Annotated in this window: 56 protein-coding genes (2 of these 56 only partly in view); 25 read left to right on the forward strand and 31 right to left on the reverse strand. The window is 44.2% G+C overall.

The genetic code is table 11. The annotated features are described in order from the left end of the window. From H0R92_RS06500 to ilvE, 4 genes are all read left to right on the forward strand, one after another. Positions 1-434 carry the 3' portion of an ABC transporter ATP-binding protein gene (locus H0R92_RS06500; RefSeq protein ID WP_432962338.1) on the forward strand. 268 nt of this gene lie to the left of the window's left edge, so only the last 434 of its 702 coding nucleotides appear in the window; the start codon falls outside the window, past its left edge; the stop codon is at positions 432-434. 27 nt (positions 435-461) lie between these two features. Then, complete coding sequence (locus H0R92_RS06505) at positions 462-1250, forward strand: hypothetical protein (protein WP_432962340.1); 789 nt, start codon at positions 462-464, stop codon at positions 1248-1250. Then, a complete protein-coding gene (locus tag H0R92_RS06510) occupies positions 1247-1813 on the forward strand; it encodes a hypothetical protein (RefSeq protein ID WP_432962342.1) in 567 nt (188 codons plus the stop codon). Before H0R92_RS06505 ends, H0R92_RS06510 begins: the two co-directional genes overlap by 4 nt. A gap of 75 nt (positions 1814-1888) precedes the next feature. Continuing rightward, a complete protein-coding gene (gene ilvE, locus H0R92_RS06515) occupies positions 1889-2977 on the forward strand; it encodes a branched-chain-amino-acid transaminase (RefSeq protein WP_432962344.1) in 1089 nt (362 codons plus the stop codon). Between the two features lie 208 nt (positions 2978-3185). Here ilvE and H0R92_RS06520 read toward each other — a convergent pair whose 3' ends face one another. Further along, positions 3186-5402 carry an MFS transporter gene (locus H0R92_RS06520; RefSeq protein ID WP_432962346.1) on the reverse strand — a complete coding sequence of 739 codons (2217 nt, stop codon included), beginning with the start codon at positions 5400-5402 and terminating at the stop codon, positions 3186-3188. A gap of 53 nt (positions 5403-5455) precedes the next feature. On the opposite strand from H0R92_RS06520, the gene pepF reads away from it, so the two are divergent. The 6 genes from pepF (at position 5456) to H0R92_RS06550 (ending at position 12922) form a co-directional block, all read left to right on the forward strand. Continuing rightward, a complete protein-coding gene (gene pepF / locus H0R92_RS06525) occupies positions 5456-7264 on the forward strand; it encodes an oligoendopeptidase F (RefSeq protein ID WP_432962347.1) in 1809 nt (602 codons plus the stop codon). Positions 7265-7335: 71 nt separating this feature from the next. Next, positions 7336-8244, forward strand: coding sequence for an adenosine deaminase (locus H0R92_RS06530; protein ID WP_432962349.1), 909 nt, complete (start codon positions 7336-7338; stop codon positions 8242-8244). Positions 8245-8246: 2 nt separating this feature from the next. Continuing rightward, on the forward strand, positions 8247-9017 hold the full coding sequence (locus H0R92_RS06535; RefSeq protein ID WP_432962351.1) for an exodeoxyribonuclease III: 771 nt from the start codon (positions 8247-8249) through the stop codon (positions 9015-9017). A 3-nt stretch (positions 9018-9020) separates the two neighbouring features. Beyond that, entirely contained in the window at positions 9021-9686 is a 666-nt protein-coding gene (locus H0R92_RS06540) for a rhomboid family intramembrane serine protease (protein WP_432962353.1), read from the forward strand. A 97-nt stretch (positions 9687-9783) separates the two neighbouring features. Then, positions 9784-11535 carry an AMP-dependent synthetase/ligase gene (locus H0R92_RS06545; protein WP_432962355.1) on the forward strand — a complete coding sequence of 584 codons (1752 nt, stop codon included), beginning with the start codon at positions 9784-9786 and terminating at the stop codon, positions 11533-11535. 136 nt (positions 11536-11671) lie between these two features. Beyond that, on the forward strand, positions 11672-12922 hold the full coding sequence (locus H0R92_RS06550) for a hypothetical protein (protein ID WP_432962357.1): 1251 nt from the start codon (positions 11672-11674) through the stop codon (positions 12920-12922). Positions 12923-12996: 74 nt separating this feature from the next. Here H0R92_RS06550 and H0R92_RS06555 read toward each other — a convergent pair whose 3' ends face one another. The 3 genes from H0R92_RS06555 to H0R92_RS06565 are packed head-to-tail and all read right to left on the reverse strand — an operon-like array spanning position 12997 to position 16474. Next, positions 12997-14100, reverse strand: coding sequence for an NAD-dependent epimerase/dehydratase family protein (locus H0R92_RS06555; RefSeq protein WP_432962359.1), 1104 nt, complete (start codon positions 14098-14100; stop codon positions 12997-12999). Further along, positions 14100-15596: an NADPH-dependent glutamate synthase gene (gene gltA, locus H0R92_RS06560; RefSeq protein WP_432962361.1), complete on the reverse strand. Its 1497-nt coding sequence runs from the start codon at positions 15594-15596 to the stop codon at positions 14100-14102. The genes H0R92_RS06555 and gltA overlap by 1 nt, the downstream gene beginning before the upstream one ends. Beyond that, entirely contained in the window at positions 15596-16474 is an 879-nt protein-coding gene (locus H0R92_RS06565) for a sulfide/dihydroorotate dehydrogenase-like FAD/NAD-binding protein (protein ID WP_432962363.1), read from the reverse strand. Before H0R92_RS06565 ends, gltA begins: the two co-directional genes overlap by 1 nt. Before the next feature lie 141 nt (positions 16475-16615). On the opposite strand from H0R92_RS06565, the gene H0R92_RS06570 reads away from it, so the two are divergent. After that, positions 16616-17341, forward strand: coding sequence for an SIMPL domain-containing protein (locus H0R92_RS06570; protein WP_432962365.1), 726 nt, complete (start codon positions 16616-16618; stop codon positions 17339-17341). Between the two features lie 42 nt (positions 17342-17383). Then, positions 17384-18220, forward strand: coding sequence for a hypothetical protein (locus H0R92_RS06575; protein WP_432962367.1), 837 nt, complete (start codon positions 17384-17386; stop codon positions 18218-18220). Positions 18221-18226: 6 nt separating this feature from the next. Here H0R92_RS06575 and H0R92_RS06580 read toward each other — a convergent pair whose 3' ends face one another. The 6 genes from H0R92_RS06580 to H0R92_RS06605 all read right to left on the reverse strand — a co-directional run bounded on the left by H0R92_RS06580 (position 18227) and on the right by H0R92_RS06605 (position 22402). After that, positions 18227-18493: a type II toxin-antitoxin system RelE/ParE family toxin gene (locus tag H0R92_RS06580; protein WP_428770175.1), complete on the reverse strand. Its 267-nt coding sequence runs from the start codon at positions 18491-18493 to the stop codon at positions 18227-18229. Then, positions 18486-18743 carry a type II toxin-antitoxin system prevent-host-death family antitoxin gene (locus H0R92_RS06585; protein ID WP_428770174.1) on the reverse strand — a complete coding sequence of 86 codons (258 nt, stop codon included), beginning with the start codon at positions 18741-18743 and terminating at the stop codon, positions 18486-18488. The genes H0R92_RS06580 and H0R92_RS06585 overlap by 8 nt, the downstream gene beginning before the upstream one ends. Positions 18744-18842: 99 nt before the next feature. Beyond that, positions 18843-19433: a hypothetical protein gene (locus H0R92_RS06590; RefSeq protein ID WP_432962370.1), complete on the reverse strand. Its 591-nt coding sequence runs from the start codon at positions 19431-19433 to the stop codon at positions 18843-18845. A gap of 102 nt (positions 19434-19535) precedes the next feature. Further along, positions 19536-20663 carry an NADase-type glycan-binding domain-containing protein gene (locus tag H0R92_RS06595; RefSeq protein WP_432962372.1) on the reverse strand — a complete coding sequence of 376 codons (1128 nt, stop codon included), beginning with the start codon at positions 20661-20663 and terminating at the stop codon, positions 19536-19538. Positions 20664-20747: 84 nt separating this feature from the next. After that, positions 20748-21575 (reverse strand): hypothetical protein, encoded by an 828-nt coding sequence (locus H0R92_RS06600; protein ID WP_432962374.1) that lies wholly within the window; start codon positions 21573-21575, stop codon positions 20748-20750. A 56-nt stretch (positions 21576-21631) separates the two neighbouring features. After that, positions 21632-22402, reverse strand: coding sequence for a DpnI domain-containing protein (locus tag H0R92_RS06605; protein WP_432962376.1), 771 nt, complete (start codon positions 22400-22402; stop codon positions 21632-21634). 238 nt (positions 22403-22640) lie between these two features. Between H0R92_RS06605 and gdhA the strand changes: the two genes are divergently transcribed. Both gdhA and H0R92_RS06615 read left to right on the forward strand, forming a co-directional pair. Next, entirely contained in the window at positions 22641-23987 is a 1347-nt protein-coding gene (gene gdhA / locus H0R92_RS06610) for an NADP-specific glutamate dehydrogenase (RefSeq protein ID WP_432962378.1), read from the forward strand. A 207-nt stretch (positions 23988-24194) separates the two neighbouring features. Beyond that, the gene (locus H0R92_RS06615) at positions 24195-25130 is read left to right on the forward strand and encodes a 1-acyl-sn-glycerol-3-phosphate acyltransferase (RefSeq protein WP_432962380.1); all 936 of its coding nucleotides are present in this window, start codon (positions 24195-24197) and stop codon (positions 25128-25130) included. 523 nt (positions 25131-25653) lie between these two features. On the opposite strand, the gene H0R92_RS06620 is transcribed toward H0R92_RS06615, so the two are convergent. Genes H0R92_RS06620 through hisIE form a run of 3 tightly spaced genes read right to left on the reverse strand, consistent with a single transcriptional unit; the run spans position 25654 to position 29484 of the window. Then, positions 25654-26604: a ketopantoate reductase family protein gene (locus H0R92_RS06620; RefSeq protein ID WP_432962382.1), complete on the reverse strand. Its 951-nt coding sequence runs from the start codon at positions 26602-26604 to the stop codon at positions 25654-25656. Between the two features lie 31 nt (positions 26605-26635). Then, positions 26636-28153, reverse strand: coding sequence for a histidinol dehydrogenase (hisD, locus tag H0R92_RS06625; RefSeq protein WP_432962384.1), 1518 nt, complete (start codon positions 28151-28153; stop codon positions 26636-26638). 8 nt (positions 28154-28161) lie between these two features. After that, positions 28162-29484: a bifunctional phosphoribosyl-AMP cyclohydrolase/phosphoribosyl-ATP diphosphatase HisIE gene (gene hisIE / locus H0R92_RS06630; RefSeq protein ID WP_432962386.1), complete on the reverse strand. Its 1323-nt coding sequence runs from the start codon at positions 29482-29484 to the stop codon at positions 28162-28164. Positions 29485-29583: 99 nt separating this feature from the next. On the opposite strand from hisIE, the gene H0R92_RS06635 reads away from it, so the two are divergent. From H0R92_RS06635 to H0R92_RS06650, 4 genes are all read left to right on the forward strand, one after another. Beyond that, positions 29584-29856, forward strand: coding sequence for a DUF4258 domain-containing protein (locus H0R92_RS06635; protein ID WP_428770489.1), 273 nt, complete (start codon positions 29584-29586; stop codon positions 29854-29856). 3 nt (positions 29857-29859) lie between these two features. Then, positions 29860-30096 carry a type II toxin-antitoxin system MqsA family antitoxin gene (locus tag H0R92_RS06640; protein ID WP_428770488.1) on the forward strand — a complete coding sequence of 79 codons (237 nt, stop codon included), beginning with the start codon at positions 29860-29862 and terminating at the stop codon, positions 30094-30096. A gap of 280 nt (positions 30097-30376) precedes the next feature. Further along, positions 30377-31090: a hypothetical protein gene (locus tag H0R92_RS06645; RefSeq protein WP_432962389.1), complete on the forward strand. Its 714-nt coding sequence runs from the start codon at positions 30377-30379 to the stop codon at positions 31088-31090. Between the two features lie 208 nt (positions 31091-31298). Continuing rightward, positions 31299-32105 carry a hypothetical protein gene (locus tag H0R92_RS06650; protein WP_432962391.1) on the forward strand — a complete coding sequence of 269 codons (807 nt, stop codon included), beginning with the start codon at positions 31299-31301 and terminating at the stop codon, positions 32103-32105. A gap of 85 nt (positions 32106-32190) precedes the next feature. Here H0R92_RS06650 and H0R92_RS06655 read toward each other — a convergent pair whose 3' ends face one another. Then, complete coding sequence (locus H0R92_RS06655) at positions 32191-32505, reverse strand: hypothetical protein (RefSeq protein ID WP_432962393.1); 315 nt, start codon at positions 32503-32505, stop codon at positions 32191-32193. 388 nt (positions 32506-32893) lie between these two features. Between H0R92_RS06655 and H0R92_RS06660 the strand changes: the two genes are divergently transcribed. Both H0R92_RS06660 and glpK read left to right on the forward strand, forming a co-directional pair. Continuing rightward, positions 32894-34843, forward strand: coding sequence for an RHS repeat domain-containing protein (locus tag H0R92_RS06660; protein ID WP_432962395.1), 1950 nt, complete (start codon positions 32894-32896; stop codon positions 34841-34843). A 154-nt stretch (positions 34844-34997) separates the two neighbouring features. Continuing rightward, positions 34998-36503 (forward strand): glycerol kinase GlpK, encoded by a 1506-nt coding sequence (glpK, locus tag H0R92_RS06665; RefSeq protein WP_432962396.1) that lies wholly within the window; start codon positions 34998-35000, stop codon positions 36501-36503. 50 nt (positions 36504-36553) lie between these two features. Here the strand turns inward: glpK and H0R92_RS06670 are convergent, their stop codons facing one another. From H0R92_RS06670 to H0R92_RS06695, 6 genes are all read right to left on the reverse strand, one after another. Further along, the gene (locus H0R92_RS06670; RefSeq protein ID WP_432962398.1) at positions 36554-38194 is read right to left on the reverse strand and encodes an IdeS/Mac family cysteine endopeptidase; all 1641 of its coding nucleotides are present in this window, start codon (positions 38192-38194) and stop codon (positions 36554-36556) included. Positions 38195-38266: 72 nt separating this feature from the next. Next, positions 38267-40174: an IdeS/Mac family cysteine endopeptidase gene (locus H0R92_RS06675; protein ID WP_432962400.1), complete on the reverse strand. Its 1908-nt coding sequence runs from the start codon at positions 40172-40174 to the stop codon at positions 38267-38269. Positions 40175-40186: 12 nt separating this feature from the next. Next, complete coding sequence (locus tag H0R92_RS06680) at positions 40187-40906, reverse strand: InlB B-repeat-containing protein (protein ID WP_432962402.1); 720 nt, start codon at positions 40904-40906, stop codon at positions 40187-40189. A 21-nt stretch (positions 40907-40927) separates the two neighbouring features. Beyond that, the gene (locus H0R92_RS06685; protein ID WP_432962404.1) at positions 40928-42493 is read right to left on the reverse strand and encodes a transglutaminase domain-containing protein; all 1566 of its coding nucleotides are present in this window, start codon (positions 42491-42493) and stop codon (positions 40928-40930) included. 41 nt (positions 42494-42534) lie between these two features. Next, positions 42535-44043 carry a lipoprotein 17-related variable surface protein gene (locus H0R92_RS06690; protein ID WP_432962406.1) on the reverse strand — a complete coding sequence of 503 codons (1509 nt, stop codon included), beginning with the start codon at positions 44041-44043 and terminating at the stop codon, positions 42535-42537. Positions 44044-44046: 3 nt separating this feature from the next. Further along, a complete protein-coding gene (locus tag H0R92_RS06695) occupies positions 44047-45567 on the reverse strand; it encodes a lipoprotein 17-related variable surface protein (protein ID WP_432962408.1) in 1521 nt (506 codons plus the stop codon). A 196-nt stretch (positions 45568-45763) separates the two neighbouring features. Here H0R92_RS06695 and H0R92_RS06700 point away from each other — a divergent pair, with 196 nt between their 5' ends. Further along, positions 45764-46855, forward strand: coding sequence for a hypothetical protein (locus tag H0R92_RS06700; protein ID WP_432962410.1), 1092 nt, complete (start codon positions 45764-45766; stop codon positions 46853-46855). A 92-nt stretch (positions 46856-46947) separates the two neighbouring features. Here H0R92_RS06700 and H0R92_RS06705 read toward each other — a convergent pair whose 3' ends face one another. The 3 genes from H0R92_RS06705 to H0R92_RS06715 are packed head-to-tail and all read right to left on the reverse strand — an operon-like array spanning position 46948 to position 47729. Continuing rightward, complete coding sequence (locus H0R92_RS06705) at positions 46948-47280, reverse strand: hypothetical protein (protein WP_432962412.1); 333 nt, start codon at positions 47278-47280, stop codon at positions 46948-46950. Then, positions 47261-47452 carry a hypothetical protein gene (locus H0R92_RS06710; protein ID WP_428770690.1) on the reverse strand — a complete coding sequence of 64 codons (192 nt, stop codon included), beginning with the start codon at positions 47450-47452 and terminating at the stop codon, positions 47261-47263. The genes H0R92_RS06705 and H0R92_RS06710 overlap by 20 nt, the downstream gene beginning before the upstream one ends. Continuing rightward, complete coding sequence (locus tag H0R92_RS06715) at positions 47424-47729, reverse strand: BrnT family toxin (RefSeq protein WP_428770691.1); 306 nt, start codon at positions 47727-47729, stop codon at positions 47424-47426. The genes H0R92_RS06710 and H0R92_RS06715 overlap by 29 nt, the downstream gene beginning before the upstream one ends. A gap of 114 nt (positions 47730-47843) precedes the next feature. On the opposite strand from H0R92_RS06715, the gene H0R92_RS06720 reads away from it, so the two are divergent. Then, positions 47844-48503 carry an outer membrane beta-barrel protein gene (locus H0R92_RS06720; protein ID WP_432962415.1) on the forward strand — a complete coding sequence of 220 codons (660 nt, stop codon included), beginning with the start codon at positions 47844-47846 and terminating at the stop codon, positions 48501-48503. 56 nt (positions 48504-48559) lie between these two features. Here the strand turns inward: H0R92_RS06720 and H0R92_RS06725 are convergent, their stop codons facing one another. The 8 genes from H0R92_RS06725 to H0R92_RS06760 all read right to left on the reverse strand — a co-directional run bounded on the left by H0R92_RS06725 (position 48560) and on the right by H0R92_RS06760 (position 55363). After that, on the reverse strand, positions 48560-48829 hold the full coding sequence (locus tag H0R92_RS06725) for a BrnA antitoxin family protein (RefSeq protein WP_432962417.1): 270 nt from the start codon (positions 48827-48829) through the stop codon (positions 48560-48562). After that, positions 48801-49112 carry a BrnT family toxin gene (locus H0R92_RS06730; protein WP_432962419.1) on the reverse strand — a complete coding sequence of 104 codons (312 nt, stop codon included), beginning with the start codon at positions 49110-49112 and terminating at the stop codon, positions 48801-48803. The genes H0R92_RS06725 and H0R92_RS06730 overlap by 29 nt, the downstream gene beginning before the upstream one ends. Positions 49113-49200: 88 nt before the next feature. Then, positions 49201-50757, reverse strand: a complete 1557-nt coding sequence (locus tag H0R92_RS06735; RefSeq protein WP_432962421.1) for a phenylalanine--tRNA ligase subunit alpha — start codon at positions 50755-50757, stop codon at positions 49201-49203. 8 nt (positions 50758-50765) lie between these two features. Further along, on the reverse strand, positions 50766-51161 hold the full coding sequence (locus tag H0R92_RS06740; RefSeq protein ID WP_432962423.1) for a hypothetical protein: 396 nt from the start codon (positions 51159-51161) through the stop codon (positions 50766-50768). A gap of 79 nt (positions 51162-51240) precedes the next feature. Then, a complete protein-coding gene (locus H0R92_RS06745; RefSeq protein ID WP_432962425.1) occupies positions 51241-51942 on the reverse strand; it encodes a hypothetical protein in 702 nt (233 codons plus the stop codon). 10 nt (positions 51943-51952) lie between these two features. Next, positions 51953-53551 (reverse strand): hypothetical protein, encoded by a 1599-nt coding sequence (locus tag H0R92_RS06750; protein WP_432962427.1) that lies wholly within the window; start codon positions 53549-53551, stop codon positions 51953-51955. A gap of 18 nt (positions 53552-53569) precedes the next feature. Then, on the reverse strand, positions 53570-54562 hold the full coding sequence (gene dusB / locus H0R92_RS06755) for a tRNA dihydrouridine synthase DusB (RefSeq protein WP_432962429.1): 993 nt from the start codon (positions 54560-54562) through the stop codon (positions 53570-53572). Between the two features lie 27 nt (positions 54563-54589). Continuing rightward, positions 54590-55363 carry a TatD family hydrolase gene (locus H0R92_RS06760; protein ID WP_432962431.1) on the reverse strand — a complete coding sequence of 258 codons (774 nt, stop codon included), beginning with the start codon at positions 55361-55363 and terminating at the stop codon, positions 54590-54592. Between the two features lie 207 nt (positions 55364-55570). On the opposite strand from H0R92_RS06760, the gene H0R92_RS06765 reads away from it, so the two are divergent. The 3 genes in view from H0R92_RS06765 to H0R92_RS06775 are tightly spaced (at most 24 nt apart) and all read left to right on the forward strand, a layout consistent with a single transcriptional unit that may run on beyond the window. Beyond that, the gene (locus tag H0R92_RS06765; RefSeq protein ID WP_432962433.1) at positions 55571-56590 is read left to right on the forward strand and encodes a peptidoglycan DD-metalloendopeptidase family protein; all 1020 of its coding nucleotides are present in this window, start codon (positions 55571-55573) and stop codon (positions 56588-56590) included. A 24-nt stretch (positions 56591-56614) separates the two neighbouring features. Beyond that, positions 56615-57043, forward strand: a complete 429-nt coding sequence (locus H0R92_RS06770) for a bactofilin family protein (RefSeq protein ID WP_432962435.1) — start codon at positions 56615-56617, stop codon at positions 57041-57043. After that, a protein-coding gene (locus tag H0R92_RS06775; protein ID WP_432962437.1) for a DUF327 family protein crosses the window boundary here: on the forward strand, positions 57043-57332 show its 5' portion. Its footprint extends 241 nt past the window's final position; 290 of the gene's 531 nt are visible here — the first part of the coding sequence; it begins with the start codon at positions 57043-57045; its stop codon lies beyond the right edge, outside the window. Before H0R92_RS06770 ends, H0R92_RS06775 begins: the two co-directional genes overlap by 1 nt.

The following is a 57332-nucleotide window of genomic DNA, read 5'->3' on the forward strand; positions in this document are numbered from 1 at the left end:
CCGCCTCCGATGCCTGCTCTTTTTATGCGGATTATTTCGACGACTTCGCCCCCGACAAAGCGCGCGATATGCTGGATTTTATGAAGCTCGGTGCAGACGAAAAAGTTTCGGCAATGTCGAAGGGTATGATTGAAAAATTAAACCTTACTCTTACCTTTTCGCGCAAAGCAAAACTGTTTTTATTGGATGAACCTTTAGGAGGTATCGACCCTGTTGCGCGCGAGCGTATCGTTTCGACGATTATTAAAAACTACAGCGAGGATTCGTCCGTTCTTATAAGTACACACTTGATTCACGATATCGAAACGATGTTCGATGATGTGTGTTTTATAAAAGAAGGTGAAATTGCCCTCTACGGAGAAGCGGAAAAACTTCGCAGCGCCCACGGGGCATCGATAGATCAACTGTATATTAAAACGTTTCAGGATTTATGATGTAAGGATTTTAATGAGGAGAATGATATGATAAGTATATTACGTCAGGAATGGAAGGCGCGCAAACATACAATCGCTTTAGTCAGTGCGGCCCTCTTTGTGTTCGCCGCAATCGGTTTGCCGCTCGGTACAGTCGGAGCAGACAGCGAATCGCAGCTTCCCTTTTACGGTCTTTTTATTGCACTGCTTGTGATAAGCGCATTGCTTACCGTCGGCTGTGTGTTTTTTCTTCCCCTTTTAAAAGGAGCGGGCAATATCGGTAACGATTTACTCAGCGACAGGGGCTATCTTTTGTTGAGCTTACCTAAAAAGCCGGTTGTTTTGTTTGCGGGAAAAATGATAATCGGTCTTGCCGAATTTCTTATCTATGCCGTTCCCGTTTTCTTTTATTTAACTTTTTCAATGCCCTTAGCCGGGATTTTACATCCTGCGGCAAGCAAATCATACGGAGAACTGATACGAAAGATTTATTATTTCCTTTTTATTGAACAGCTAAACGTAACGGTCTGCGTATTTTTTACGGCGATTGCCTTTTTTGTGTTTGCGCAAACGGTTGTAAATTTTGTTGTTGTTTTATACCGCTCCTTTATGCGGACACGTAAAGCTTCTTTTTTGATGATTCTTTTTACGTTTATTGCGGTATTCGTCACATTGAAAACGGCGGAACGGTTATCGGATCTTATTATTCCGCCCGTTTCCGGCGATGCGCCGGTGCCGGATATTTTATTGCTGCTTTTTACCGGCTGCTTTTTGGTGTTTTCGGCTTTGTATTTTTTTATTACAATCCTGCTTTTTGAGCGCAAGGTAGAAATATGAACCGAAATTTGCACTATACAATAGAAGTATTTTCATATGTCTGCGCCCTTTTTCTTTTGTTGTCTTATCCGGTACGGGCAAAGCTGCTTATAAAACAAGCGGGCACCCTATTGCTTCCCCTTACACGGCGCAGCAATAAGCTGTATATTTTTGCAGCGGTTGCGGCGTTTATTATGCTTGCGGTTTTACATTGGCGCGAATTCACACTTGCAGTTACCCTGATTTTATATGCAACCGCTCTTTTAGCCGTAGAACTTGCCGTGCGCGACACCCTCTATAAGCGCACAGCCGGGGTATACGAACATCTTATTATCGTCGACAGCCGCAAAATCCGCATAAAAGACATCATCTCGGTTGCACCGCCTATGCACAAGGCCGGTTTTGAAGATACGGACAAAGCCGAAAACACGGACCGAACCGAAGATACGGCTGAAAACCGCGTTCTCAAGTTTACAAGCGAAAAATCGGGGGAAATCTTTGTCGGGTTTGAAAATACGGGAGAACGCAATGCGGCGCTGCACTTGTTAAAAAAACGGCTTGCACAGAAAGGGGCAAACTGTTAGTATTTTAGACAGTGTTATTTAAGAGGAGGATTGAAGCGTGCGGCAACATAGCGCCGCGCGCTTCTAAGAAAAGTTATGGCTTTTGCTCTTGAAATGTATCCGGTTGTGTATCTTGCACGTTACAGCGCCGCATCCGAAAGTTGGGATGAACAATGGATAACGCAAGACAGCGTTCCGTATGATGAACTCCAAAAACTGGACGAAAAAGAACGCGAAAAGATTTTAATCGCGCGCAATACCCTGCCGCTCCCGGCCGTAAGTTATACAAGTCAGTACGGTTACGGTTGTTTTGAGGGAATGAAAGCGTTTCCGCAAAAAAACGGCGGCATTGCGATTTTCCGCCCCGACCGTAACGGAGCCCGTTTTGAAAATTCGCTCAAGGGCTTAAAGTGTCCCGTATTTCCCAAAGAAATGTATGTAAAAGCATGTGCCGAATTTATAAAGCGCAATGCCGATTTGGGCTATGTTCCGCCCTACGAAGCTCAATGGGAAGAAAACGCTTTTGCAAGCGCAAAAGCCGTATATATGCGTCCCTTTATGACAAGCGAGGGAGCTATCGGCGTTGCGTGCGCAAAAGAACCCTATGTCCTTATCTGTGCCACAACCGTTTCCGCATATTTTTCGGGTAAGGGAACAAAGGCCGTAACGACCGAACGCATACGCGCAACTCCCAACGGTACCGGCTATATAAAGTGCGCATCGAACTACGTTATCTCGGCGCTTGCAAAAAAAGAAGCCGAAGAAAAAGGTTTTATGGAAGCGGTTTTTCTCGACAGCGAACACCGGCGCTATGTGCAGGAAGGTTCGTCCTGCAATATTTTCTTTTTGCTGAAAGACGGTACTTTGGTTACTCCGGATTTGCAGGATACGATTTTACCCGGCATAACGAGGGCGAGTATTATCGATTTGGCGCGCGGCGAAGGCATAAAAACCGAAGAACGCCTTATTTCAATAGAAGAAGCGGCGGAAAAATCGGCCGAATGTTTTGTTACCGGAACCGCTGCCGGCATAACGCCTATAGAAAGCATTACTCACAAGGGCGTTGAAACCGTGTTTAACGGCGGGAAAATCGGCAAAACGTCGGCACATCTGCAGCGGCTTTTAAAAGGCATTCAGTACGGAGCCGCAGAAGATGCACGGGGCTGGAATTATACGGTTGTATAAACTTCTTTAAAAATAAAACAGCTGAACAAAGTGTCAACTTCGGAAGCTGTTTTATTTGTGCTTTCGTAACGTATATGTCCCCGCAGCGCAGCTTCAAGCGGAAAGCACATAAAATAAAGAGAGTTTTGCCGAGAAAAACTAAATTCAAAAGGCAAAACTCAAATTAAAGCGGGCGGTGCTATGTTAGACGCCCGTTTTAAACCTTCCTTTATTTTTCCATCAATTTTTTGTTGCCGAACAGCATTAATGCCCAAAAGCACAAAAAAAACCGAAAAGCTTCGCAGGATGTAAAGTCCGCTTCCGAAATGCAGCCCACAAGGCTTGCACAAAGCAAGCCGCCGTGCTGCTTTGTATAAACATGCATGCTGGCACAAAAGTCATCGGCCTTTGACGGGTCTTTAAGGAATTCGCCGATAAGAGGCGGAAAAGTGTTTTGGGAGAGTTTTTTCCGTGCCGAAATTTCATCAAACAAGTCGGTTAAAATAGTTTCGGCTTCATCGGCATTTTCGATATATTGGGAATAAGCCGGATAAAACGCTTTGCCTATACCCATTATTGCGGCAAGGGCAAGCATAATTTCATGCTGCACTTCAGGGCGTTGTGTTTGCATACGCAATACATCTAAAAGAATAAAAACGGACGAAGGGTCGGCATACAATTCCATTGCACGAATTCCTTTTAAAAGAATATGCGCATTTTCCGTCGCAGCCAATGCATGCCCGATATCCAATTGAGCTTTTGTTGCTCCTATTCGGGCAAGAGCGGTCATACATTCGCCGCTTAAAAGATAGTCGGGGCTGTTGATTTGCTTTTTTAAAACGGAAACGCTGCGTTTTACTTTAAATAATCCCAATATCCGTGCAGCTTTTGAAGCGGTAGTAAAAACACCGGTTTCCGTTTCACGGATTAAAATTTCTTCCAACGTTTTATTCAATGAAGGCAAACTTTCCATTGCAGCCAAAGCTTGCATTCTTACGGCATAGCTGGGAGAGTGCAAGTGCTCGGCAAATTGGGAAGCCGCTGCAGCCGTATTCGACAAGCGCAATTCGCTTAACAGTGTCGTTTGTTCGTTTTCAAGGGTGCTGCGGTCCAATTTATACAAAATGCCCAAGCCGCGTATATCGCGCGGAGAAAAAAACAGGGGCAACGCTTCTTTTAAGCTGTAACTGCCGAGAGATTTTAAATTGATTTCTATCCAAAGGGCAATTCCTATAACGATAATTTGCAAACCGAAAAAAATTCTATAGACCCATGCAGCGGACAAACCGGTGTCTTTAAAAGCGTCGAGCAAAACACCGCCCAACAAAGAACCGGACGCCCCTGTTGCTCCCATAACCAAAAAGTATACTATCCCCATATCCATAACCGCTTCTTGCGGTATTAAACCGAAAAAATATGTTTGCCCCGCATTTTCCTGTCCGGAAAAGCCCAGGTTGGCGCTAAAGGCAAACACACTTAAAAACAAAAAAATAACGGCGGATGCGGTAAAATTCGGTGAAATAAGAGCCGGAACAAGACTGAGCAATGACAATGCGGTAAAAAGCAAATACATAGGTTTTGCTCCGATTTTATCAATAAAGACACGGGAAACAAGCCCCATAGACAAAGCGCCGAGTGTCATAAAAAAAGTAATAAAGGTTATAACGCTGTCGGGCTGCATATATACTTCACGGCAGTATACCGCAATAAAGGGGCGGGCCATGCCGACGCCTAAGCCTATAACCGAAAAGGCTGCTATAAAAAGCCGAAAATTTCTGTCATGGATTGCACCAATAAAATTCTTTGAAAAACTGCCGCTTGAAGCAGTCGGTCCCTGTGTGCTGGAAGGCATTTTATACAACAAAAAAGAGGCGATAAAGCCGAGTACAATACCGACAATAACCGCCACGCTTAAAACAATGAGAGAGTCCGCAAAATGCAAAGCTATTGCGAGCAGCAATATTGTTATCAAGGCCGCAGCGTTGTTTACAACCGATAAAAACACTAAAAAACTGCCCCTGTCTTTTCCCGGCGTCAAATCGCTTAACACAGGATTATTTGCTACAAGACCTATACCTCTAAAAAAATTAAAGCCGAAAGTACTTATCAAAATGCAAAACAATCCCCATTCGGGAAGGCCCATGTTCGCCAAAAAGGGGATGGGAACCATAAATAACAACGAACAATTACGGAGCACCCAAGAATCGGCATAGATTCTTATAATAGGACGTTTTTGTGCAAAAAGTTTTCCCAAAGGTATGGCAAAAAAAGATAGAGAACCGAAAGCATTGATTAAACCGATTGCGACATTGCCCGCATTTAAGTATAAGGCATATACGACAAGGACGTTCCCCGTAACGAGGGCAAAAGAAGCCGAGTTTAAAGCGGAAAACAAACCGTATAATCGTCTGCCCGTATTGATTTGGTATTTTGATAAAACAGACATGGTTTTACTTTAGCACGTAGCATTAAAAACTGCAATCTGTTATACTTGATATTATGAATCATCAACATATACCTTTACGTACGGAAATAAAACCCCAAGACATGTGGGATCTGTCCGCATTATTTAAAACGGAAGAAGAATGGGAAAATGCTTTAAAGCAAATACCCCTTATTGCCGAAAAGCTCTTTATTTTTAAAGACCGGGTAGCGGAAAATCTTTTGGACAGCCTCAAACTGTATGAGCAGATGGAACAAATCAGCGAAAAAGTCGGCGTCTATGCCTCCCTTTTAACTGCCCAAGACGAAGGCGACAGCGCCGCTCAAGACAAGTTGGGCCGCTACATGATGAATGCAAGTGCTGCCGAAGCACGCATAAGCTTTTTAATTCCTGAAATACAGGCAATACCCGAAAGCCGCATAAAAGAAGAAACGGAAGCGGGGCCTCGCTCCGGCGAATATACACCCTATCTTGTATGGTTAAAAAAACTTTTGCGTTTAAAAGATTTTATTTTAAGCGAAAAAGAAGAGCGGCTTTTTGCCCTCCAAAGCGAAAGCTTGCAAACCCCTTCTACAGCCTTTTCCATGCTTACAAACGTTGACATGAACTTCGGAAGCATACAAACATCCGAAGGAGAGCGTCCTTTAAGTCAAACCACATGGTCGGCTTTTATGCTGAACGAAGACAGAGATGTCCGCAAAAATGCCTATATGCAATTTTACAGCGCTTTCGACAACCATAAGCATACAATCGCCGCCCTCTATGCAGGAAGCGTTAATCAGGATATTTATAAAGCCCGCGCACGCGGTTATAAAAGTTCTCTTGAACGCGCCCTTTTCCCCGATAAGGTAAGCGAAACCGTTTACCGTAATTTAATCGCAACGGTACGTTCTCATTTTCCCGTTTTACACCGCTACTATGCTCTCTTAAAAAAGGCCCTCGGCGTTTCCGAGCTCCGCCACTACGACGTCTACATGCCGCTTACAAAAAACGTGCGCTTTATCACAAGCTACGATAAGGCTGTAGATATTTTACGCGAAGCTCTTTCTCCGCTCGGAAGCGAATACACCGACATTTTGTGCGGCGGCTTAAGAGGCGGATGGACAGACCGCTATGAAAACAAGGGCAAACGAAGCGGAGCCTTTTCATCGGGTGCGTATACGGGTTATCCGTACATATTGATGAATTATAAAGAGGACGTTATTCGAGATGTATTTACGCTTGCACACGAAGGCGGACACTCTATGCATTCATGGTATGCTGCGCACAATAATCCTTTTATGCATTATTCATATACGATATTTGAAGCCGAAGTCGCGTCTACCTTTAACGAACAGCTTTTATTCCAATATTTACTTACGCATACGGAAAAAGAAGAAGAACGCTTGTATCTTTTATGTACCCGCGCTTCGGATATTTTAGCAACCCTTTTCCGTCAAACCATGTTTGCCGAATTTGAATTAATAACACATGAAGCGGTTGAAGGAGGCAAGCCTTTAAACGCCGCACAATGCCGCTCGATATACCGGAAGCTGCTTGAAGACTATTTCGGCCCGGAAATGGTGTTTGAAAACGAAAGCGACCTTGAATGCCTGCGTATTCCCCATTTTTACAGTGCCTTTTATGTGTATAAATACGCAACCGGTATTTCCGCGGCTTTAAGCCTTGCAGAGCGTGTAACAAAGGGCGGGATAAGCGAGCGTAACGACTATTTTACGTTTTTAAAATCCGGCGGAAGCTTGTATCCTGTAGAAAGCCTGCGAGCAGCGGGTGTGGATATGGAAAAAACCGCCCCCATAGAAACCGCTGTAGGTATTTTTTCAAAACTTCTTGACGAAATAGAAGAAAATCTTATAAAACAGTAATGAAACCGGCCTTTTTTACCGATGATAGTGTTATAAGAAAGTGAAAAAATATCCGTGATGGAGAAATATTCATGACTTCTGTAGCAGAATTCAAAAGTCGCCCGAAGATGGATGCACATAATCATCTCAATTTAGGAATGCGGTATGCCTCGTATATTCCGTGGGCAGGATTTTATATACCCGACTTTCCGCGTAAATTTAACGGTTTAAATGACATGCACACCGTTATTTCAGAATATACCCGTCCGCGCTGTATAACCGAAAAAGACGTGCAGGACTTATTGACCTTATCCATTCAGGATGCAGTTGCCGACGGTGTAACAATTTTGGAAGGCAGTATCGATATCGGGTTTATTCACCATTGCGGAGAAAACGTAACGCGGTTTTTGGATATGATACGCCGGGTTGAAGAAAAATTCAAAACCAAGATAGAGTTTCGTCCCGAACTGGGTATGGGTAAAACCTTTGACGCTGCACTTGTTAAACGGTGGGCACCCGAATGTATGCACAGCGGCGTTTTTAAAAGCATCGATTTGTACGGCCCTGAAGTCGAGGACGGTATAGAAGAATTTAAGCCCTTATATAAGTTGGCGGAAAAACTCGGTATAAAGAAAAAAGCCCATGTCGGAGAATTTTCGGATGCGAAGTCGGTAAAACGTTTTGTACAGATTTTCGACTTGGATGAAGTTCAGCACGGAATCGGAGCGGCAACCGATAAAAGCGTTATGAAGTTCCTGTGCGACAAAAATATCCGCCTGCACGTATGTCCTGCAAGCAATGTTATGCTTTCGGCCGTTCCTTCTTTGGAAGCGCATCCTATAAAGATTCTCTACGAAAACGGGGTAAACGTAACGATTGCAACCGACGACCTTTTGTTCTTCAATAAAAGCATAAGCGAACAGTGCGTCGATTTGGTTGAAGCGGGCGTATTGACGAAAGAGCAGGTATTTAATATCCTCGACAAAAGTGTAGAAAAATAATCATGTCTAAAATTATTTCATGGAACGTAAACGGTATACGCGCCGTTGAAAAAAAGAATTTTTTACCGTGGCTGTATTCAGTAAGTCCGGATGTGCTGTGCATTCAGGAAACAAAGGCAAAGCCCGAACAGCTGTCCGAAGAACTGTGCCTTCCGCAGGGATATAAGGCTTATTGGTCGTCCGCGGTACGGGCGGGTTATTCGGGAACGGCAATCTATACAAAAAAAACGCCCGATGAAGTGCGCTTTATGGGAGTTCCCGAATTCGACGATGAAGGACGCACCCTTGCCGCTTTTTTCGGCAAAACCGTTGTTATAAGCGCGTATTTTCCGAACAGTCAGGACGCCGGAGCGCGGCTTCCCTATAAGCTCGATTATTGCGCCGCAATGTTTGAAATGTGCAATAAACTCGTATCGGAAGGCTATAATATTGTCTTATGCGGCGACTACAACATTGCCCATAAGCCGATTGATTTGGCAAACCCCAAAAGCAACGAAAAAAATCCCGGCTACCTTCCCGAAGAGCGGGCATGGATGGACATGTTTACCGCAAACGGATATGTCGATACCTTCCGGCATTTTTGCAGCGACGGCGGCCGCTATACATGGTGGTCGTACCGATTTAAATCGCGCGAAAAAAACATCGGCTGGCGTATCGATTATCAGTGCGTAAACGAAGCTTTTTTGCCCAAGGTAAAATCGGCCGAAATTCTCGATACGGTTTTAGGTTCCGACCACTGTCCGGTCGTGATGGAACTGGCTCAGTCTTTATAAGTTATGACAAAAAAAATACGCATTGTATATACTTCTCCGCTTTCAGGCTGTTTTGTCCTTGCCTGTACGATTATTTTGGTATTTTCCCGCTTTACGGGAGACGCCCTTATAAGCGCTTTTTTTTCCACACCGGCACGGCAGGGAAGCCCGTCCGCCTTTAATCCGGCCGCCCCCTTCGATTACATCCGTCTTTTTATCCACATTTTCGGTCACAAAGATGCGCTGAGCTTCGGAGCGAACGCCGCCCTGATTTTGCTTTTAGGCCCTCAGTTGGAAGAACGCTACGGAGCGGCTGTTCTCTCCCTTATGATGGGAGCGGCGGCCTTTGTTTCAGGCGTATGCAATGCAGTATTTGCGGCCGCGCCTCTATACGGCAGCGACGGTATTGTTTTTTTACTGATTATCCTTTATGTGTTTGCCTATGCAAAAAAAGAAGGCATCCTGTTTACGAATATTTTGCTTTTTGCCCTGTATCTGTTCGGCAAACTCTTTCCCCTGTTCGGTACATCCGCCGCTTCGAACGGCAGTCCGGCTGCCACGCTCGGCGGCAATACCGCTTTAATCGCAGCACTTGCTCACCTTTTAGGCGGCTTGGGCGGCAGTTTGTTTGCCTTTGCCGCCTCCCCCGCTCCCTCTTCCCGCAGAGCCGGCACTGCCGCAAAAAAATAACGCTCATCTTTTTTTTATTTTTCTCACATCAATAATGACAAAAACTCAAAAAGCGTGTATAATAAGGGTAAGAATGATTTTGTAAGAGGATACCTATATGAGTAAAGCCGTAATCGACCGTAAACCCTGGGCGTTTTTAGACAACTACCGGGGAACGGATTTTAACGGGGAATGGCCTACGCTGCCGGAGATGTTCCGCATCACCGCAAAGCGTTTCGGAGAGCGCCCCTGTTTTACCGTTTTTGAAAGCGAAAAGCATACGCTGAATTACAATCAAGTGCTTGCGAATATCGAACGATTGTCCGCATGGCTTGCCGCCGAGGGCGTTAAAAAGGGCGACCGTGTCGCCGTATCGGGGAAAAACTCCCCCGAATGGGCGACCGTTTATTTTGCCGCCCTTTTTGCCGGAGCCCTTATCGTTCCGATAGATTATGCCCTGCACGAAAATGAAATCGAAAATCTTTTAAAAGCATCCGAGCCTAAAATATTCTTTGTCGATGAAGAGCGCTATGAATATTTCAGTTCAAAGGGAAAGGCAAAGCCCGCCGTGTATTCGCTTTCTCCCAAATTTAAAGATACTTATGTGTACGGTTTAAAAACCGATAAAGCGGCAAAAATAACGCCTGCCGAAGAAAACGATACGGCCGCGATTTTATTTACCTCCGGCACTACGGGAAATCCCAAGGGTGTTATGCTGTCGCATAAAAACCTCGTTTCCGACTGTTATATTGCCCAAACCAATTTGGAAATTTTCGAAACCGACGTTTTTTACGCCCTTTTACCGATCCACCACTCATACACAATGCAGGCGGTTTTTATCGAGTCTTTGTCGGTCGGTGCGGAATTGGTTTTTGCAAAAAGCATGGCCGTTACCCGCATGCTCCGAGAATTGCGCGAAGGCAAAATCACTATGCTTTTGGGCGTTCCCCTTTTGTTCAACAAACTGCTTGCAGGAATTCTTAAGGGCGTTAAAGAAAAGGGGCCTGTCGTATACGGCCTTATCCGTACCCTTATGGGCATTTCCTATATGATTAAAAAGCTCACCGGCGTCAATCCGGGTAAAAAGATGTTCAAAACCCTCTTGGAAAAAGCGAGCATCAGCACCATCCGTATCGCCATTTCAGGAGGCGGCCCCCTTGCCGCAAGCGTGTTCCGTATGTATCAGGAACTCGGCATAGACTTTATTCAAGGCTACGGACTGACCGAAACTTCCCCGATTATCGCATTGAACCCCAAAGAGCATTTTAAAATCGAAAGCGTCGGCCGCTTTTTCCATCCGCATATGGAAATGCAAATCCTCGAACCGGACGAAAACGGCATAGGAGAAGTTATCGTTAAAGGTCCGATGATTATGCAGGGTTACTATAAAATGGAAAAAGAAACGGCAGAAGTATTTACCACCGATAAAGACCCCTGCGGGCCCGGCTGGTTTAAAACGGGCGACTTGGGTAAACTCGACTCGGAAAACTACCTCTATCTTGCCGGCCGCGCGAAAAACCTTATTGTAACAGAAGGCGGCAAAAACGTATTTCCCGAAGAAATCGAAAACGCCTTCCAGCTGTATACCGATATCGAACAAATTACGATTCAGGGTTATTTGCAAGACGCCGCAATGAAATCCGAAGGTATCGAAGCGCTCGTCTATCCTTCCGACGATTTGTTCAAAAGGCTGAACCTTATCCGCGGCTCGAACGAAGCCGTTGACCCCGTATACGATGCGGTAAAGGATATTATCGACAAGGTAAATAAAACTCTTGCAACTTATGCACGTATTTCCAAAATAACCGTTTTGGACGAGCCGCTTGAAATGACGACAACCCGCAAAGTAAAGCGCAAATATAATAAATAGGCTGTCCGAAAACTTCGGGTTCGGAACAACTGTCTTAATCAGCCGGCGCGCCCTCTTTGGAAGGGTGCGCCGGTTTTTTTGCATAGAATTCCAATAAAATATGTGCAAATAACCGTTTCCGTGTTATACTGTTGCCATGAAAAAGCTGAAAAACATAATACTCTTTATCTGTATTTTTGCTCTTTGCGCGGTTTTGGCAGCAGTTTATAGACACTTCAGTTTAAAAACGAATACGATACGGGTTGCTTTTTACGGACTGCCGCAATCCGAAGTAACCGTACTTTCTTCATGGCTTGACGACAAAAATGTGAATTGGGTTGCACGGATATTGGATTCTTCAAAACCCCTGAATGCCCATATTTCGAATTCCTCTCAATACGATTTGCTTTTTGTGTATGACGGTTTTAATATGGATTCGATGAAATCCTTTGTCCGCAATGCAGAAACCGCAGCCCTGCAAATGCTTCCTGCCCCCATACGCATTTCAATACAAACACAACGGCGTTTAATCGGAACACCCGTTTTAATGAATCCGTTTCAACTTTTATGCAGCAAAAACGGCCTTGAATCCTTAGACCGTTCCGAGCCGTTGTCCCTTATGCAGCTTGAAGACATTGCGGTAAAAAGCATTACACGTGCGGAAAAATCCGGACAGCCGGTATATCCTGCGCCTTTTTTGTGCGCAGGGGCAGATGACGATCATTTGATTATGTTTTTTTCATCGCTGCTTGAAGCTGCCGAGGGAGTGGAAAATCTGGAAGACGCCGCATCCCTTCTTGCAGCACAAAAAGATAATGATTTTTCTTCATTTTTTGCCGCGGAACCGATTTGGAATATATTGGAACTTTTGGCAAAGTGGCAAAAAAAAGGATTTTTACCGGCACGTTGGCTTGAATTAGGCAGGGAAGAGGCTGCCGACGCTATGAAAAAAGATGCGCCCCTTATCGTTTTTGCTCCCCATGCTTTTTACCGTTCATTAGACGAAAAAGCCGCCGACAAATATACACTCTGGTATATGCCTTCGGGAAAATTTTCACATAAACGTTTTTTAGTTTCCCAAACTGTCGCCGCCTTACAATTTTCGGTTCCCAAAGCGGCGCTGCAAAGCGCAGTACAGGCGCGCAATAAATTGGATTCGGTACGGGCGCTCATACGGGAAACGGTGTCGGCTCCGGCTCAAACCAAGTTGGCACAGCATAGTATATCGGTTCCGGTAAATTCAAGGGCGCAAATTTCTTTTCCGGCGGAGACTGCCCTTGAGTATATATGCGCTTCCGACGGCATAATACCCGATGTTGCGCAAGCCGCCCTTAGTTCGGACGGGGAACGGAAAACATTCGCCCAAGCTTTACGTAAAGAAATCAAACGCATTTCGGACGAACAATAAAGCCGCTTCAATCAAAACCTTGTAATTAAAGCGATAAAGCGGCATATGTGAGTGCCGAGCGGCAGGATGCACTATCAACTCTTTTTTAAAAAGGCCAGAGCGTTTTCGCGGGCGCCGATAATTTTATCGCACCAAGCGTCGAAATCAGGATCGAGGCGCTGCAATTCGGGATGCTCTAAAATATGGCGGACGGTTTCACGCACGCCGTCTTCAAAGCGTATGTGAGAATAAAAACCGTTTACCAAGCGCTTTAATTTTGTATTGTCGAATACAACCGTGTTCGATTTATCCCCGATAAGGGTTCCTTCAAAATCGTAAACGGGCGCTCCCGAAACGGGAAGCTTTGCCGCGGCGGCTAAAAATTCCGAAGATATATGAACGGCCTTTAAAGGAACGTTTACGGCAGCGGCAACACAGCCGTATATTTGATTCCACGTTAAGCTTTCGTCGCTTGTAATATTCACCGCTTCGCCCACAGCATTTGCATTGCATAATAAGCCGCAAAAGGCGCGAGCAAAATCTCTGTTATGGGTCATTGTCCATAAAGATGTTCCGTCGCCGTGTATGATAACCGGTTTTCCTTCAATCATGCGGCGGACAACCTGCCAGCTCCCGTTCGCACCGTGTAAGCCGAGCGGCACCGAGCGTTCACCGTAGGTATGAGAGGGGCGGACTATTGTAACGGGGAAGCCTTGAGTGCGGTATGCATTCATTAAAAAATCTTCACATTCGATTTTATTGCGTGAATACTGCCAAAAGGGGTTTGCCAAAGCGGTGCCTTCGGTTATGCGGTAATCGCACAGGGGTTTGTGATACGCGGATGCGGAACTGATAAAAACGTATTGACGGGTTTTTCCGGTAAATATACGCACATCCCGTTCAACGTCTTCTTTTGTAAACGCAATAAAATCGGCAACCGCGTCAAAACGCTCTTGTGTGTCCGACACCGATGAAATAAGGCGCGATAATTCCGTTTCGTTTTTACAATCGCCTGTTAGATATACGGGTGTTTTTACCGCACAGCCCAAACGTGCCGCTTCTTTTTCGCATGCGCGGTTTAACTCATCATTGCGATTTCCTCTGTTTAAAACAAAAACCTCTGCGTTTAACGTTAAAACGGCACGTGCGGTAACCGCGGTACTGATAGTACCGCTTCCGCCTATGATAAGTATTTTCATTATGCCAAATACCTGTTTATGCTTGCGGCGGCTTTTCTTCCTTCACCCATAGCGAGGATAACGGTTGCAGCGCCCAAAACAATGTCGCCGCCCGCCCATACGGCAGGATAAGAGGTTCTTCCTTCTTCGTCGGTTTTTATGTGCCCCTTTTCATCGGCTTCAAGGCCGGGCGTGGTTTTTTCCATAAGGGGGTTTGAGCCGTTACCCAAAGCGACAATGAGGGCATCGCAGGGAATGTCGTGTTCGCTTCCCTCTATTGCAACGGGGCGCCTTCTTCCCGAAGCGTCCGGTTCCCCCAATTCGTAAGAAAGCAAACGCAGGGCACATACACGGCCTTCTTCGTCGCCCAACACTTTGACGGGATTTTCCAAAAATCGAAAAACAACGCCTTCTTCTTCGGCATGGGCAATTTCTTCGCGCCGCGCGGGCATTTCGTTTCGGGTACGCCGGTATACGATAGTAACGCTTTCGGCGCCCAAGCGCAGGGCCATGCGCGCAGCATCCATTGCAACGTTTCCGCCGCCTGCAACGCATACGCGTTTTGCTTCATAGAGGGGGGTTGCCGCATGAGCCGTATCGTAGGCTTTCATAAGATTAGCGCGGGTTAAGTATTCGTTTGCGCTAAACACGCCGATAAGGTTTTCGCCTTCAATATTCATAAACTTGGGTAAGCCCGCACCCGTTCCGATAAAGGCGGCATCAAAACCCTGTTCTTCCAAAAGCTGGGGCAGGGTTCCCGTTCTGCCGACTAAAAAGTTTGTGCGGAATTCGACGCCCATTTTTTTAAGCATAGCGACTTCGGCGGCGACAATCGCTTTAGGCAGACGAAATTCGGGGATTCCGTACACCATAACGCCGCCTTCTTTGTGGAAGGCTTCAAATACGGTAACGGCATGCCCTGCGCGGCGCACGTCGGCGGCAACGGTTAAGCCTGCGGGACCGGAACCGATAACGGCAACCTTTTTGCCCGTTTCCGCTGCAATTTCGGGAATGTTTTGCAAATTGTTTTCACGTTCGTAGTCGGCGACAAAACGTTCAAGGCGGCCGATAGCAACGGCTTTTTCCGCATCTTTGTACATTTTACCGACCGTACAAAAACTTTGACACTGTTTTTCCTGCGGACATACGCGGCCGCAAATTGCAGGTAAAAGGTTGGTCGTTTTTATAATATCCACCGCTTTTTTAAATTCGCCCTGTGCGGTTTCCGCTAAAAATTGCGGAATCGGAACGGCAACGGGACAGCCGCTAACGCAGGGTGCATTTTTACACTGCAAACAGCGGTTTGCTTCGACAATCGCCTGTTCTCTCGTATAGCCAAGGGCGACTTCGCTCATTTCGCGCGCGCGCTTTTTCGGTTCTCCGCAGGGCATTTCCTGTAAGGGGATGGCGGTGCGGTCTTTTGCCGTAAGAGGCGCATTTTTCATTTTTTTCTGTAAAGCCGTATATTCTTGTTCCGCTTGAATTTTAAGCGTTTCGGCATCTATATAAGTACTCATTATTTTGCTCCTTTGCCGGCAGCTGTTTGCGCCGCCTTTGCATCGGCGGCCGCTTCCATACGGCATGCGTGGGCTTGCTCCGTTTCTCTCGGCTTAAAAGCCCTCATACGAAGCATCATATTATCCCAATCGACCAAGTGACCGTCGAATTCGGGGCCGTCTACACAGACAAATTTCGTTTTACCGCCGATATTTACACGGCAGCCGCCGCACATGCCCGTTCCGTCAATCATAATCGTATTAAGAGAAACGGTAATCGGTACATCGAATTCCTTTGCCGTAAAAGAACAAAACTTCATCATAATCGGCGGGCCTATTGCAACCACTTCATCGGGCTTCGGATTTTGAGCGCAAAGCATTTTCAAAGGCTCGGTTACCAATCCTTTGGTGCCGGCACTTCCGTCGTCGGTCATAATATAAATTTCATCGGCAAGCTCGCGCATTTCTTTTTCAAAAATAATCAATTCTTTTGTGCGCGCGCCCATAATAACGGTAACATGGTTTCCGGCGGCCTTATGCGCTTGTACAATCGGGTGCAGCGGCGCAACACCGATACCGCCGCCGACACATACAATGCGGCCTTTTTTTTCTATATGCGTGGGGTTTCCCAAGGGGCCTAATATAGCGCCGAGTTCGTCGCCCTCATTTAAACGCGACATCTTTATTGTTGTGGCGCCGACGGCTTGAAACACAAGGACAATCCATCCTTTTTGCGGATCGGCATCCGCTATCGTAAGGGGAACACGTTCGGCAAAATCGGTGTCGAGCTGAACGAGTACGAATTGTCCCGCTTTGCGGTTTTTTGCAATATCGGGAGCCGTTACCTTTGCGTAAAACACATCGGCGGAAAGCTGCCGTTTTTCAATAATTTTATACATTGTGCGTTTTCCTTATAAAACATATTTTCTTTATGAGGATTATACACAATTTTCGCTTAAGAGGAAATAGCATAGGACAAGAGATATAAAATCCCTGTAGCCTTTTGTATGCTCAAGTGTTTATACTGTATCGGAGGTTATATGAAAAAATACGGACTGTTAAAAATCAGTGCAATGAGCCTTGCATTTGTGCTTGCGGGTACTATGCTTTTTGCCGCGTCAAAACCTGAAAACACGGGTGTACAGGTTACGGGAACGGGTATTGTAAGCATTAAGCCGGATACGGCGCGCATACGCCTTGCCGTGGTTACCGAAGACAACGAAGCCGCCCAAGCCGCTTTAAAAAACGCCGAACTTATGGACGCCGTTATAAAGGCCGTTCAAAAAGCGGGAATCGCCGCAGAAGATACGGCGACACGCGACTACAGCGTGTACCGTCAATCGCGCTATAATTCAAACACGGGTACAAACGAATTTCGCGGTTACCGCGTAAGCAATAACCTGACCGTTACCGTGCGCGACATTGCGCAGACGGGAAAAATCATCGATGCGGCTTTACAGGCCGGAGCAAACGAGCTTTCGGATATTTCGTTTTATGCGAATGACACATCGACGGCATACGAACAAGCGCGTAAGCAGGCTTTTTTACACGCACAAAATGCGGCCGAAACCTTAAGCAAGGCATCAGGTAAAAAACTCGGCAAAGCGCTTTTTATCGAAGAATACCAAAATCATTCGGCTTACCGCAATTCGGCCGATTATGCCCTTGAAGAAAGAGCTATGAAGGCAAGCGCCGTTTCGACCCCGATTACACCCGGCGAAACGGAAGTGTCGGTTACCGTCAAGGTTGTGTTTGAATTTAAGTAATCCGCGTGCGGAAAGCTGAATAAGGTTCAATTTGCACATACTATGAACGACGCACAATGGCGCGCTTTGCAGGAATTTAAAACCGATTTTAAATCACAAGTGAGCGCGTGGCAGGCTCAAATCGAAGAGGCGGGACTCCTTGACCAACTGCAAAGCCTTCAAAAAAGGGCGGCGGACAGGGACGGCGTTCCGCTCTATTCTTTGGACACGCCTCTCGTGTATAACAGCGCGCTCGACGACATTCAAAAGACGGACGATATACGCATTATTTTAATCGGCGACAATCCCGGAAAAGACGAGCAGCTTGCGCGTAACCGCCGCTATCTGGTCGGCCAATCGGGGAAAATCGCCGACGGGTTTTTCCGTAAAAATCCGGAGCTGAACATCGATTTTCGCAAAAACGTACTCATATTGAATAAAACGCCCCTTCATACGGCAAAAACAAAGGAGCTTGCACTCATCATCAAAGAAGGCAATCCCCTTTTTGCCGAAATTATAGAGGAAAGCCAAATCCGGCTTGCCCGCGCAACCGTCCGCCTGCACCGCGCATTGTACGAGGCCGATGATACGGGAAACCCCTGCAAGCTTTGGCTTATCGGTTATGCCGAACTTCGCGAGCGCGGCCTTTTTTCGGTGTACCGCGATGCTTTAAATGCGGCCTATGCCGAATGTTCCGCACGGGCTGCACCTGCGCCGATTTCAGTATCTGCACCGTCCGAGAGAAAATCCGGCTGTGCGTCGCAGGTGTTTGTCTATCAGCATTTTTCGATGAACCGCTTTTTAATCGATTTAAAAGAAAGGTCGGACAGTTCTCTTTCGCTTGCCGAAAACATCGAACACGTCGGCCGTGCCCACCGCAAAGATATTTTAGGCTGGTAGAAGAAGTCAGCTCTTATAAATTGTTTTATGACTTCCGACATCGATAGGGATAATTTCTTTTTCATTGATTTGAAAATCAATCGCTATTCTGTACTGCATATTAATCGACACGGAAAATAATTCCGAAAATTTATGAAGGCGCAATGACGGATGATAGGGGTTTAATTCCAAAAGCTGAAGCGTTTTTTCATATTGATTTTTTAAATTACCGTGTTTTTTTAAAAAGGCTCGCGCTCTTTTTTCATAGGACTCGGTAAAAATCAATTTATACATTCGTTACTCTTTCAATATGAGCTTCCACTCCATCCGTATAAAACCTGCCTGCTGCAAGGTCGGCCTTTGATTCCCGAATGGCGGCTTCAAGTTCCAATTCCCGCATACGGTTATAATCGTCAATTTTTAAAACAACATATTTTTCTTTTCCGTGAACGGTAATAATTGCATTGTGATTTTTTTCAACAACCGAGTCGATAAGATTTACTCCCCGAACTTTTAAATCGTTTGCCGTAATTGTCATATCCATTACAATGTCCTCTTTTATAAATAATACTATAAATCGTACTATTCAGCAAGCGATTTTCTTAGCAGGCCGGCAAAGGCTTCATTTATTCATCACAGGCTTTCAGTCCAGTCCGCTCCACAGATTTATAGCGGTAAGTTTTTTTGTTTTGCCGTCAAAAGAAAAATTAACTTGGCCGGGAGTTTTAAAAGAGGCGGAATCGTAACAGAGTTCGTAATTGCGTTTGTGTGTATTTTCATAAAACGGCTTCCCGCAAAAATCTCTTATTGTCTGCTCGCTCATTCCCACAGTAAAATTATGCTTTACATCTCCTTTTTCGGTCGGAACGATATGTATTAATTGTAAAAAGCATTTTTTATGACCGGAAAGTACATAGTAATAATATACCTGTATTTTCTTTGATTTAAGAATTATGTGCTTATCAATTTTGGAGTTATCGTATCTGTTTTTTACGTCCTCTTCGTTAACGGAAAAGTCGTTTTCAGTAAAATTGTTTTTAAAGTAGTTTTGTAATTCTTCATAATTATCAAAGATCATCGGGAACATCTGTTTATCCGTAAACGGATTGGTAAGAAAGTCCGTAACATCAAAAACACCGGACGGCGGCTCTTCGGCTCTTATATCTTCTTTATTGCATGCGCATAATAAAACGGCAAGGGCTGCAGCCAATACAAATAAGGATAGTTTTTTCATATTCTTTCCTCAAAAAAATATAAGCATACGATAATTCTAAACGGTACATTGCGGCCTGTCAACAATTGCCGTTCATCGATATGGGAAAAGGCCGCGCTCTTTTTACGGCAAAAACACCTTTGTAATCCTTGTGTACGGTGCATTGTACATGTATTTATACGTATACCCCGGAAACAAATTCCGCAATTCGGAGGGCAAATCCGTATAATCTTTAAGATATAACCCGAATGTATTATCGATTTCAGTTACTTCAATATCAAATAAATCGCAAAAAAAAGGCATATTTGTCTTTTTTGCTTCCAGCACGGCGGCAATCATTCGGACATATTTTTCAATAAGATTCTTTTGTTTTACATCTAAACGATGTGTTATTGCGTTGAGGTATTCCACATCCGAATTGTTTCCAAGTGAAGGAAACAGTGTTTGAGCGCCGATGAATTTTCCGTTTTCGAGTTTAACAAACAAAACATACGTATCCGGATAAGCGGAGGTTTTGTTTTGCCCGAACGCTTCGCTGTCAAGCGCAGTAATATAATATACATCGCCGTTTGCCAGCGGTATACAGGTGCGGGACAAAAGCGTAAAAAACCAATCTTCTGTATGCCGCGTATCTTTTCGCGGGTAGGAAAAAAAAGAAGTTTTTTGTTTTGCACCAATCGATTCGTCCGCTTTTTTATAAACGCCATATATGTCGTCAATGCGGTTTGAAAAAATCGACGCATTTATTTTATCGTGATTCAAATCCCGCCAGTCTTTAAAGCTTATTTCGGCTATGGCTGTATCGTCAAAGGTGTCGCCTTTATACACATCGCCGATTTTTAATTCAAGTTTGTTTGTTTGTACAGGAATGTCAAATGTTACTTTTTGATATCCGGGTTTATCTTCAAGAACAATTGAAGCCCCGCCTCTATATTGAAATCCGCAATATAAAGTCTTTACACGATTATTTGCGTAATAGTGTTTATAATCTCCGTACCCGTTTTTGATGTAAAACTCTTTGAGTGTAATTCGGGACGCAAATTCAATGGTAATCGTTACATCTTTCCCGAAATCTTTTGCACCTTCAACCCAGGAAGCATCGCTTTCGTCTATAAGATTTTCCGCTTTATATAAATTCGTCGGGCTGGTTAAAGTCGATGTTGTAGAAATTTTTGCAATTTTTATATTTTGTGCATAGCAATAACTTATTATAAGCGCTAAAACCGTCCCGAAAAAAATCTTTTTCTTCATCGTTTTCTCCTCAATCCGCCGTGCCTTACCATATGTCAAGCATATTACATTTTAAAACGCCGCTTTCAGGCCGCTGTTTTTAAGCTATATTTGTTTTACAATCCAATGATTCGGATATGTGTTTTTTAAACTGTCATATTTTTGCTTTTTTAATATGGCATCCCGCTCCAATTGCCATGAATACACCTGAAACGGAATAAAACTCGGATATTCCCGTATCCCCGTTTCAAGCAATTTTTCAGCATCCGCCCGATTTCCCATATTTATATATGTTTCAAGCATATGCAGCACTATTAAAGGATGGGTGCGCTCCGAAAATCTTTTACAATATATCCTATCAAAGATTGCAAGGGTGGCTTTATCCAAATCGGAAGAAATTCCCAAACATGCATAATACATAAATAAAGCATATTGTAAATCTTGATTCGGATGTCTTACATCGACAATGCTTAATTTTCGTTTAAGAGATTCCAATTTTCCGCTCGAATACGGATTTTCATTATCATTAAACGCAGCCAAAAGCAAATCCAAATATTCTTTTATATTGTTTTTAGACGGATCTTTTATAAATTGTTCGGATTTTTCAAACACCCATATGGGAATAAACAATTGCTGCATTTCCACATCCAAGACATTGTCGCCGTCCAGATCGAAAATATATTTTTCGGATTCATCATACACTAAAATTCCGAAGTTATGACCGTCAATACATAAGTAAACATAATCACCGGTCATAATTTCGGTTTTTTTTGAACGGACTTGTAATTTAAAGTTCATTACTTCCGTTTCATGAAGAATAAATTCCGGTTTTTCCCGGTTATACCGTTCATCGATTGTATCGCCGACTTCAAAAGAAACCGCATAAACCAAAGCGCCCGATAAAATAATACTTAACAAAAATAATTTTTTCATTTTTTTATCCTTTTATATTACTGTTTTCCTTTGTGTTTATAGCACAGTTGACGGTATCAAAGCTTTCTATAACGGCCGGGAGCTATAAATTCAATAAAATTTTTATCCCGCAAAACTTGAAGCTGTTGTCTGATTTTGTCTTTAATAAAATTGTTGTCAGGATGTTTCTTTTTCAATTCCCGCTCAAATTCATATACTTGATTTAATGAAAAATCTTTTTCCCGAATGCGGTCTATGCAGGCTAAGGTGTCTAAAAGCCAGCCGCGGCATTCCAAGCTTTCCGTCCTTAAAGCTTTTGTTTTGGCATACAAAGAAAGTACCGTATCCCGGTTAATTTCAACTCGGTTTTTTATCATAAAAATTTTTCCCGACTCGGGAATTGACGATATATCAATCGTGCAGCCCGTCCAACCGGCTCTGCGGGCATTTGGCCCTAAGGGCTTTCTTTTAATGATTATTTCAGGTGTAAAAAAGTGATTCGGAATTACTACAAGATTAATAACGCTATAATCGGTATAGGTTATAAAAAAGAAATTCGGATTTCTAAACGAAGTAATCCTTTCAATCATTGTCCCATATTCGCCGTCGGTAATTGTATTCGATAATCTTCCGGAGCTATTTTCTTTGCTTTTTAATTCGAAATCGGATGCACATTGTTCGCAATAAAAATCTCCGACAGGATGATTGTTCTTATAACGATTGATGTACGGTGCTCCGCAAACAGGGCAAAAGACATTTCGTTCAAGCCAATCTTCAGTCAACACCCTACTTATTTGAGATCTGCTGTGATACTGCCGGGCTAATTCCCGATTAAAATCAAACGTCATATATCCGCATTGGGAAAAATTATTTTGAGGAGGGTTTCCCCGCATTCATAGTCTGTATTTTATCCGATTTTGCAGCCTTTTTCCAGTGTTAAAAAGGTAAATCCGAGCTTGTTTCGGTATTTCGCCCGCTTGTACACGAACGCCCGCTTGCGGTAAAATTAAGGCGATAAAATCGGGAATGTTCAAAAAGCGCGGTAAAGTATCCGGCTTTTTTGACATTCCGTCTTGCGGAGTTACTATGAAAAATGCCTATGTCCAACGGGTTTGGGAAACCGTTCAAGCTAAAAACGCCGGCGAAAGCGAATTTTTGCAGGCGGTTCACGAAGTATTGGAAACGCTTGAAATCGCCGCCGACAAAATGCCGGAACTCGAAAAATATGCAGTGTTGGAACGCTGCGTCGAACCGGAACGGATTATCATATTCCGCGTGCCGTGGACGGACGATGCGGGCAAAGTTCACGTAAACCGCGGCTACCGTATACAATTTAACGGCGCCATAGGTCCTTACAAGGGCGGCATACGCTTTCACCCTTCGGTAAACTTAAGCATTTTAAAGTTTTTGGGCTTTGAACAGGTATTTAAAAACAGCCTAACAACCCTGCCCATGGGAGGAGCAAAGGGAGGTGCCGATTTCGACCCGCACGGTAAAAGCGAAGGTGAAGTTATGCGCTTTTGCCAATCTTTTATGAGCGAATTACAACGCCATATCGGGCCGGATACGGACGTTCCCGCAGGAGATATAGGCGTCGGAGCGCGCGAAGTAGGCTATATGTTCGGGCAATACAAGCGCTTAAACAACGAATTTACAGGTGTTTTAACCGGAAAGGGGCGCTCTTTCGGCGGCTCTTTAATACGCCCGGAAGCAACCGGTTACGGCCTCATATATTTTGCCGAAAACATGCTTGCAAAGAAAAATAAATCGCTTAAAGGCTTGCGCTGTGCCGTATCCGGAAGCGGCAATGTAGCCCAATACGCCGTCAAAAAACTTATACAAAGCGGGGCACAGCCGCTTACCATGTCCGATTCTTCCGGCTTTATCTACGATCCGCACGGCATAGACGAAGAAAAATTTGCCTTTATACAGGAATTAAAAAATGCCCGCCGCGGCCGCATAAGCGAATATGTACAAAAATATCCTTCGGCACAATATACGGCGGGAAAACGCCCCTGGTCGGTTGCCGTTGACTGTGCCTTTCCCTGTGCAACCCAAAACGAATTAAACGCCGAAGAAGCGCAGGAATTGATTAAAAACGGCGTATCCTTGGTTGCCGAAGGCGCAAATATGCCCTGTACCCCCGAAGCTGTTGCCCTTTTTCAAAAAGAAGGCGTTTTATATGCTCCGGGTAAAGCATCGAATGCGGGAGGTGTTGCCGTATCGGGTCTTGAAATGAGCCAAAATTCCATGCGTTATTCGTGGACGGCTGAAGAAGTGGACGCCAAATTAAAAGCGATTATGAAAGATATTCACGACAGCGCATATCAAGCGGCCGCACGCTTCGGTATGGAAGGCAATTACGCCGCAGGTGCGAATATTGCAGGCTTTTTAAAAGTTGCCGAAGCGATGATTGCCCAGGGAGTTGTCTAAAAAAGCTCCCCTTAAATACGCAGTACGCAAAAGATACAAAGCATATAAAATTTCGCCGTACATATCCTTTTTGTAAAAGGAACAAGATGCCTGTTGAAACAAGGATTGTCCGGCACTATAACTATATCAGCAGGCAATTCCGCCCGGACCGCCAACTTGACAGCAAGGAAGAACGGCGGTATGCTATTTGTTACATAGGAGATTGTTATGGAACCTACACCGCTTAGAACCCGATATGCCCACCTCTTCGGCGATTTACAAAGGCTGGCTAAGGCTGCCGATAAAATAGATAATACCAATGTATATCAACAGGCAAATCCGGAAACACGCAAAATCATGGATGCCATGATAGGCGAAAACCTGCTTGAAGGAAGCGGCTTACAGGGTTTGGAACATTTTGAAACCTTTTATAAGGCAATGCGCGAGGGAAAGCGCGCGCTTTTATTGGTTGAACATTTCAGCAATATGGATTTGCCGGCCCTTTGCTACCTTTTGGAGCACTGCGGAAAGGACTTCGGTCCCGAACTTTCAAAACGCATTGTGGCAATTGCCGGTATGAAGCTGAACGAAGCCAACCCCATGGTTAAAGCGTGGGCGGAAGGATTTACGCGCATTGTCATCTATCCGAGCCGCAGCTTGACGGCCATTACCGATCCTGTCGAATTCGAAAAAGAAAGCGCAAAAAGCCGCGCAATCAATATGGCGTCCATGCGCGCCCTTGACCGCTGTAAAAAAGAAGGAAACGCGGTATTGGTATTTCCCAGCGGCACCCGTTACCGGCCGGGACACCCCGAAACGCGCGAAGGATTGCGCGAAATAGACTCGTATCTGCGCTTATTCGACGTGATGATTCTCGTGTCTACAAACGGAAACTGCCTCAGGATAAACCCCGAAGCCCCCGAAGACATGCTTGCCGACCTTGTTTATGAAGACGTGGTAATTATGAGCGCAAGCCCCGTATTGAACTGCAAAGAATTCCGAGAACAAGCTATGGCGGAAGCACCCGAAGCCATGGAAGACAAAAAAAACTTTGTCGTCGCTCAAATTATGCAAAAGCTTAAAGAAGGCCACGACGCATTCCGCCCCCGATACCTCGAACTGTACAAAAAGGCGGCGGGAAAAGAATCGGACTATTATATTTAAGACGGTGATTTTTAGAATCGGCATGGAAGTACTCAAAAACCATATGCGTTCGGACAGCCCGAAACTTTTACATCAGTATTTCGCAGGCAAGTAATAAATGAAAACAAAAATTGTTCATGTGTATTTAATCAGTACTTCAATTATTTGTATTATCGTACCGGTTGTTTTTATTGATGATAAAAGATATATTCCATTCGCTTTTTTTGCAACCTTTTTTATTATACTTACACTCTACCAAATCTTACAAAATCGCATTAAACTAACATATTCCTTAATTTTCTTTTGTATTTATGCTACGCTTTCTTTGATAAGCCTTTTGATATTTTGTTTGGGTACTAAAGATGATGAAATCTTATTTTGTGCTCCCATTTTTTCCGGATACTATACCGCATGGATTCTATATAAAACGATTGATAAATTACGGAGTAAAAAAAAGAATGCCGGACGTGGTCACTAAAAAATGGTTGTCTAGGTTTTGCTGCCTCACAACAATTCCCGCGCGAAACGTGCCCGTCCCCCTCCCTTACCTAAAACTGCACAGCTTTTTCCACTCGGTTAAGGGGCTTTCGGCGCACAAGCTTAAAAACTGCTCGTTTAAAATTTTAATTTCATCCTTGCCCGTAATTGTGTGCTTTGCCATTGCGTATTCTGCAATCCTTGTCGCAAACACCAATTGAAAAAAAGCCGTCATTAAAAAAAGCGGGGCATAATAATAGCGCAGTTTTGCAGGCTCTACGGGAATGCCCTTCGCTTCGAGTGCTCTAAAACCTTCTCGGATTGCGCGTAGCATAAGACGGATAGTCGAAGGAGAACGGGCAAGTTTGTAATTGTTTGAATTAAAGCGGTACATCGCACAGGCGGCGGGAACGACAAAGGCCACATGCGTTTTTTGCCATGCATCCATGTTGCGCGATTTTACCGGCTCAAAACCCGCTTTGGAAAAGATGCCCAAAAGAGTATCCAAACGCGCCGAATCGCCGCCGTCCAACTCGCCGAAGGTGGTTGTTTGAATAATACGCGCAATTCCCTTCCCGATAAAGTAATGCACAACGCCTTCTTTTCGCTCCCCGCCGGCACAGGGGAAGCCGAGCATAATCCGTTCTTTACCGACGGCAGTTATGTATTTTTCGTAGCCCAGCGGATTGTTTACGACAAAAACTATATTTTTCGACTTGTTTTTTGCCAATACAGGCAGAATAGCGTCAATGTGATTGTTTTGAACGGCTACGATTATGTAGTCGTAAATGTCGTTTTCTTTTAACTCATCGATACAGGCAAGCGCATAGGTTTCCGCTTTTCCGGTTAAAACATTTTTTAAAATAAGGCCGTTTTCTTTTATCTCGCGAAAACGGTTTCCCCGCGCAAGAATTACGGTGTCCAGTCCCGATTTAAAAAGTTTTCCTGCAAAAATACTGCCTATAACACCCGCCCCGTACACTAAAATTTTTTTATCGGCATACCGATTGTGTTTCATTTGTCTTTGTTCTCCTTAATAGGTGATTTTATTACGGGTGTGAAACCGGAGCCTCATCACCTCTTGACCCGTTCAAGCGTATGCGGGCGGCCTGCTCGTGGGCGGCAAGACCTTCGGCATGAGCCAAGACGGCCGCCGTATTAAGCGCCTGCTCAACTCCGCCGCTCCCGTCTGCGGATTCGGCCGTATCTGCACCCGCGGGGTTTTTGCGCTCCGATTTTTCCGCAGTACACAGGGTAGTTACGGTTTTTAAAAAATGACGCACGGAAAGGCCGCCGGTAAAGCGTGCCGAACCGGATGTGGGCAGCGTATGGTTAAGTCCTGCAGAATAATCGCCGAGTACTTCGGCCGCCGCATGACCTATAAAAAGGGAGCCGTAATTGTGCAGTTTTTGAACCAGTTTATCGCGCGCAGTACCCTCATCCATTGCCAACTCCAAATGTTCGGGAGCTTTGCGGTTTGCAAGGGCGGCCGCTTCTTCCAAAGACTTTGTAATGACGATAAGGCCGTGCCGCTTTATGCTTTCGCAGGCGGTGCCCCGTGTCGAAAGCGAGGCAAGCCGTTTTTCAACTTCGGCGGAAACCTGTTCGGCAAGGCGTTTTGAAGGGGTTGCAAAAACCGCCTGCGCGTCCGCATCGTGTTCGGCTTGCGCCAATAAGTCGGCGGCAATCCAATCGGCGTGCGCGCTGCCGTCGGCAATAATAAACACTTCCGTAGGCCCCGCAACCATATCAATACCCGCATCGCCTGACACCAAGCGCTTGGCTTCGGCAACGTATTTATTGCCGGGCCCTGCAATAACGTCGCAGCGCGGAATGCTTTCGGTTCCGTACGCCATAGCCGCCACCGCTTGGGCGCCGCCTACGGCAAAAACGCGGTCTATACCGCAAATCGAAGCGGCGGCAAGAATTCCCTCGTCTGCCCAAGCCGTTTTTACCGCCGGGGCGTCTTTTTCATCCGGATGAACGCGGGGCGGCGTGCAGAGTATTAAAGAAGCACAGCCTGCAGCCCGTGCGGGGCAGGAAGTCATCACCACCGAAGAAAGAAGGGGAAAGCTTCCGGCCGGAACATATAAGCCTGCGCGCTCTACGGGAATGATTTTTTGCCCCGTAATCAAACCCGGTGCAAGTTCTGTTTCAAAGTCGTAAAAGCAGTCCCTTTGTTTGTGCGCAAAGGCAAGGGCAAAATCGCGCGAACGGCACAGCGCATCGTATAAGCCGCCCGATTTTTTCTTTAGAGCTTTTTCACATTCTTTTAAAGACGAACGCGGAATTTCAAACGGAGAAGCCGGCGGTTCGGTCTTTTCCGTCCTGCCCGTTTTTACCGTACCCGAAAAACCGGAGGTCTCGGCGGCACGGCCTGAGCGGCAGGCCGCAACAGCGGCGGAAAAATCGATTTTATCAAATTTTTGCGCATAAGCATAAAGGGCCTTGTCGCCGTTTTTCCGCACCTCGTCAATTACGGCTTGCACGGTTTTGCGGACACTGCCCGTAAAACTGCGCGGTGCAAAAAACGAGGACGGAATGTCGGCTGCGTATATAATCTTCATATTCAACGTCATGCTTTGTGGCGGCGGTCGAGTTCGTCGTACACGTCCTGCCAGCTCACTTTTTCGCGGTGAAGAAGCACGCTTACAAAATACAGTAAGTCGGCCGCTTCCCAAATCACTTCTTCTTTTCCTTCGGCTTCGATAAGTTCTCCGGATTCTTCGCGTATTTTTTCGCGCACGCGCTCGTCGTTGAGCGTTGCGGTATAAGAGCCGGGGCGGGGATTTGCAAAACGCTCGGCGACAATGCGCTCAAGCCGTTCAAAATCGGACTTTGCAATAGCTTCCGACGAAAAACAATTCCATCCTCCCGTATGGCAGACGGGGCCTGCGGGCTCGACTACGGCAAGCACCGTGTCGCGGTCGCAGTCCGCCCGCATTTTGATGACGGAAAGGGTGTTGCCCGAGGTTTCGCCCTTTGTCCACAAAACGCCGCGTTCCCGGCTCCAAAAGGTCAGTTTTTTTGTTGCAAAGGTTTTTTCAAAGGCTTCGCGGTTTGCAAAGCCGGTCATCAGCACTTCTCCTGAAGGACTTTGGGCGATTACGGGAATAAGGCCCGCGCCGTATTTTTCGGCTTTTTCCCAGTTCAAGCAGGCGATAAAGGCATCCTTTAAGTGAACCGCTCCCGTATACAGGGCCATGCCCAACTGTACGTCCACATTCATGTGCTCAAGGGCGGCTATTTCTTCGACCGAACGCACGCCCCCTGCGGCGGTCAGCCTGCAATCGACGGCACCGCGTAAAGCCCGCACCGTTTCCATATCGGCGCCGCTCATACAGCCTTCATTTTGAACGCAGGTAAACAAAAGCTCGTTCGCATATTTTTCGGCCGCACGCGCCCCGTCAATCAGGGAAACTCCGGTCGATTTTGTCCACCCGTTTACGGTGATGACATTATCGCGGGCATCGACCGCTATGATTATGCGCTGTTTCCCGATCGCCTTTACCAATTCATCGAGAAAGGCGGTGTTCAAAATCCCGTCCGCACTTGAAGCGGAACTGTCGGCAAAAGCGGCCGACCCGATAATAACCTTTTCGGCACCCAAAGAAATCAATTCCTTTGCCCGCTTGACCGTGCGGATACCGCCTCCGGTACGCACATTGCCTTTTCGCAAAAGGGATGCCAAGAGTTCGCCGTTGGGACTGTGCCCCTTACGCTGTCCTTCGGTTTCTACATTGCCCAAAGCGGCGTCCAAGTCGATAACCGCCGTCTCTCCGTAAAAAGCAAAATCTTCTGCAAGCTTATCCGCATCGCTTCGCTCAAGCACCGGTTCGACCCCGTTTTTAAGCTGCACAACGCGGCCGCCCTTTAAATCGATTGAAGAAATAACCATACCGAAAGTATATAGAAAAGAGGAAGCGCAAGCAAGTAGAAAAATTCACAAAAGCATGGTATACTTTCCAGGAAACTGAAATTAGGATGGTGTTCTGCGTTGAAATATCTATTTTCAGGGCATGCTTTTAAGCGTATGACTGAACGGGGATTTTCGCCTGAGAATATACGGGCAGTTATAGCGAATGGTTCAGTTATACAGGAATACCCTGATGACAAGCCGTATCCCAGTAAACTGATTCTCGGTTTTATTGGTAAAAGACCTATCCATGTTGTATCTGCATACGACATGGTTACAGATACTGAGTATGTAATCACGGTTTATGAACCGGATACAAATTTATGGTCTGAAGATTTTACTCGCAGGAGGTAAGGGATGAAATGTCAAATTTGCAAATTCGGAAAAACTAAAAAAGGATACACTCAAGTTGTACTTACCCGCAAAAATTCAACTCTGATTTTCCGTAATGTTCCTGCACAAATTTGCGATGATTGCAGTGAATACTATCTTGATGAAGAAACGGCAAAAGAGATATATACCCGGGCGGAAACCTGTTTTTCCTCAGGACAGGAAGTCGCGATTATCGAATATCGGCAGCTGATTCCGGCATAACCTGTAATTACGGACACAGGGAAGAGACCTGTGGAATTTATAACAAAAGTCTGATTGGGGATAAAGTCTTTTCAGGATATAATCCAGCAAAACCGATAATTAAGGGGAAAACCGCTTCCAAAGATTTTGCAGAGCCGTTATTACAAATGAAAACAAAAAATAAAAAAGGATATGTTTACATTCTTGAGTCAAAGAATTCTCCGTGTATAAAAATCGGGGGACCGACTTTCCTCCGATCAAAAGAATAAAAGAGATAAACAAAACCGAACCCTATAGATCGTTGGGTATATGGAGTTTAGCCGATTTCAGACAGGCACGGGACTGGCGCTTTGTTGAGCATAGCCTGCACTATAGATTTAAAAGCGTACTCAATAAAGAAACGGCCGGACAAAAAGAATTGTTTTTTCTATCCGTACAAGAAGCTTCAGCCGCTTTAAATGAATTACCCGAAGAACAGATTGTATACAAACCCAAGGTTGACAGATTTTTTCAAGATGAAAATTTACTTGAATATGTAACAAACCTGTTTTTATTCTCAGGTCTTGTTCACTGGATTGATTCACAAGGGGTTTGGACACTAAATTTATTTCCTTCGACCAACGGCGGCCGTTTTTTTACGATAAATATCGGAGAGACGGAAGCGGCATTCTCATCTATACCTAAAAAAGATAGGCCCCAAATAAATATGCTGTTAGTTGATAAGCTGAACTTAGATTTTCCCGAAATAAAAAAATGGCTTAAAACCCGAAACGGCTTTATAGACACCGATTCTTATAAAAAGGCATTGCCGAGAGCCTGCGCATTATTTTTTGAAGGTTCCTTTGGAGAGATAAAGAAATTATTTGAATTAGCAGGAATCAGACGTGCCCTAATTGCATATTGGTATGAAGCGATTTTATCATTGAACGATAAAAATCAATTAAGTATCTATGAGCGCTATCATAACTATAATGCAACGGCGAAATTGATCCGTAGCTTGAATATAAACCGGTAACCCGATTTGTCGGTACCGGAGAAGTATAAAAGCCCTCTTTACATTTTCATAAAAGATAAAGGTTAAAATAAAGATATCCGCAGCACCCTTATGTACACGCAAGGGAATAGCGTTTTCCCTCATTTTGAACAAATTTGAGGCGTTTTGTGCAATTTACCCAAACGGACGGATTGCGGACAGGACAATTTCGAGATATAATGACCGGAATATGGGATATGATGCATTTGTACGTTGTAATTGTTTTAAAGAGGGTAAGACAAAACCTTTTAGATACTCAAAATATGTAAAACTGTATCCTGAAGGCCCGGAACTTGAACTGCCCGAAGAGCTGGCAAAAAATCATGACCTTGCCTTTGATATGCGGGATGAATTTTATAACTGGAAAGAGTACGCCTGTGAACACGAAAACATGAAATATTGTTCGGAGAGAATCGGAAACATAGCCGGAATGGGATGGCTCCGGACATGTATCGAATGCCTCGGCGGAGAAAGGGAGTTTCCGGTACTGACATCTCAATTACCGCACAGTAATGACGGATTTATGCCGATGGAATACAACGAACGATTCCGCGGCGATTTGGATAAATTAATCAAACAGCAGATAACCGTTTATCAGATCGTCAATACCCCTGATTCTCCCTTCTCATCCGACAACCATTCGTCGTACCTAATGCCTGAAAATAAGGATGTCCTGCTTTGTGAAAATGAAAATAACAAACTCTATTCACATAATGATGTATTCAGAATAGAAAAACACGGTGAAATTATATTCCGATCCTCACGCTTTAATGTCGAACGAATCATTAACCGTAGATTTATTTTTAAGGACAGAACTCAAAAAGCCGAATCAACAATCTTTTTTGATTTAAATTTTTTCAGAAATCATAATAAGCAAAAACTTTCATATAAAAAAGAAACCTTTTATATGCAGAACGAACTGAAATATGAGTACGAAGTATTTATGAATTTATTAAAGGCCTCAAAAGAAACCGGTAATCCGATCTGTTGGTGTTAGGGAAGTTTGCAACCTCCTTTTTGATGAAACTGATCAGAAAGAAGCATTGTTAATCACGGAACATATCCGCATAAAACGGCACACTTTAACCGATAGCTATTTGATAACTATCGACAAAGCCTAAATCTCTTAGTGTTGAGAACAAAGGTTGGCAAAAGAGTGTTCTAAAATCATCCGAGTCATGATTTTTTGCATATTTAAAGATATTATAATGGGAGAAGTCTTTTGCAACAGAAAATAATCCCGTAAGCTCTTTCGATTCATAACCGTAAGTATAGGTAACATAAATATCATTCTCTTCGTTTTTTTTTATAAACCACCACATTAAAAATATCCTTATTAATTTTTTGCCGCCATAGTCCGATTGAATTTTTATTTGCTTCTTCATGCGTTTAACCATAAATATAGTCCCTATTCTCAATAAGTGTCAATCCGGCTGTCCGTACTCACAAGAAACGGAATTACACTGCTGACAAATCCTTAAAACAGGTTTATAATGAATACTCAAAGAAAGTAAATAAAATTTGACACTTTCTTTTTGATTTTTTAGGAGGAGATTGCCATGCAAAATTATTCGGCAAAAGCCGGTTCGCAATATCACATACACACAAGGCCGGGCGATGTCGGATGCTATGTTATTATGCATTGTATATAATTGGAATTTTGTTTTTCTTTTTAAATATGCTTACATGGGTTTTATCCTTGGGAAATATATTTGACCCTATTGTCTATTAATCGCCCCTTTGAAAAGGAGATGTTTTCAGACACTACAAACAGGAGAACACACAATGAAAAAAAATTTATCGGTATTGATTGCGCTTTGCGTATCGATACTTTGTTCGGCACAGAATTTTACCATTCCGAAAGCGGATCTTAGAATCGGCAAAGAAGAACCGGTTCCGAGCATTGTTTCAGGACAGGTAATTTATGCAGGCGAAGATGTAAAAACAAATATAAAATCTTCTATGGATATTCCTGAAGAACTGGCAAACGGTGTTGTAATTATACGCTACCGAATCGATTATTATTATAAAAATAAAATTCACAGCAGCGACTATCAATTGTTATATTCGAATATAATTCCGGATGCAAAATTCACTCAAGCAAGCATACAAAATCCGATTAGTATTGAAGCAAATGAAATTCTCGGTATCGGCAATGATACGGTATCCGTTGTTATCCGTATCGGAAATCTGGATCCTCACCTTGTTTTGTGCGCACAACACCTGCCCCTGCAAGTCAGCTCCTATTGGTATTACGGAGTGGAAAGTCTTACACCGACTGTTGCCAAATATCTTACGTTCCGTCCCGTTTTATCCAAACGCGATACAATAGTATTTCCTGACGGCATTTCACAAAGTCTTGAAGAGATTGTTACAAAAACAAATTCTTCCGGTGCCGATACCTTCCCGGCCGTACCGATAAAAATCAAAACCGTAATGAACGCTTATCCGGCACAAAAACATCAGATTACCGATGCAAGTGAAAAAATCATTCACAATCAATATTTTAACAACTTAAATCTGGAAGCCCTTGTTGAATTTGACGGATTGAAGATACACATTTATTTTCCCGAAAATTTTGCCCAATATTTCAGCAAAGAATATAAGCTCGGCGATCCTATTTGGTTTTACGGAAATATTGTGTATGTGATGAACAATGAACTTCATATGTACGGCCGCGATTTTGTTTTGGAAGATCCGGATGAAACCGTAATTCAAAGACAAAACCTGATTATTCAAATGAACCGTCAAGCCCAAAATCTTCCGGCAGCCCAAAAGGGTGAAAAAGAGGAAGACAGCTTTGTAGATGTCACACAAACAATTCCGAAAGGCGGCTATGCAACCTATCAACGTTTTTTTGTAAAAGATGAAGTTACCGGCAAATTCAATGAAAACAAGGCGAATATCGAAGAAAATTATTTTGACAAAAACGGAAACAAGGTTGCCCGCATGATGTGGTACGACGAAACCGATATGATTCGCAATACACAAACTTTTAAATATGATACAAAAGGACGATTGGTTGAAGCTTGTTTTTACGATTCGAAAATGTTTAAAGAAGACGGCAAATGGAAAGTCGATCCGAAACGCAGCCGAATCTTTAATAAGCACACAACGGTTTATACGGACACAAAAGACGGAACCGATGCGGTTACAACTGCCCTCCGTTACAGCTATGTGCCGACAACCGAACATCCGGACTACGTCAAACATGAAAAATACAATGCGGCAGGAAAACTTATTCGCAGCGAAACAAAATACGGGCACAACGAAACATCCGTTTCCCTTTACGAATACGACAATTTCGGGAACATACTATATCAAAAAGACAATACCGATAAAGAGTTTGAATACAAATTTGAATATGTATACGACGGTGAAAAAGTTATAAAGGGAATCGGAAAAAATCTTTTGGAAGGTGAGGTGTTCGAATGGACATGCGAATATGACGCAAAAGGTAATGTCATTCAAAAAACATATCCGAATCTGGTGTACAATTATCGATACAATAAAAACGGAAAGCTTAGTGAAATGACTTGTAAAGATAAAGACGGGAACGTAAAAGAACACAAAATATACCGTTATGATAAAAAAACGGGAATTCCGGTTTTGGAAATTGAAGATGCCGATTACGGTACATTTAAAATCTGCCGGTTTTGGTATATCGAATTTTCCAAAAGCAATTGGAAAGACGACTTGGATCCTTGGCTGCTGGCAAAAGAATTGGATGAATGAATTTTGCAGGGCACTTGTGCTCTGTTTTTAAAGAGGTTTGCGGAAACTTTGTCCCGCAAAACATAAAACACAACGGAAAAATAACCCGGCGTAAATTGTAAAAACTAAAACGGTTTGCCCTTGTAAAATTTTTATCCTGTGATACAATAGTAATATGGCAGATTATATATTGGCACTCGATCAGGGAACAACCGGTTCCCGCTGTATTTTGTATGATTCAAATGCGGTTCCTTTGCTTGCAAGCAGCCGGGAATTTACGCAATATTATCCGCAGCCGGGCTGGGTTGAACATGATGCCGAAGAACTTTTTCAATGTCAGCTGGATGTAATGAAAGATGTCGTTAAAAAAGCCGAACAAAGCTTGGGAATTGCGGCTTCGGACATCGCTGCGGCGGGCATAACAAACCAGCGGGAAACGGTTGTATTATGGGAAAAAGAAACGGGAAAGCCCGTACACCGCGCCATCGTATGGCAATGCCGCAGAACCGCCCCCTTGTGCGAAAAACTGCGCAGCGAAGGCTTAAATGAGGTAATGCGCGAAAAAACCGGCCTTTTGCTTGACGCCTACTTTTCGGCGACAAAAATCAAGTGGCTTTTGGATAATGTGGACGGTTTGCGCCGCCGTGCCGAAAACGGCGAAATCCTTGCAGGCACGATAGACACTTGGCTTATTTGGAAGCTCAGCGGCGGAAAAAGCCACGTTACCGATGTTACAAACGCAAGCCGCACTATGCTCTACAATATTTATGCCGGCGGCTGGGACCCCGACCTTTTAAAGCTCATGGACATACCTGAGTGTATGATGCCGCGTGTGGCCAATTCAAGCGAAATCTATTGCTCAACCGATGCGGCCGTGTGCGGATTTTCGATTCCCCTTGCTTCGGCCGTCGGCGACCAACAGGCGGCCCTGTTCGGACAGGGGTGCTTTTATCCGGGGGACGTAAAAAACACTTACGGCACCGGCTGTTTTATGCTTATGAACACGGGAACAAAACCCGTTGTGTCCAAAAATAAACTTTTAACAACAATCGCCCTCGGTATAAACGATGAAGTTCAATATGCCCTGGAAGGCAGTATTTTTATGGGCGGCGCTACCATCAAATGGCTGCGCGACGAATTGGAATTGATTTCTTCCGCTCCGGAAATAGACCGTTTGGCCGAATCCGTGGAAGATTCCAACGGTGCTTACATTGTTCCGGCCTTTACGGGCTTGGGAACTCCCTATTGGGATATGTATGCCCGCGGTACGATAATAGGTCTTACGCGCGGCGTAAAAAAAGCCCATATATGCCGTGCGGTTTTGGAAGCGATTTGTTATCAGGTAAAAGACGTTATCGACTGTATGGAAGAAGATGCCGGACAGCGCGTTACTTCCTTGAAAGTAGACGGCGGTGCGAGCGTCAGCGATGTAATGCTGCAATTCCAAGCCGACATTATGAATACAAAGGTTTCGCGGCCTAAAAATGTCGAAACCACCGCCCTGGGAGCCGCCTTTTTAGCAGGTCTTGCAGTCGGTTTATGGAAGGATAAAGCGGACATTCTTGCGCACCGGCAAATCGACCGCGATTTTACGCCTGCGATGAGCGAAGAAAAACGGGAAGCCCTGTACCGCGGCTGGCAGCGTGCCGTGGAGCGTTCCCGGGGCTGGATCGAAAAATAAAAAAAGGCTGTCTGAAATGTTAAAGTCTATTCAGACAGCCCTCTTTCTTATCAATAATTATTACTATCCAGCCATGTTGTAAATTGCGTTTTTGCCGATTTCATAATAATTACTTCTTCAATGCGGGTATCGCCCTTATCGTTTTTGGCACCGTAATTTATCTTATGCGGAACCCCGCCCGGATAATGTACACCGAATTTTACGATATGCGAATATGCATCGTTTGAATCGGAATTCCACAGCTCGACGATGCTATCGTCTTCATCAAAAACAACACCCCAGACAGTAACAACATGAAGCGGATCAACAACGTTCTTTGCCGGTTTGATGATAACAGCGATTGCGTGCCCCTCGTTAAGAGCTTTTTTTATCATCTGTTCAAACTCTGCTTTGGTCTTGACCGCCCTGCTTATAATAAGTTTTGTTAAATCGTCTTGTCCGCCGAATACGTCCTTCACAATACCGGGGGGAGCCTCTTTCTGGAGAGGGCTGGTATTGCCGCGTAAATACCAATTAACGGCGGTATTTAAATCGGCTCCCGTATTGGGAAAACTCTTTCTGAATACGTTTGCAACGCTGCTTTTCTCACCTTCACCTGCATCACCGAAGCCGCCCTTGTATTCGCCTGCATATATTTTATATTCCTCCGTACCGGCTGTTATGCCTTTTTTTAGCATGTAGCGGGTAAGGTTATCCTTATTTTCCCTCATCCACCAGTGAATTAAGTCGGCGGTTGACATTGCCCAGCACATCTGATTATCCTGCACCGCTTTAAAGTTTTCCGTGTAACACAGCTTCCGTGCATTAAACCATGTTGTACTTGCAGTTTCTTCCCATTTGCGGTACCTGTCATCCGTTGCCGGTTCAGTTTTGAGGTCGCTTTTTAAAGGAGGAGTAATACCCTGTACCCACTTTGTTTTAAGTACGGGATTGGGATGAGCCTGTTGAATAATCGGTATTTCACGAATGAGTTTTGCCTTATCACTGTTATCGGTTTTAAACACAAGATAAGCCCTTCGTTCAAATAGCGATTTATTTTCTTTAAGCGTTACGGTAATTGTATCAATATTCTCTACCGAAACGGATGTATGCTCCACCCAATCGCCCTTTTCATCGGCATACCTAAGGCTGCAATGATATACCGAAAGAGCGGATTTTTTTGTAATAACCACCGCAGCCGAGCCGGCCGTATAGTCCGTTTTTATTTCCGTTTTATCGAACGTAACGGAGGAATCGTCCTTTATCTGGAAACCGATAGAAGTACGTTTTTTACCGTCGACCCAAACATTAACGGTTGCGGGTCCCTTTTTCTTGCCTGTAACAAGACCGTCTTCCGTAACTGAAACCAGATTCTCCTCATACTTATATTCTACTTCTTTATTTGTAGCATTTTCCGGTTTAATAACGGACTTCAATCTATACTGTTCGCCTACGTTAATTACTATGGTATCAGGTATGGGCTTATCATTTACATCGTTAAGAATAACTTCAGTTACCGGAACATACTTCGGTATAAACGGAGCGGGCTGCCCGGAATTGTCCGGTTTTTGCCCCTGCCCCGAGTGCGGTTTGACAGTATCCCTGCCGGAAGAGTTTGTTTTTGCAAGACTATTCGGACAGCCGGCAAGCAGTACAATGACCGCCGTAAGAGCACCTAATAACCCCGCATATAAGAGCCGTTTTTTATTCATTTAAATCTCCTTAATATATCCGCAGCGCATTATGCAGCGTGCTGATATTATCTTTCTGAAAACTCGCAATTTTCAGTTCGCGGCATCCAGCCATGTTTTAAATTGTTCTTTTGCCGATTTCATAACAGCCACTTCTTCAATGCGGGTGTCTCCCTTATCGTTCGGAGCAGCATAGTTTATTTTATGCGGTATTCCATCAGGATAATATACGCCGAACTTTACGATATGCGAGTTTCTGTCATTGGAATCGGAAGTCCACAGTTCAACGATGTTATCGTCTTCGTCAAAGACAACACCCCAAACGGTAACGACATGCAGCGGATCGATAATATTGGTTTTCGGCTTTATAACAACTGCAATAGCATGTCCGTCATTTAAAGCACCGTTTATCATATCTTCAAACTCTTTTTTGTTATGTGCGTAACGGACTTCTATCAGCTTGTTTAAATCTTCCTGTCCCGTAAATACGTCTTGCACAATACCGGGCGGAGCAATCTTTTGTGAACCGTTGGAAACGCCGCGTAAATACCAATTAACGGCGGTGTGTAACTGTAACCCGACATCGCCGTACCCCTTGCGGAATACATTTGCAATGCTGCTTTTATCTTTTTCGCCTATATCGCCCAAACCGCCCTTGTATTCGCCCGTGTAATATGAATATTCGTCTTTATCGGACGTAATTCCTTTTTTTTGCATATAGCGTTCAAGGTTGTCCTTGTTTTCCCGTATCCACCAATGTAAAAGGTCGGAGGTAGACATTGCCCAGCACATATTGGCATCCGTAACCGAACGATAGTTTTGCGTGTAGCGGAGCTTGCGGGCATTAAACCATGTGGTATGTGCGGTTTCTTCCCATTTGCGGTAACGCACATCCGTTCCTATTTCCGTTTTAATTTCGCCTTCCGCCGGAGGTGTAATGCCGTGCACCCACTTTGTAATAAGCTTGGGGTCAACGAGGTTTGGCGTTTGGGTAATGGTCAGCGTGTGTACTGTTTTTTGTTGTTGCTTTCCTCGTCTAACCGGTTCTATTTTTGAAACAGTCAGCGAAACCGTTCTGGGCACGGGTGCTTTATTTTCGGCAATACGGAGCGTAAGCGTTTCTTTTTTTGTATTTTCGCCTGATTTTTCCACAGTCAGCCAAGGTACTACAGGATTAACCGTCAGCACATACTTGGTACTGTTATATTTTTTTCCAATAGCGAGCGTTTCGGTAAAAGCATCGCGGCTGTGTTTTATTTCCGTTTTACCTTCAACCGTAAAGGTATAATCGTCTTTAATGTTAAAGTATATAGTGTACTCGCGTCCGTTTGACGCTCTCGCCGCGACTTCGGCACTTCCGATGCCGTTTACCGTAATAATTCCTTCGGAGGTAACGGAAACAGCGCCTTTTTTTACCTCGTATTGAAGGGTTTTATCCGAAGCATCCGGCGGGTCGAAAACGGGGATAAGCCGATACGGTTTATTCAGTTCAAGATTCATAGAATACGTTATCGCAAATTCCGTACCGTCTTGCGTATCTTTTCCCTTAAAAGTTATATTGTTGACGGGAACCGTACCTTGATCGGAAGATGCCGGCGGTTGTCCCGAAGCGGGCTTTTGTTTAAACGATACCTTTACCGACGTATCGGATGTAAGTTTTACCGTGGCGGTTAAATCGCCCTCGTTTTTTCCCGATATTATCGTGCCGCCGGTAACATTCCAGTCTGCAACAAGGTAGCCTTCTCCCGGCTCAGCGGTAAAAACGGCGGTTTTGCCGCTTACGGCTTTTGCACCGGATGCAATGCTTTTTCCGTCAACCGCCGCCTTAAGCCGGCCGCCTCCGCCTTCAACTCCGAATTGTACCGTATGCCGGACTTTTAACGGCTCCGGCTTTATGGGGGCCGAACATCCGAGTGCTAAAACCGAAATAAGGGCGGACACCCCGAAAAGGTTTAAAAAAAGCCGGCCCCTTGGTCTATGTTTTTTTGTATATTGTTTCATAGTATAATCCGTTTAATGTATAAAATTATCCTTATTAAAGGTAACGTTTATTGTTGCCGTTTGATCGGACAGCTCTAAATCCTGTACTTTTACATTTTCTAACCGTATCGTCCAGTCGGCAGGAAGCGGTGACTGCGGTATGGATGTAAATTCGATTGACCCTGTGCCGCCTTGATCCTGTAAAAAAGACAGGATTTTGGTGTTAGGATTATAGTTTATCCGTGCAACCTTAGAGCTTTCTAGTCCCAATGAGCTATCAAAAACAGTAAGAGTATGAGTATCGCTGATTACCAGATAGAACTTTTCGGATTTCCCGTCTTTATGTTTCAGTATGCCTGCCGCCTCCCAGTTAGGATTTTGAATAAGATATTCCTGAAACATTACCTTAACTTCGGTGTCTTTTTTTACGGTCAGCTCGGCGGTTGTTTTATCGGACGATACCTTTAAACCTTCGCCGCTCCACCCCAATATATAATACCCCTTACTCGCCCCTGTCGCAGCCGCCGGAGTTGCGGTAAACATAATTTCCGTTCCTTCGTATACTTGACTTCCGCTTGTAACGGTCGCCCCGTTGTCCTTTCTTCTTGCGGTAATCTCACCGCCCTCCGAAGGTTCGGCACTATAAGTAACCGTGTATTGCTTGAGCGTTGATGTATTAGGGCAGCCTGTTAAAAAAAATAAAACTGAAAGTAAAACTCCCGCGCCTATTAACTGTGTTTTAATTTTTTTCATATTAAAATCTCCTTAAAAATATTATTTATAACTGTAATTTTTGCGCATATCGCGTAATATGTTATACAAGTTTTCCGCTTCATTATCGGATACATCCGCTTGGTTTACCAGTTTTTCCGCTTTTTTTATGGTTTCGGTAAATTTTTTGCGGTTTTCGGCTTGGGGCGTAAAATAATCTTCATTACCGTGATAGTATGCGTCTTTCATTTTTGAAAGCATAAGTTCTCCGCGTAAAGCGTTTTTTCCTCTTTTAACGGTGAGTTTATCGTCTTCCCCTACCAAAGATGTATTTTCCAGCACTTGGGCAAAAAGGATTTCCGCATGTTTTTGTACATTGCCCCCGCTGTAGCCGATACTGTGAATATAGTCTTTTTTAGGCTGTGCGGGATCGGTATTGATAAAATACAAGCCGCTTTTTCCGAGTTCCAGCCGTTTGTATGCATAATTGTTTAGCTTATTTTTCAATGTATACAGAGCGGTCTTTTCACTTCCGTCAAAGCGGCTTTTATATATTGTTTTATCGGTATGAGAAAGCCAGTACCAAAAACCTTCGTGATAAAGCGGGGGTGTTTTTTCATCGCCGCGTCTGAAAATCCCGCCGGAGGAATCGTATTTTGTGTCGGTACAAGCTTGGGTATAAGACTGCGCTCCCGGACGAAGATGACCGAGAACACCGTAAAACATAGTGTCCGACGTTAAAAAATATGTTCCGAACGAATATGAACGCGCCTTTTTCGACGCTTCGGCATTATCGTCCCATGTCAGATCCGAATTATACCAATTGCCGTCTATTTGCACCTTGTTCCACATATGTCCTTGAGGATCGTTCGGGGAAGGGCCGTCTACAAAATCGCTTTCAATGCCTATTCCGCGTAAAAGTCTTCTGTACGCAAGGCTGTAGCCTTGACAAATCGCCTTACCGTCTATCAAAGCTCCGAAGGTGTCCGCCGAATGCATTCCGTCGTTATATTCGGTTTTTTCGGCAAGCGCATTATGCAGCGTATAGGCTATTTCGGCATCGGTCATCGGTTCGCGCAAATGCCCGTAAAAGGCTTCAATACCCGCTTCAAGCCGGGCGAAGTACCGTTCAAGCGAGTGCGGATACACCTTATAATCAAAACGGTATTTGGTAAGTTCGTTTTCGTTGTGCGGGTTGTAATTATAAGCGATACCGCCGTCTTCGACTATGTGAAACACAAACGGATACCGCCTTAAAAATTCATTATACAAGGTCTTATGTTCTTCATTTTCCCTGCCGCAGCCGATAGCGAATTCGCTTACATCCGCGTCCGTTTCAAAGCGGAGCACGGCATTCAGCATACGCTCAAAGATGATTTTTTTACGCTCTTCTTCCGTACCCGTAAAAGGCGGTTTTGCAGGAAGCGTTCCGCTTTCAGGGCGGGGAAGGATTTCTTTATTTTCCGCAAGGGGCGGCACGCTTTTTTTATGAGAAAAATGCGGTTCACGGTGCTTGTCTATTCCCGCAGGACAGCTGCAAAGCAAAAGCCCCCCGATACAGATTCCCGTACACGCGATAAACCGCTTATATGCTTTTATGTTACCGTATTTTTTGTTTCCGTATTTCAAATATAAAAAAACTCCTTCGCGGCAATTGTACCTTAGTGTCCTCAACGAGGCGTTGTTGTCATTCCGACAATCTTGCCGCCGCACAACTCCATACTCACTTCCAGCTCATTTTTTCCGGCTGTTTTATCGAGCGAAATACTTTTAATATATATGTCGCGGTTATTGGTATCCTTTGACAAACCGTAATTACCCGAACCGAGCGTTGCACCAATATCCCCGTCAGCGTTCAAAGTTAAATAGAACGGATTTATTACGGACGGTTGTGTAGAAGGACTCATAGGCAGAGGATTGGTCAAAACACCGACGGGATTATGAGCGTTTTCATCAACATAGAATAAGCGGGTATTTTGTGATAAGGATTTAGCAGTCCATGCCTCTTTGGTTTCTTTGGTACGCGGCGATAAGACAACGGTAAAGGTAAAGTGGTTACGTAATGCGTCTTCTGCACTGTCTATTTTTTGAAGCCCGCTTTTAGTAATTTTTTTGCTGTGTAGAATACCGCTTTGTGCGGTCAATTGGTCTGCGGTTGCAATACAATAATCGACGGTCAACTCTCCCGTAAAATCGTTTGCTTCAATACCGCCGTTTTTCGGGTTATTTATACCCGCTTCAATATTTATTTGCAAATATTTTCCCGGTGTTTTATATAAATCAACATATTTTTGAATTTGCGCCGTATCAAACTGTACGGCACTGCTATTCGAAAATTTGGACATCGCATAATAGGATGAAGCAAATTTATTTGTATCGACTTTTACAAAGTTGTCGTTTGTTTTGCCGAATACGTATTTAAGTACGTCATCTTGGGTAAAATAAGATTCGCTCTCTTTCGCCGTTTTTGTAGAAACAGTTCCGTATTCAACGCTTTCATTCCCGCCCGAAAGTTTTTTATATACAGTCTTATAATCCGCCATTATTTTCACTTTATCGCCATGCACTTTTGTCAGACGGGCGGTAAGTTCGTATGCGGAGTGTTTTCCCGATACAACCGTCTTACTGCCTGCGTTCAAAGAGTACGAAAAGGAAACGAACCCCTCACCCCGAGCCGCATTGGCATCGTCAATAAATCTCTCAAGCGGTATATTTTCTTCTATTGCCTTATCAAATACAAAGACATTACCCGGCGTATACAGAGAACCGAGTGTCGTACCTGCATACGGATGCGTAAAGCCTGTAAAGGCCAGTTCTTTTTCAAAGGACTTTCCGCGTTTTGTGCCCTTTACCTTTACGGTAAAGGTTCCGGCTTTATCATCGTAGGCGGTAAGCGTTTTTTCGGTAAACGTCAGCCCCGAACCCGCAAAAGGAGGCGTATCACGGATTTTTTTTGCCGCATCGGAGGCGGTTATATTTCCCTTTGTTAAAGCAAAGGCGCTCATAATATCCTCTTTTAACAAATCGCCCGGCTGTATTTGCCCCTGATTCGGTTTTTGGGGTTTTTGCTGATTTGCACCGCCTTTCGGTGCTCCCGAATTGGGGCAGCCTGCCGCTAAAATAATAAAAATAAGCACGCCCAAGGCTGCCGTATATTTGTTTGTTTTTTTCTTTGTCATACTCTATCCCCCGATGACATATTCCGGACTTACTTCAAAAGCGATTTCTTCGCCTTCACCGGTAAACTTTATATGTATTTTGAGTTTATCGCTTCCGCTTTCTTTATTCAAATAAACATGTTTTATAAAAATATGTTTACCGTCCGCCGTTTTTGAAAAGGATATAGGCTCGTTAAAGGCTAAAACGTCTTCAGGTTCCCTGCCGTTTACTTCCAAATAAAATGCGGAAACCGCTGTCTTTTGTAAGGGATTTTCCAGTGCAAACATCGTCATCCCTCTTTCGGTATCGTGTTGTTCCGATAAAAAGCGGTAGTTTTCAAAAACTTTATTTTGCCATTTTTGACGCGAATTTGCGTCGTCTTTTACCTTTACGGAAAAATTAAATAAAGACGCTATATTGTCTTTAGGAACCTTTTTAAACCCTGCCGCCTTTGCCGTTTTTGTTACGGTTATGCGCGGTACGGAAGGGTCGGGTTTGGAAGAAAGCATTTCTGCGATTTGTTCCTTTTCGGCAATACAATAAGTTATTTCCAGAGTTCCTTCAATATCGTCCGCCTTTATACCTTCGTTTTCCGGATGAAACAAAGCCGTATCCATCTCCATATTGAACTGTCCGCCCTCCCGATTATAACGGGCCATAATTGTTTGTATGTGGGCATCATTTATAAGACGCGCAGGGGTTACCCTAAGGTGCTTTGCAAAAGCATAATATTCCGAACCGAACACATCGGCAGATACATTGATAATGCCGTCATCGGTTTTGTTTATAAGATACCTAAACACATCTTCTTTAGAAAAATAGGGCTTTGTAAGGTCGGTTCCCAAGTGTGCAAATAAAGCACTTCTATCCGTTTCCGTTGAAGTTTCACTGCCGCCCGCCTCTTTTTTTAAGTATTTAACCTTATATTCGGGTTTTATTTTTATTTTATCGCCGTTTTTTTCCAATGCCGCGGCTAAGTTGTAACGGTCATGAACTCCCAAGCTGAGAGAGCCGGTATTATTATCACTGAAAGACAGCTTTTTTAAAAGAGCGGAGTTACCGGCCGCATCCGAAATAAAGGTATCCACTGTTTTGTTGTGTTCTATAGCGTCCGAAAAATCCAATTCCGCTTCACTGAGCGAAGGAAAAATCTTTGCATAGGGATTTTCGAAGCCCGTAAGGGTTAATTCTTTTTCAAATTCTTTTCCCGTGAGTCCCTTTGTGCCCTTTACTTTTACGGTAAAAGTACCCTTTTCATCGTCATAGGCAAGGGCTTCGGCTTCGGTGAAGGTGAATTGTCCTTTTTTTTGTCCGGCCGAATCGGCTATTTTTTTTGCCGCATCGGAGGCGGTGATTTTAGTTCGTGTCAAAGAAAAAAGCATGCTTAATTCACGTTCGGAAATACCGTTTATCTGTGACAGATCCGCATCGGCAGCGTTCCCCGTGTGCGGCGCAGCGCTTTGTCTGATACTCGGCTGTTCACAGGAAACAAGCAGAATTGCGTATAGGCACACTACGGCCGTTACGTTTAATATTTTTTTCATAGCGATTACTCCTTGTATTTTAAAATGAATATTTTGTAATACTTATATTATAACATATATATAGTATAAAAATCAATGTTTTGCTCTTTTTTGAGGCTATGATATATAAGTTTGTTATTGTCTTGGTTTTTGCTTTACGCCCGTTTTTATCTTGACATCTCTTTTTTTTAGTTTATAATTCTATAGGAGTAATATGATGAAAAACATTAAAACTGCGGCTTTTTTCAGCCTCTGTGTACTGTTGTTGTACACCGCCTGCCCCCATAATGAGCGGCCCGGCCCCGGCATCAACCCCGGCTCACAGGATTCTGCACCCTATGTCGAAGGCGGTATTTCGCTGGTAGTAAGTCGGGATAAAAAGACGATAAATATTAACGTAAAAAGCAGTAACGGCACACCGATTGAACTCGAAGAATGTACCGCATCTTCCGTTCCGCATGATACATACGAAAATGTAACGGCAAAAAACAGAATCATCATCTTAAAGCCTCAAACCGGTGCCGATATTATAGGATTAAACTGTCCTAACCAAGCCGTGCTGAAAATAAATGCCTCAGGATGTAAAACGCTTACAAGCTTAACCTGCAATAAAAATCTGCTGGACAGCCTTATTCTTCCTGCCGATTCGCAGTTAACCCATTTAGCATGTGCGGAGAATAAACTTACTGCTCTTAATATACAAGCATGTAAAAATCTTGAAAGCCTTGAATGCGGAAAAAATAAGCTGACATCGCTCGACCTCAGCGGGTTAAACAACTTGACTAAAGCGGAGTGTTGGCAAAATAATCTTACCGAACTTAAGCTGACCGGCTGTACCGCTTTAACAAAGCTTGACTGCGAAACCAACAATTTGTCGGCACTTAATCTCAGTAATTTAACGGCTTTGACAGAAGTAAACTGTAAGTCAAATAAGCTTACAGAGCTTACCGTAACCGGCTGTACCCAATTAGCAAAACTGGATATAAGCGGTCTTAATCAGCTGCAAACCGTATTATGCCATGGGAACAAACTGAACGAGATAAATATTACAGACTGTACCGCTTTAAAACAAATAGAGTGTTATAACAATGACTTGAATAAAGACGCCTTTACAACGCTTTTAAATACCCTGCCGGATAGAACTTCCGCCGGGACGGAGGGGAAGGCCGTATTGTACAAAGAAGGCGAAACGGGTAATGTAACCGATTTTACACAGCCTGCCGATCTGCTAGCTGCGGTAGACACGGCAAAGGGGCATAAATGGAAATTGTACAAAAAAACCGGCACGGATACGGAAGTAGAAATATAGCACACCGCCAAACCCCGGCCGGCTTTTAGACAAGACAAACCGGGGTTTTATCGTTTTGCCGCAGTGCTGCCGGAAAGCCTTGCGTCTTTATATTACACTTCCGAATCGCCGTCTTCGGAAAAGGTTTCTTCGGTATGAGAAGAAGAACCGGGCCGGGCTTTTTCACGCAAAAGCAATAAGTCCTGAATCTCTTTTCCCGCCCGTACGGACGAAAAATGTCCGAACACGCCGACTGCGATTACCCCGGCTAAAATCGCACCCATGGCAAAATAAAACCACAGAGGGGGTGTTCCCTCCCTGATACTCTTCCATGCGTTGTAGCCTAAAAATACGGCGACGAGTACACAAATATTGCGGTTACGCTCCAAGCCTTTTTTCTTTTGTCCGAGAGCCGCAGCGCGTTCATTAAATTCGGTTTCTGTCATAGACATATTTTTTCTTATATTCTCCTGATGCTGTATTTTTATTATCCTTCCGATTTTTTAAATATCCGGTTTCCCATTGTTCTTCCGTAATTTCGGGAATATCGGATAAATCAATTTTGCGGGACTTTATTTCGGCTATACGTTCAAGCGTTAAAGTTTTGCCTGTTTGCATAATATCTTTTTTCCTCCGCTTTTGTTGCAGCACGGGCCGAAATCAATCTTATTTTTTTTCGCTCCGTGTAACAGGCGGTAATAACTAAAATACCTCCTGTTTCTCCTATTCCTATAAAACGTTCTTCAAGAGCGGTAGAATGGGCTTCATCATATATTTCGTAAAAAAAAGGATCGTCAAATATTTCCAGAATTTCTTCAAAACCGAAACCGTGCTTTTGTCTGTTGATTTCGTTTTTTTCAGAATCCCATTCAAAACGCCCGTGTTTTTCCGTCATTCCGGTGTTAATACTAGCACCCTTTACGGATGGCGTCAAGGTTTATTTAATTTGACATTTGAAAAATCATGACCTATACTTTAAACGAATACATGCTTATTAAGGAGTATTATTATGAAAAAAATCATAGCTTTGCTCCTCTTGTTTTGCCTAGGCAGTGTCCTTGTTTTTGCCGTGGATTACGGTATAGGTTTTTTTACCGATTTTAACTATCAGTATGCCGATTGGAAAGCCGTTTTTCCGGTTCAAACCTTTAAAGATTCGCAAAAAATCGGTTTTTGGGGAATTAAATCCTTTATAGATGTGCAGTATGCGGTTATAAACTTCGGTATAAAGGGTTCGGTTACAAAAACGGATTTAAGAAATTTGCATACGGGAACGGTTTTGCGTTCGGATATTTCAACCGTATATATGACTCTCGGCGTTTTGGGAAAATATCCTTTTAAACTGAAATCGATACGTCTTTTTCCGCAGGCGGGGTTTGAGGGCGATTTTATTTTTTCTTATAAAGAGGGCGGTACGAATTTTGAAGTCAATACCGCAGCCCAAGAGGATTGGAACAGGCATTGGTTCGATTTCGGCTTGGGAGCGGATATTCCCGTCGGAAAAAGCGGAAAGCTTTTTTTACGGCCGCAGACACTGTTCGGCTTGGCTTTAAATAAACCGGCATACATAAAAAAGGCGAAAGCCAATGTCGAAGCTGCAGGCGGTTCTTTTTCGTACAACAGCTTTAGGTTTAATATCGGCTTGGGCGCTTTTTTTCAAATCAATTAAAAAGCAATAAAAAAGCGCCCAAACATTTTTTCGTCTTTTTACACTTGTCGCAGGGCTTACAACCGCTCTATAGGGCAGCCTTTTATGCGCGCCCAGCGCAGTACGGCATTCAGCCGCTGTAAGTACCCCTTATCGCCGGGTTCTTTAAGCCAATCTATCGTATCCATATCTATCCGCACGGAAACGGCTTGCTTTTTCGGTTTCCAATTTTTAGGATATAATTCCTTTGCCTGCGCATCGGTCAGTTCGGGAATATCTGAAAAATTTATAGGTCTTTTTTTCAGTGTAACGATTTCTTCAACGGTTAATATGTTTGCAGTACTCATTGTAAATCTCCTCTTCTTTCGGCGATGCAAGCCGTGCCGAGATAATCCGTATTCTCTTTGTTTCCGTATAGGATGCTGCAATAACTACAATACCCGTTATACACCCCAGGCCGAAATAGCGCTCTTCCGTTTCGCTCGAATGCTCTTTGTCATAACGCTCGAGAAAAAACGGGTCGTCAAAAACGGACAAAATCTGTTCAAAAGAGAGGCCGTGACGTTTTATATTTTGTTTGTTTTTATCGGTATCCCATTCAAACCTGCCGTCATCACTGATTTTTGTCATTCCGACCTCAATTATAACAATTGTATATACGTTTCCGTATTACGTCAAGCCAAAAATCAAACGCGCCCGGCGCGGAAGTTCGCGGAAGTTAATACACGGCGCGGCGCAGGCGGGTTTGCTCGATGTCCGTACTGAATAAATCGCGCAAATCGTTGATTCCCAATGCCATAAGCGCCATACGGTCTATACCGATACCCCATGCGAGAACGGGAACGTCTACTCCCATCGAGCGGGTTACTTCCGGCCGGAAAATACCGGAGCCGCCCAGTTCAAACCAGCCCAAAACGGGGTGTTTGATATGGACTTCAACCGAGGGTTCCGTAAAGGGGAAGTAGCCGGGAACGTATTTTACGTCCGTAGCGCCCGCGATTTCGACGGCGAACATTTCCAAAAAGCCCAAAAGGGTTTTTAAGTTTACGTCTTCTCCGAGCACAATGCCTTCCGTTTGATAAAAGTCGGACAAGTGGGTGGCGTCAACCTTATCGTAGCGGAAACAGCGGGCTATGCCGAAGTATTTTCCGGGAACGGAGGCTTTTGCAAGCTGATGGGCCGACAAAACCGTTCCCTGGCTGCGTAAAATAAGGCGGCGGGTAAAATCGCGGTCAAAGCTGTAGTTCCAGCCGCGGCTTCCGGTATCGCCGCCCGTTTCATGTGCCGAAGCCACGTTCGACAAAAAGGGCTCGTCTATTTTTTTTGCATACTGCGGATTTTTTATATAATACACGTCATGAATATCGCGGGCGGCGTGAAACTGCGGCATAAACAGGGCATCGCTGTTCCAAAATTCGGTTTCCACAAGGGGCCCGTCGAATTCTTCAAAGCCCAAAGACGCAAGCTTGTCTTTTACGCTTTCCAAAAAGGACACGTAGGCGCTTGCGCGGCCGGGAATGACACGGGCGGGCGGAATACTTATATTGTATGAGCGGAAACTCGCATTTTTCCATTCGCCCGTTGCAAGAATTTTCGGGCTTAAAGCGCCGATTTCCGCGCCGGTAATACCCGCCTGTTTTAAAGCCTGCGAAACCGCGGCCGCTTCATCGGCAAGTTTATATACAACCGTTTCGCGTTCGACAATGCGGAAAGCGGCATCGGATGCGCCGCGTTTTTTGGCGGCTGACGCGATAATCTTTACTTCATCGGCGCTTAAAGCATCCTGATCCAAAAGGCGGCTTTCGGCTTCATAGGCTTTTTTAATAAGAGATGCCATAAGTTTAACGCTTTCGGGCAGGTCGGGCGCTTTAACGACGGCTTTTTTATCTTCGTCCATCGCCAAAGCACCTTCTTTTGAAAGCATACCGAATGCGCTTCCGACATCTTTATTTTCTAACCGGAGGATAGATGCGATTTCGGGCAAGCTTAAAGCGCCCCTTTCTTTTACGCAGTTAAAAATACGCTCGGCCGGCTGACCTTCCGTGTAAAAAAGAATGCCCAATTCGGTCAATTCGTAATAGGTTTGGGGCTTGCGGCTGGCCACAACAGCCAACGCTTTACCCGAAAGCCATGAAAAAGCCTGATTTGCGTGCCCTTCTTTATAGCCGAGTTCTTTTTGAAGGCGCGCGGCCGTCAATTCGTCGTTTGCCGTATACGACAGCAATACCTTTACTTCAAGCGGGTGAAGATTTTTTATGAGTCCCTGTATATCCATGTGCGTAATTAATATGCCGTCGCCTGTTTTTCCAAAAAGCGGATACGTGACGTATAATACACCTTTTTCTTTGCGCCGTCGTATTTTGTCGAATCGGCTCCCCTGTATACATAATGATAGTACTTACGCACGCCGTTTTCTTGAGTTTCTTCAATAAACTTCATGGCACGGTCGCGGATTGCAATCATCGCATCGGCTTGATTAAACATACTTTGATTTATCGTAACGGTAAAAAAAGCTTCACCGGTAGCGGGCAAGTATTCAATAGTGATGGTATACGGAAGCCCGTTTTCAGTTTTTCCGTCTTCCTCTATTTTCACAACATTCAAATTTTCCGGAATTTGTGCAGCCAAAACGGCTCCGACACACAAAAAAACGGCTAACACACAAAATATTTTTTTCATAACAATTCCTCCTTAGTATAGGAAATCGGAAGATGAATTTTCAAATTTTTGCTGCAAAAACCGAAAATTCGCACACACGCTAAAATTGTGTGTACCCTTCTATTTTACTCACAAACAGAAAAAAATCAAGGTCGGCATAGTATTTCCCGCTCTTTATGTAATAACGGGGTAAATCTACCAAAAGCACCGTCCCGCTTATTTCTTTCGGTTTGTTTTTTAGCAAACTTTGGGCATAGCTGCGGACAGCATTCTTTAAAGCTTGGCGGCACGCTTCTTTTATACCGTCGCTTTCGTTTACGATAGAATCGGATCCGATACCCTTAATACGCGGAAACGAAGTTGTTTGCCACCGCTTGCGCCGCGATATCATGTTTTCCGTAAGCCGGTACTCCACCCAGCATTCCACCCGGGAACTTTCCGCTCGATACCCTGCGTTTGTAAAAGTGAGTTTTTCATCGATTTCGACAGGTATTACGGGTTCTACGCTGAAAAACTCGTCTACGGCGCGCAGTTTGTCCGACGGCGTATAGACGAATTTCCACCCGTAAACAAGACCTTCAAGCATAAAGGGGGTAAGCATTTTTATCTGTTCAACGGCTTGCGCGTATACCGAATCGCCGGCTTGAAGCGGTTTTTGCAAAGAAGGCACATTATCGTACGGAAACCATAAAGAAAAGCGCAAAAGTTCGGAGTTTAACATATTTTGTGCACGAAGAATGCCGCCGCCGGCACTGAAAAAGCACAATAAAATCAATAAAACATATTCTATCTTTTTTTTCATAGTTCAGGTACTATTCGGCGGCTTGCCGGCTTTCTTTTCTGGGCAATTCGACTTGGCCTATAACGGCATAGTTTTTCATTACCAGCAAAAAAGCCGCCCACTGCGGAAGCGTTTGCTCGAGAAAATCGACACGGCTTCTATTGCGCGAAGATGTAAACAAAAATTTTATATTTGAAATCACTTCCGGAACGGATTTTCGCGCATCATCGGAAAGAAGCAGCATATACCGATACAAATCGTAAAAATACGATACCTGCGTTTGCACAAAATTTTTCGCTTCGGCATTGACGTTATTTACCATTACCGCCAAATTGCGTGAAAATTCGGGATCTTTTCGGCCGTCGTTTACATAACTGAGTATAAGACCTATATCGTTTTTTGCCCCCTTAGCAAAGGATTGCTCAAAGGCATTTAAAATGCGCTGCGTATCGGTACACGCATATACTGTGGACGAAAAGTCCGTTTTTTGTTCGGGATTGTTAAAAAAACCTTCAAGAATAATGTCGTTTAAAAGACCGCGTACCTGTTCTTCAAAAAATTGTATTAAAAACGTTTTTATTATTTGCATCGGCGTTATCCATAAAAAGGAAACCGCCGAATCCTGCTTTAATATTTTATTGTTTTCCTCGTTGTATGACGCAAGCGTTTGCAAGGGCAAATCGCCGAACAGCTCTTTCCGTTCGCGTTCAAGCTGGCGGTCTTGCAGTTCAACTTTAATACGCTGTTCTTCGGATTGGAAACGGGAGCGCAAACGGGATGCATAGTCGGCTAAGGGTGCGGACTTTACAAAAGCGGTATCCGGTCTAAAAGAGGCGTCGTCTTTTGCTATCAAAATACAGGCTTTAAGGGTTTCGTTGTTAAGCACCTTTGTCAAAATCGCGGCTATTTTTTTTATATGTACGACAACCTCATCGGCGGGCAGTTTTTTTTCGGCATGAACGGAAGACGAAATCGCCATAACTGCGCGCGCTAAAGAAGCGTTTACTTGAAATGCGGATGTAATAAAATACAAATCAAGCAAAAAATTCGTCGCTTTATCTATCGGCGCCGGAGCAAATGAATTTTGCGGATCAAGGGAGTCGAAGGTCGGGTTAAAAATTTTTAAAAATCCGATAAAGTTAAAAGTACATAAATCGTAAAACAGCTCAAGCTTTTTTAAAGTATCCTCTATTTGAATAAATGTTGAAGAACGCAAAACATGAATAAGTTCTTCCAACGTGTGAGTTTGTGATTCCACATCCCGTTGAATATTATTGCTTTTTTCGAGCTTTGCTTTACGGCTTTCATACGATAGAGAAGCCAATTTAACCTTATCGTTCGGCGAATATCCGGTTTGAATGAGCATATCGTAGATACGGTTTTTTATATGGATATTTTCTGCAGGCGCCATAAAATTTAAAAGCCTGAAAAAAGGAGTTGTATGTGTATACAGTAAAAAAATAAGCTCGCCGAAAGCCGGAAGCAGTTCTCCGTTTTTATACAACGGCGGCTGCATTTGCCTTAGTTGTTGTTCCAGCCTTTTTATTTGTTGCTTTGTCGGTATGTCCGCTTTTTTGTTTTCGCCGAACACGGACTTTAAAAAGCCGATAAGCTGCTGCAAAATAGCCATATAAGCATTGTAAAGGGATTATTCCGTTTTGACAATAAGCGTTCCGAAGATTTCGCGATAATCATGAACGGTTTGAGCCGAAACAACGGCTTTGCGCAAAGAGGCTCCGCCTTCGACACCCTTTATATAGGCACAAAAGCGCTTTCGCATTTCGCGGCATGCAAGTTCTTCGCCTTTGTCGGTGCACAAAAGTTCCAATTCGGCAAAGGCGGCTTCTACCCGCTCTGCAAAGGGAATTTCCGTATATGTGCCCGTTTGTAAAAACTCACGGGTTTGGCGAAAAACAAAGGGGTTTCCCATCGCACCGCGGGCAAACATAACGGCCGCACAGCCTGTTTGCCGAAATACGTCCCGCGCGTCTTCGGGGCCGAAAATATCACCCGAAGCAAACACGGGTATTTTCCCTTCCGCACGGGAAACGGCCGCCGCAATGACGCTTTTATCCGCCCTTCCTTCGTAGCCCTGCGCCCGTGTGCGGCTGTGAATCGTGAGGGCCGCCGCCCCCGCCTCCAGTGCCGCATCCAGGGCCTCCGGCCAAGTTATGTTATTCGCATCCCATCCCGAACGTATTTTTACCGTAACGGGAACGGGAACGGCCTGCACGGCCGCACGCACAATCGAATACAATTTGTCGGGATGCTTTGTTAAAAAAGAACCCGCACCGCTTTTAATGATTTTCGGCACCGGACAGCCGGCGTTTATATCGACGAGTTCGGGTTTTACCGTTTTATATACAATACGTGCGGCTTCGGCAACAGTGTCTTCGTTTGCACCGAAAATCTGTACGGCATATGCGGTTTCACCGGGCGCACGCTTCATGATTAGGGCCGTTTTATCGGACCCGCGTACCAAAGCTTCGGCGGATACCATTTCCGTATACGCAAAATCCGCTCCGCAAGAACGGCAAACACGGCGAAACGCACGGTCGGAATAACCGGCAACGGGAGCAAGAAAAAGATTTCCTCCGAGATGAAGGGAACCTATATCGACGGGACGATAAAAAGACTGCATAGCGGATACGATTCGGTTTATGCCGGTTTATTCGCTTAAGCGGAAAAAAGCGCAGCTGTTTTTCCACAACTGTGCGGCCAACTCTTCCATATCGATTTCAAGCATTTCCGCTAAAAACCGGACGGTAGAGGGTATATACGAAGGCATATTTCTTTTACCCCGGAATTGTGCCGGCACCATAAAGGGGCTTTCCGACTCTATAAGAATGCGCTCAAGCGGCAAATTCAATACGGTTTCATGCAAATTGCGCGCATTTCGATACGTAAGGTTTCCGGCAAACGAAAAATATAAATTCATATCTAGCGCTTTTTTTGCATATTCGGCATCTTCCGAATAACAGTGCAAAACGGCTCCGGCCGAAGGAATTCTTTCCGACAAAATATCCAGAATATCCTTGCCCGCATCGCGGTTATGAATGATTACGGGCATGTTCATTTTTTCCGCCAATTCAAGTTGAGTAATGAACAATTCTATTTGAGAACGTTTGTCGCCGAATTTACGGAAATAATCCAAACCCGTTTCGCCGAGTGCGACGACATTCGGCAGCTTTAAATTTTCTTCAACCGTTTTTATCCAATCGCGCCCGGGATTGTTTACTTCCGAAGGCGCAACCCCGACGGCATGATACACCCCCGACACGGATTTTAAGTTTCCGTATACATAAGAAAAATCATGTAAGCTGTTGCAAATGCTTACAATCCGCGTAACGCCGGCTTGTTTTGCTTCTTGTACAACGCGCAACTGTTCAATGGGATCTTCGTAAATAAGCCCGATATGGGCATGAGTATCAAAAAACTGCATGGCTTTCTTCCAAAAACAGGTTATACGGGATAACACGGACCCCGGAGAATTGCATATATTAAGAATTCATGCATCTCTACCGATAAGGATAACATAGGAATTGTGTATCGTCAACAAATCTTTTAAATATTTTCTTAGATATTTATATTTGACATGTTTGTTTTCTGATGATATACTGGAATAAGTATCTATAATGTGGAGAAAAGCGTGGCCCGAACCCGTACATATAAAAAACTCGAAAAAAGCCTTGTCCATTTAATAATGGTTTTTTTTGCAGGTATATTCCGTAAAGTAATCGATTTTACGGTTGCGGTTTTTAAATTTTGCGACCGAAAACTGACCATTATGATTGTTCCGCATTCGCAAAGCAGAGTAATCAATTTCAGAACCAATATTTTTTCCTTGGGTGCCGGAACTTTATTGTTTTTAGGCATCCTTATTTCCTTTTTCTATTTTAACCGCCGCAATGCGGGTTCCGCACAGGAAATAGCACGCCTTCAAGAAGAAAACCGCAAAACGCTCGCAAGTTTGGATGAATTGCGCGATGAAAACAACAACCTGTTGCAAACCGCCGAACAATTTCAAAACACCCTCAGCCAAGCGCTTGCCCTTATCGGTATCAATCAAACGTCGATTACAAAAAATGCGGGCCAAAACAGCGACCTTTCTTCTCTTTTTAATATGCAGGAAATAGCCCACGGTTCGGTAAAAGAAAGCGCCGATATCCGTAAGCTTTCAAATTATCTTGAAAATGCGGTGCAGCCTATAGAACAAATCGGAAAAATGTTGCAAATTCAAGGCGCAATGCTTTCCGATACGCCGAACGTATGGCCGGTAAAAGGCGGTTTAGGGCACTTTTCCATGCCTTTCGGTCAAGCCCTTCACCCGATTACGGGACAATGGTATATCCACAAAGGGCTTGATATTTCAACTTATCGTTCCGGAGATCCGGTTATTTCGACGGCAAACGGACAAGTCGTTACGGTGACGTATGACGCTTCATTCGGTAATTACATTATCATTCAGCATAAATACGGATACTACACTCGTTACGCTCACTTACAGTCAACGCGGGTAAAAACGGGCCAATTCGTTTCACAAGGCGACGTTATCGGCACGATAGGAAATTCCGGAGTTTCAACGGGGGCGCATTTGCATTATGAAGTACATATCGGTTCCGAAGTTGTGGATCCGGCAAAATACGTTAATATTAAACTCAAAAACTAACCCCCGGCATAACGGGAGCCTTCCATGATTTCACAATATGACGATATTTCCGTAAATACTTTGATTGCCCCCGGAACCTTTATCAAGGGGGATATGCACCTTGAAGGCTTTATTCGTCTTGACGGCGATATAGACGGCAATATAGAAACCTCCGGTAAAATAATTATCGGCAGACAAGCACGAGTACGCGGGAACATAACCGCCCTTGCCGCCGTTATAAACGGTATTGTCGAAGGCGATATTGTGGCCCCGGAAAAGGTAGAATTATTTTCAACGGCATCCGTCCGCGGCGATGTCATTACAAAAAAAATAACGGTAGAAGAAAATGTTTTTATACAAGGACATTGCATTGTCCTTGACGACGAACAAGCGTTTTCGGATGCAAAAGATTTATGGCAGGACGCAAAAGCTATCCGCCGCAAAGCTTTTGCGGAGCCCCGGGACGGGTTTTAATGGCCGCAGTGGATCCTTTAAACATATCTCCTTTTTTTTCGGTCAGCGACGGCTTGCAGCGCAAAAAGAAAAAAGAAGAAAAAATTACGCGGGAAAAATCGGATTTTACCGAAATTCTGGCGCATACGGAAAAAATACAGGAAGCGCAAACAGAATCCGAAATCGGAAATTTAAAAATCGCGGGTGCAAAAATACCGTCGAACGCCTCCTTCGACGATGTTTTAACCGAATTGGTTGACGACGTATATACAGCCGGCGATGCATTGAAAAAAAATCCTTTTACCGATAC

The sequence above is a fragment of the Treponema sp. OMZ 840 genome (assembly GCF_050937815.1).
Classification (GTDB): domain Bacteria; phylum Spirochaetota; class Spirochaetia; order Treponematales; family Treponemataceae; genus Treponema_C.

Excerpts from the sequence above, each read along its gene's own strand:
- H0R92_RS06505 (WP_432962340.1), top strand. The coding sequence starts at position 462 with ATGATAAGTATATTACGTCAGGAATGGAAGGCGCGCAAACATACAATC.
- H0R92_RS06510 (WP_432962342.1), top strand. The coding sequence starts at position 1,247 with ATGAACCGAAATTTGCACTATACAATAGAAGTATTTTCATATGTCTGC.
- ilvE (WP_432962344.1), top strand. The coding sequence starts at position 1,889 with ATGGCTTTTGCTCTTGAAATGTATCCGGTTGTGTATCTTGCACGTTAC.
- H0R92_RS06520 (WP_432962346.1), bottom strand. The coding sequence starts at position 5,402 with ATGTCTGTTTTATCAAAATACCAAATCAATACGGGCAGACGATTATAC.
- pepF (WP_432962347.1), top strand. The coding sequence starts at position 5,456 with ATGAATCATCAACATATACCTTTACGTACGGAAATAAAACCCCAAGAC.
- H0R92_RS06530 (WP_432962349.1), top strand. The coding sequence starts at position 7,336 with ATGACTTCTGTAGCAGAATTCAAAAGTCGCCCGAAGATGGATGCACAT.
- H0R92_RS06535 (WP_432962351.1), top strand. The coding sequence starts at position 8,247 with ATGTCTAAAATTATTTCATGGAACGTAAACGGTATACGCGCCGTTGAA.
- H0R92_RS06540 (WP_432962353.1), top strand. The coding sequence starts at position 9,021 with ATGACAAAAAAAATACGCATTGTATATACTTCTCCGCTTTCAGGCTGT.
- H0R92_RS06545 (WP_432962355.1), top strand. The coding sequence starts at position 9,784 with ATGAGTAAAGCCGTAATCGACCGTAAACCCTGGGCGTTTTTAGACAAC.
- H0R92_RS06550 (WP_432962357.1), top strand. The coding sequence starts at position 11,672 with ATGAAAAAGCTGAAAAACATAATACTCTTTATCTGTATTTTTGCTCTT.
- H0R92_RS06555 (WP_432962359.1), bottom strand. The coding sequence starts at position 14,100 with ATGAAAATACTTATCATAGGCGGAAGCGGTACTATCAGTACCGCGGTT.
- gltA (WP_432962361.1), bottom strand. The coding sequence starts at position 15,596 with ATGAGTACTTATATAGATGCCGAAACGCTTAAAATTCAAGCGGAACAA.
- H0R92_RS06565 (WP_432962363.1), bottom strand. The coding sequence starts at position 16,474 with ATGTATAAAATTATTGAAAAACGGCAGCTTTCCGCCGATGTGTTTTAC.
- H0R92_RS06570 (WP_432962365.1), top strand. The coding sequence starts at position 16,616 with ATGAAAAAATACGGACTGTTAAAAATCAGTGCAATGAGCCTTGCATTT.
- H0R92_RS06575 (WP_432962367.1), top strand. The coding sequence starts at position 17,384 with ATGAACGACGCACAATGGCGCGCTTTGCAGGAATTTAAAACCGATTTT.
- H0R92_RS06580 (WP_428770175.1), bottom strand. The coding sequence starts at position 18,493 with ATGTATAAATTGATTTTTACCGAGTCCTATGAAAAAAGAGCGCGAGCC.
- H0R92_RS06585 (WP_428770174.1), bottom strand. The coding sequence starts at position 18,743 with ATGGATATGACAATTACGGCAAACGATTTAAAAGTTCGGGGAGTAAAT.
- H0R92_RS06590 (WP_432962370.1), bottom strand. The coding sequence starts at position 19,433 with ATGAAAAAACTATCCTTATTTGTATTGGCTGCAGCCCTTGCCGTTTTA.
- H0R92_RS06595 (WP_432962372.1), bottom strand. The coding sequence starts at position 20,663 with ATGAAGAAAAAGATTTTTTTCGGGACGGTTTTAGCGCTTATAATAAGT.
- H0R92_RS06600 (WP_432962374.1), bottom strand. The coding sequence starts at position 21,575 with ATGAAAAAATTATTTTTGTTAAGTATTATTTTATCGGGCGCTTTGGTT.
- H0R92_RS06605 (WP_432962376.1), bottom strand. The coding sequence starts at position 22,402 with ATGACGTTTGATTTTAATCGGGAATTAGCCCGGCAGTATCACAGCAGA.
- gdhA (WP_432962378.1), top strand. The coding sequence starts at position 22,641 with ATGAAAAATGCCTATGTCCAACGGGTTTGGGAAACCGTTCAAGCTAAA.
- H0R92_RS06615 (WP_432962380.1), top strand. The coding sequence starts at position 24,195 with ATGGAACCTACACCGCTTAGAACCCGATATGCCCACCTCTTCGGCGAT.
- H0R92_RS06620 (WP_432962382.1), bottom strand. The coding sequence starts at position 26,604 with ATGAAACACAATCGGTATGCCGATAAAAAAATTTTAGTGTACGGGGCG.
- hisD (WP_432962384.1), bottom strand. The coding sequence starts at position 28,153 with ATGAAGATTATATACGCAGCCGACATTCCGTCCTCGTTTTTTGCACCG.
- hisIE (WP_432962386.1), bottom strand. The coding sequence starts at position 29,484 with ATGGTTATTTCTTCAATCGATTTAAAGGGCGGCCGCGTTGTGCAGCTT.
- H0R92_RS06640 (WP_428770488.1), top strand. The coding sequence starts at position 29,860 with ATGAAATGTCAAATTTGCAAATTCGGAAAAACTAAAAAAGGATACACT.
- H0R92_RS06650 (WP_432962391.1), top strand. The coding sequence starts at position 31,299 with ATGGGATATGATGCATTTGTACGTTGTAATTGTTTTAAAGAGGGTAAG.
- H0R92_RS06655 (WP_432962393.1), bottom strand. The coding sequence starts at position 32,505 with ATGGTTAAACGCATGAAGAAGCAAATAAAAATTCAATCGGACTATGGC.
- H0R92_RS06660 (WP_432962395.1), top strand. The coding sequence starts at position 32,894 with ATGAAAAAAAATTTATCGGTATTGATTGCGCTTTGCGTATCGATACTT.
- glpK (WP_432962396.1), top strand. The coding sequence starts at position 34,998 with ATGGCAGATTATATATTGGCACTCGATCAGGGAACAACCGGTTCCCGC.
- H0R92_RS06670 (WP_432962398.1), bottom strand. The coding sequence starts at position 38,194 with ATGAATAAAAAACGGCTCTTATATGCGGGGTTATTAGGTGCTCTTACG.
- H0R92_RS06675 (WP_432962400.1), bottom strand. The coding sequence starts at position 40,174 with ATGAAACAATATACAAAAAAACATAGACCAAGGGGCCGGCTTTTTTTA.
- H0R92_RS06680 (WP_432962402.1), bottom strand. The coding sequence starts at position 40,906 with ATGAAAAAAATTAAAACACAGTTAATAGGCGCGGGAGTTTTACTTTCA.
- H0R92_RS06690 (WP_432962406.1), bottom strand. The coding sequence starts at position 44,043 with ATGACAAAGAAAAAAACAAACAAATATACGGCAGCCTTGGGCGTGCTT.
- H0R92_RS06695 (WP_432962408.1), bottom strand. The coding sequence starts at position 45,567 with ATGAAAAAAATATTAAACGTAACGGCCGTAGTGTGCCTATACGCAATT.
- H0R92_RS06700 (WP_432962410.1), top strand. The coding sequence starts at position 45,764 with ATGAAAAACATTAAAACTGCGGCTTTTTTCAGCCTCTGTGTACTGTTG.
- H0R92_RS06705 (WP_432962412.1), bottom strand. The coding sequence starts at position 47,280 with ATGACAGAAACCGAATTTAATGAACGCGCTGCGGCTCTCGGACAAAAG.
- H0R92_RS06710 (WP_428770690.1), bottom strand. The coding sequence starts at position 47,452 with ATGCAAACAGGCAAAACTTTAACGCTTGAACGTATAGCCGAAATAAAG.
- H0R92_RS06715 (WP_428770691.1), bottom strand. The coding sequence starts at position 47,729 with ATGACGGAAAAACACGGGCGTTTTGAATGGGATTCTGAAAAAAACGAA.
- H0R92_RS06720 (WP_432962415.1), top strand. The coding sequence starts at position 47,844 with ATGAAAAAAATCATAGCTTTGCTCCTCTTGTTTTGCCTAGGCAGTGTC.
- H0R92_RS06725 (WP_432962417.1), bottom strand. The coding sequence starts at position 48,829 with ATGAGTACTGCAAACATATTAACCGTTGAAGAAATCGTTACACTGAAA.
- H0R92_RS06730 (WP_432962419.1), bottom strand. The coding sequence starts at position 49,112 with ATGACAAAAATCAGTGATGACGGCAGGTTTGAATGGGATACCGATAAA.
- H0R92_RS06735 (WP_432962421.1), bottom strand. The coding sequence starts at position 50,757 with ATGGATATACAGGGACTCATAAAAAATCTTCACCCGCTTGAAGTAAAG.
- H0R92_RS06740 (WP_432962423.1), bottom strand. The coding sequence starts at position 51,161 with ATGAAAAAAATATTTTGTGTGTTAGCCGTTTTTTTGTGTGTCGGAGCC.
- H0R92_RS06745 (WP_432962425.1), bottom strand. The coding sequence starts at position 51,942 with ATGAAAAAAAAGATAGAATATGTTTTATTGATTTTATTGTGCTTTTTC.
- H0R92_RS06750 (WP_432962427.1), bottom strand. The coding sequence starts at position 53,551 with ATGGCTATTTTGCAGCAGCTTATCGGCTTTTTAAAGTCCGTGTTCGGC.
- dusB (WP_432962429.1), bottom strand. The coding sequence starts at position 54,562 with ATGCAGTCTTTTTATCGTCCCGTCGATATAGGTTCCCTTCATCTCGGA.
- H0R92_RS06760 (WP_432962431.1), bottom strand. The coding sequence starts at position 55,363 with ATGCAGTTTTTTGATACTCATGCCCATATCGGGCTTATTTACGAAGAT.
- H0R92_RS06770 (WP_432962435.1), top strand. The coding sequence starts at position 56,615 with ATGATTTCACAATATGACGATATTTCCGTAAATACTTTGATTGCCCCC.